General features: G+C 67.8%; 51 protein-coding genes and 1 tRNA gene (1 of these 52 only partly in view). 12 read left to right on the top strand and 40 right to left on the bottom strand.

The genetic code is table 11. The features are described from left to right. The 8 genes in view from GGQ80_RS09675 to GGQ80_RS09640 are tightly spaced (at most 40 nt apart) and all read right to left on the bottom strand, a layout consistent with a single transcriptional unit that may run on beyond the window. Positions 1–427 carry the 5' portion of a retropepsin-like aspartic protease family protein gene (locus GGQ80_RS09675; RefSeq protein ID WP_183984214.1) on the bottom strand. The gene continues 191 nt to the left of window position 1, outside the view, so 427 of the gene's 618 nt are visible here — the first part of the coding sequence; it begins with the start codon at positions 425–427; the stop codon falls past the left edge of the window. Then, positions 424–1,188, bottom strand: coding sequence for an MBL fold metallo-hydrolase (locus tag GGQ80_RS09670; protein ID WP_343050992.1), 765 nt, complete (start codon positions 1,186–1,188; stop codon positions 424–426). The genes GGQ80_RS09675 and GGQ80_RS09670 overlap by 4 nt, the downstream gene beginning before the upstream one ends. Then, the gene (locus GGQ80_RS09665) at positions 1,185–1,961 is read right to left on the bottom strand and encodes a TatD family hydrolase (protein WP_183984210.1); all 777 of its coding nucleotides are present in this window, start codon (positions 1,959–1,961) and stop codon (positions 1,185–1,187) included. Before GGQ80_RS09665 ends, GGQ80_RS09670 begins: the two co-directional genes overlap by 4 nt. Further along, complete coding sequence (metG, locus tag GGQ80_RS09660; protein WP_183984208.1) at positions 1,961–3,511, bottom strand: methionine--tRNA ligase; 1,551 nt, start codon at positions 3,509–3,511, stop codon at positions 1,961–1,963. The genes GGQ80_RS09665 and metG overlap by 1 nt, the downstream gene beginning before the upstream one ends. 40 nt (positions 3,512–3,551) lie before the next feature. Then, positions 3,552–4,484 carry an AAA family ATPase gene (locus GGQ80_RS09655; protein ID WP_183984206.1) on the bottom strand — a complete coding sequence of 311 codons (933 nt, stop codon included), beginning with the start codon at positions 4,482–4,484 and terminating at the stop codon, positions 3,552–3,554. A 4-nt stretch (positions 4,485–4,488) separates the two neighbouring features. Further along, positions 4,489–5,652, bottom strand: a complete 1,164-nt coding sequence (locus tag GGQ80_RS09650; protein WP_183984204.1) for a D-alanyl-D-alanine carboxypeptidase family protein — start codon at positions 5,650–5,652, stop codon at positions 4,489–4,491. Continuing rightward, on the bottom strand, positions 5,649–6,341 hold the full coding sequence (locus tag GGQ80_RS09645) for a septal ring lytic transglycosylase RlpA family protein (RefSeq protein ID WP_183984202.1): 693 nt from the start codon (positions 6,339–6,341) through the stop codon (positions 5,649–5,651). The genes GGQ80_RS09650 and GGQ80_RS09645 overlap by 4 nt, the downstream gene beginning before the upstream one ends. Continuing rightward, on the bottom strand, positions 6,325–7,326 hold the full coding sequence (locus tag GGQ80_RS09640) for a lytic murein transglycosylase (RefSeq protein WP_425506044.1): 1,002 nt from the start codon (positions 7,324–7,326) through the stop codon (positions 6,325–6,327). Before GGQ80_RS09640 ends, GGQ80_RS09645 begins: the two co-directional genes overlap by 17 nt. Before the next feature lie 130 nt (positions 7,327–7,456). Here GGQ80_RS09640 and GGQ80_RS09635 point away from each other — a divergent pair. Then, positions 7,457–7,546, top strand: a tRNA-Ser gene (locus tag GGQ80_RS09635). A 7-nt stretch (positions 7,547–7,553) separates the two neighbouring features. Here the strand turns inward: GGQ80_RS09635 and GGQ80_RS09630 are convergent. From GGQ80_RS09630 to rpsB, 13 genes are all read right to left on the bottom strand, one after another. Further along, positions 7,554–7,868, bottom strand: coding sequence for a PilZ domain-containing protein (locus tag GGQ80_RS09630; protein ID WP_183984670.1), 315 nt, complete (start codon positions 7,866–7,868; stop codon positions 7,554–7,556). 36 nt (positions 7,869–7,904) lie between these two features. Beyond that, positions 7,905–8,135 carry a 50S ribosomal protein L31 gene (gene rpmE / locus GGQ80_RS09625; RefSeq protein WP_183984198.1) on the bottom strand — a complete coding sequence of 77 codons (231 nt, stop codon included), beginning with the start codon at positions 8,133–8,135 and terminating at the stop codon, positions 7,905–7,907. A 108-nt stretch (positions 8,136–8,243) separates the two neighbouring features. Further along, complete coding sequence (gene fabZ, locus GGQ80_RS09620) at positions 8,244–8,723, bottom strand: 3-hydroxyacyl-ACP dehydratase FabZ (RefSeq protein ID WP_343050991.1); 480 nt, start codon at positions 8,721–8,723, stop codon at positions 8,244–8,246. After that, positions 8,720–9,328 (bottom strand): OmpH/Skp family outer membrane protein, encoded by a 609-nt coding sequence (locus tag GGQ80_RS09615; protein WP_183984196.1) that lies wholly within the window; start codon positions 9,326–9,328, stop codon positions 8,720–8,722. Before GGQ80_RS09615 ends, fabZ begins: the two co-directional genes overlap by 4 nt. Next, entirely contained in the window at positions 9,328–12,054 is a 2,727-nt protein-coding gene (bamA, locus tag GGQ80_RS09610) for an outer membrane protein assembly factor BamA (RefSeq protein WP_183984666.1), read from the bottom strand. Before bamA ends, GGQ80_RS09615 begins: the two co-directional genes overlap by 1 nt. Before the next feature lie 85 nt (positions 12,055–12,139). After that, positions 12,140–13,273, bottom strand: coding sequence for an RIP metalloprotease RseP (gene rseP / locus GGQ80_RS09605; RefSeq protein WP_183984194.1), 1,134 nt, complete (start codon positions 13,271–13,273; stop codon positions 12,140–12,142). Next, positions 13,270–14,424 carry a 1-deoxy-D-xylulose-5-phosphate reductoisomerase gene (locus GGQ80_RS09600; protein WP_183984192.1) on the bottom strand — a complete coding sequence of 385 codons (1,155 nt, stop codon included), beginning with the start codon at positions 14,422–14,424 and terminating at the stop codon, positions 13,270–13,272. The genes rseP and GGQ80_RS09600 overlap by 4 nt, the downstream gene beginning before the upstream one ends. Then, a complete protein-coding gene (locus tag GGQ80_RS09595) occupies positions 14,421–15,257 on the bottom strand; it encodes a phosphatidate cytidylyltransferase (protein WP_425506038.1) in 837 nt (278 codons plus the stop codon). The genes GGQ80_RS09600 and GGQ80_RS09595 overlap by 4 nt, the downstream gene beginning before the upstream one ends. 7 nt (positions 15,258–15,264) lie before the next feature. Beyond that, on the bottom strand, positions 15,265–16,002 hold the full coding sequence (locus tag GGQ80_RS09590) for an isoprenyl transferase (protein ID WP_183984188.1): 738 nt from the start codon (positions 16,000–16,002) through the stop codon (positions 15,265–15,267). Between the two features lie 49 nt (positions 16,003–16,051). Further along, complete coding sequence (gene frr / locus GGQ80_RS09585; RefSeq protein WP_183984186.1) at positions 16,052–16,609, bottom strand: ribosome recycling factor; 558 nt, start codon at positions 16,607–16,609, stop codon at positions 16,052–16,054. Next, on the bottom strand, positions 16,609–17,343 hold the full coding sequence (gene pyrH / locus GGQ80_RS09580; RefSeq protein WP_183984184.1) for a UMP kinase: 735 nt from the start codon (positions 17,341–17,343) through the stop codon (positions 16,609–16,611). Before pyrH ends, frr begins: the two co-directional genes overlap by 1 nt. Positions 17,344–17,534: 191 nt before the next feature. Continuing rightward, positions 17,535–18,470, bottom strand: coding sequence for a translation elongation factor Ts (gene tsf, locus GGQ80_RS09575; RefSeq protein ID WP_183984182.1), 936 nt, complete (start codon positions 18,468–18,470; stop codon positions 17,535–17,537). Between the two features lie 92 nt (positions 18,471–18,562). Beyond that, on the bottom strand, positions 18,563–19,387 hold the full coding sequence (gene rpsB / locus GGQ80_RS09570) for a 30S ribosomal protein S2 (protein WP_183984180.1): 825 nt from the start codon (positions 19,385–19,387) through the stop codon (positions 18,563–18,565). Between the two features lie 301 nt (positions 19,388–19,688). Between rpsB and GGQ80_RS09565 the strand changes: the two genes are divergently transcribed. Next, positions 19,689–19,928 (top strand): hypothetical protein, encoded by a 240-nt coding sequence (locus tag GGQ80_RS09565; protein ID WP_183984178.1) that lies wholly within the window; start codon positions 19,689–19,691, stop codon positions 19,926–19,928. On the opposite strand, the gene GGQ80_RS09560 is transcribed toward GGQ80_RS09565, so the two are convergent. Together GGQ80_RS09560 and GGQ80_RS09555 are read right to left on the bottom strand one after the other, a co-directional pair. Beyond that, on the bottom strand, positions 19,864–20,661 hold the full coding sequence (locus tag GGQ80_RS09560; RefSeq protein ID WP_183984664.1) for a CDP-alcohol phosphatidyltransferase family protein: 798 nt from the start codon (positions 20,659–20,661) through the stop codon (positions 19,864–19,866). The genes GGQ80_RS09565 and GGQ80_RS09560 overlap by 65 nt on opposite strands. Before the next feature lie 41 nt (positions 20,662–20,702). Then, positions 20,703–21,434, bottom strand: coding sequence for a phosphatidylserine decarboxylase (locus GGQ80_RS09555; RefSeq protein ID WP_183984176.1), 732 nt, complete (start codon positions 21,432–21,434; stop codon positions 20,703–20,705). A 155-nt stretch (positions 21,435–21,589) separates the two neighbouring features. Here GGQ80_RS09555 and GGQ80_RS09550 point away from each other — a divergent pair, with 155 nt between their 5' ends. Continuing rightward, positions 21,590–22,810 (top strand): NADP-dependent isocitrate dehydrogenase, encoded by a 1,221-nt coding sequence (locus tag GGQ80_RS09550; protein ID WP_183984174.1) that lies wholly within the window; start codon positions 21,590–21,592, stop codon positions 22,808–22,810. Positions 22,811–22,820: 10 nt separating this feature from the next. Here the strand turns inward: GGQ80_RS09550 and GGQ80_RS09545 are convergent, their stop codons facing one another. Continuing rightward, complete coding sequence (locus tag GGQ80_RS09545) at positions 22,821–23,354, bottom strand: hypothetical protein (protein WP_183984172.1); 534 nt, start codon at positions 23,352–23,354, stop codon at positions 22,821–22,823. A gap of 67 nt (positions 23,355–23,421) precedes the next feature. On the opposite strand from GGQ80_RS09545, the gene GGQ80_RS09540 reads away from it, so the two are divergent. From GGQ80_RS09540 to GGQ80_RS09530, 3 genes are all read left to right on the top strand, one after another. Next, a complete protein-coding gene (locus tag GGQ80_RS09540) occupies positions 23,422–24,186 on the top strand; it encodes a hypothetical protein (protein WP_183984170.1) in 765 nt (254 codons plus the stop codon). Positions 24,187–24,237: 51 nt separating this feature from the next. After that, a complete protein-coding gene (locus tag GGQ80_RS09535; RefSeq protein WP_183984168.1) occupies positions 24,238–26,013 on the top strand; it encodes a cation:proton antiporter domain-containing protein in 1,776 nt (591 codons plus the stop codon). A gap of 177 nt (positions 26,014–26,190) precedes the next feature. Next, on the top strand, positions 26,191–26,862 hold the full coding sequence (locus GGQ80_RS09530; RefSeq protein WP_183984166.1) for a hypothetical protein: 672 nt from the start codon (positions 26,191–26,193) through the stop codon (positions 26,860–26,862). 65 nt (positions 26,863–26,927) lie between these two features. On the opposite strand, the gene GGQ80_RS18740 is transcribed toward GGQ80_RS09530, so the two are convergent. Genes GGQ80_RS18740 through GGQ80_RS09505 form a run of 5 tightly spaced genes read right to left on the bottom strand, consistent with a single transcriptional unit; the run spans position 26,928 to position 32,719 of the window. Beyond that, entirely contained in the window at positions 26,928–27,641 is a 714-nt protein-coding gene (locus GGQ80_RS18740; RefSeq protein ID WP_183984164.1) for an HTTM domain-containing protein, read from the bottom strand. Continuing rightward, positions 27,638–28,078, bottom strand: a complete 441-nt coding sequence (locus tag GGQ80_RS09520) for a hypothetical protein (protein ID WP_221364313.1) — start codon at positions 28,076–28,078, stop codon at positions 27,638–27,640. Before GGQ80_RS09520 ends, GGQ80_RS18740 begins: the two co-directional genes overlap by 4 nt. Positions 28,079–28,113: 35 nt before the next feature. Next, the gene (alaS, locus tag GGQ80_RS09515) at positions 28,114–30,759 is read right to left on the bottom strand and encodes an alanine--tRNA ligase (protein ID WP_183984160.1); all 2,646 of its coding nucleotides are present in this window, start codon (positions 30,757–30,759) and stop codon (positions 28,114–28,116) included. 32 nt (positions 30,760–30,791) lie between these two features. Next, complete coding sequence (locus tag GGQ80_RS09510; protein ID WP_183984158.1) at positions 30,792–31,466, bottom strand: phytanoyl-CoA dioxygenase family protein; 675 nt, start codon at positions 31,464–31,466, stop codon at positions 30,792–30,794. Next, complete coding sequence (locus GGQ80_RS09505) at positions 31,463–32,719, bottom strand: M24 family metallopeptidase (RefSeq protein ID WP_183984156.1); 1,257 nt, start codon at positions 32,717–32,719, stop codon at positions 31,463–31,465. The genes GGQ80_RS09510 and GGQ80_RS09505 overlap by 4 nt, the downstream gene beginning before the upstream one ends. 74 nt (positions 32,720–32,793) lie before the next feature. Between GGQ80_RS09505 and GGQ80_RS09500 the strand changes: the two genes are divergently transcribed. Next, positions 32,794–34,131: a cation:dicarboxylate symporter family transporter gene (locus GGQ80_RS09500; RefSeq protein ID WP_183984154.1), complete on the top strand. Its 1,338-nt coding sequence runs from the start codon at positions 32,794–32,796 to the stop codon at positions 34,129–34,131. On the opposite strand, the gene GGQ80_RS09495 is transcribed toward GGQ80_RS09500, so the two are convergent. From GGQ80_RS09495 to GGQ80_RS09475, 5 genes are all read right to left on the bottom strand, one after another. Further along, positions 34,122–34,754, bottom strand: a complete 633-nt coding sequence (locus GGQ80_RS09495) for a glutathione S-transferase family protein (RefSeq protein ID WP_183984152.1) — start codon at positions 34,752–34,754, stop codon at positions 34,122–34,124. The two genes, GGQ80_RS09500 and GGQ80_RS09495, sit on opposite strands and share 10 nt — an antisense overlap. 15 nt (positions 34,755–34,769) lie before the next feature. Next, positions 34,770–35,591 (bottom strand): class I SAM-dependent methyltransferase, encoded by an 822-nt coding sequence (locus GGQ80_RS09490; protein WP_183984150.1) that lies wholly within the window; start codon positions 35,589–35,591, stop codon positions 34,770–34,772. Positions 35,592–35,874: 283 nt separating this feature from the next. After that, positions 35,875–36,948: a recombinase RecA gene (recA, locus tag GGQ80_RS09485; RefSeq protein ID WP_183984148.1), complete on the bottom strand. Its 1,074-nt coding sequence runs from the start codon at positions 36,946–36,948 to the stop codon at positions 35,875–35,877. Positions 36,949–37,070: 122 nt separating this feature from the next. Beyond that, on the bottom strand, positions 37,071–38,345 hold the full coding sequence (locus tag GGQ80_RS09480; RefSeq protein WP_183984146.1) for a metal-dependent hydrolase family protein: 1,275 nt from the start codon (positions 38,343–38,345) through the stop codon (positions 37,071–37,073). Beyond that, a complete protein-coding gene (locus GGQ80_RS09475; RefSeq protein WP_183984662.1) occupies positions 38,342–38,626 on the bottom strand; it encodes a hypothetical protein in 285 nt (94 codons plus the stop codon). Before GGQ80_RS09475 ends, GGQ80_RS09480 begins: the two co-directional genes overlap by 4 nt. Positions 38,627–38,755: 129 nt before the next feature. On the opposite strand from GGQ80_RS09475, the gene GGQ80_RS09470 reads away from it, so the two are divergent. The 3 genes from GGQ80_RS09470 (at position 38,756) to GGQ80_RS09460 (ending at position 45,153) form a co-directional block, all read left to right on the top strand. Further along, entirely contained in the window at positions 38,756–40,861 is a 2,106-nt protein-coding gene (locus tag GGQ80_RS09470; RefSeq protein ID WP_183984144.1) for a S9 family peptidase, read from the top strand. Positions 40,862–40,884: 23 nt separating this feature from the next. Continuing rightward, positions 40,885–42,939 (top strand): alpha/beta hydrolase family protein, encoded by a 2,055-nt coding sequence (locus GGQ80_RS09465; RefSeq protein ID WP_183984142.1) that lies wholly within the window; start codon positions 40,885–40,887, stop codon positions 42,937–42,939. A gap of 129 nt (positions 42,940–43,068) precedes the next feature. Then, entirely contained in the window at positions 43,069–45,153 is a 2,085-nt protein-coding gene (locus tag GGQ80_RS09460; RefSeq protein WP_183984140.1) for an amidohydrolase family protein, read from the top strand. Here the strand turns inward: GGQ80_RS09460 and GGQ80_RS09455 are convergent. From GGQ80_RS09455 to GGQ80_RS09435, 5 genes are all read right to left on the bottom strand, one after another. After that, positions 45,134–45,718, bottom strand: coding sequence for a fasciclin domain-containing protein (locus GGQ80_RS09455; RefSeq protein ID WP_183984138.1), 585 nt, complete (start codon positions 45,716–45,718; stop codon positions 45,134–45,136). The genes GGQ80_RS09460 and GGQ80_RS09455 overlap by 20 nt on opposite strands. Beyond that, positions 45,715–46,947 carry a hypothetical protein gene (locus tag GGQ80_RS09450; RefSeq protein WP_183984136.1) on the bottom strand — a complete coding sequence of 411 codons (1,233 nt, stop codon included), beginning with the start codon at positions 46,945–46,947 and terminating at the stop codon, positions 45,715–45,717. The genes GGQ80_RS09455 and GGQ80_RS09450 overlap by 4 nt, the downstream gene beginning before the upstream one ends. Before the next feature lie 63 nt (positions 46,948–47,010). Then, positions 47,011–47,748 carry a 3-keto-disaccharide hydrolase gene (locus GGQ80_RS09445; protein WP_183984134.1) on the bottom strand — a complete coding sequence of 246 codons (738 nt, stop codon included), beginning with the start codon at positions 47,746–47,748 and terminating at the stop codon, positions 47,011–47,013. Then, the gene (locus GGQ80_RS09440; RefSeq protein WP_183984132.1) at positions 47,745–48,980 is read right to left on the bottom strand and encodes an NAD(P)/FAD-dependent oxidoreductase; all 1,236 of its coding nucleotides are present in this window, start codon (positions 48,978–48,980) and stop codon (positions 47,745–47,747) included. The genes GGQ80_RS09445 and GGQ80_RS09440 overlap by 4 nt, the downstream gene beginning before the upstream one ends. Beyond that, positions 48,980–49,813: an HpcH/HpaI aldolase/citrate lyase family protein gene (locus GGQ80_RS09435; protein WP_183984130.1), complete on the bottom strand. Its 834-nt coding sequence runs from the start codon at positions 49,811–49,813 to the stop codon at positions 48,980–48,982. The genes GGQ80_RS09440 and GGQ80_RS09435 overlap by 1 nt, the downstream gene beginning before the upstream one ends. 871 nt (positions 49,814–50,684) lie before the next feature. Here GGQ80_RS09435 and GGQ80_RS09430 point away from each other — a divergent pair. After that, the gene (locus tag GGQ80_RS09430; RefSeq protein ID WP_183984128.1) at positions 50,685–52,982 is read left to right on the top strand and encodes a putative bifunctional diguanylate cyclase/phosphodiesterase; all 2,298 of its coding nucleotides are present in this window, start codon (positions 50,685–50,687) and stop codon (positions 52,980–52,982) included. A gap of 18 nt (positions 52,983–53,000) precedes the next feature. Here the strand turns inward: GGQ80_RS09430 and GGQ80_RS09425 are convergent, their stop codons facing one another. Further along, positions 53,001–54,668, bottom strand: coding sequence for a ShlB/FhaC/HecB family hemolysin secretion/activation protein (locus tag GGQ80_RS09425; protein WP_246346987.1), 1,668 nt, complete (start codon positions 54,666–54,668; stop codon positions 53,001–53,003). A 169-nt stretch (positions 54,669–54,837) separates the two neighbouring features. Here GGQ80_RS09425 and GGQ80_RS09420 point away from each other — a divergent pair, with 169 nt between their 5' ends. Then, positions 54,838–56,511 carry a FecR domain-containing protein gene (locus GGQ80_RS09420; RefSeq protein WP_183984126.1) on the top strand — a complete coding sequence of 558 codons (1,674 nt, stop codon included), beginning with the start codon at positions 54,838–54,840 and terminating at the stop codon, positions 56,509–56,511. The last annotated feature ends 174 nt before the right edge of the window (positions 56,512–56,685 follow it).

Here is a 56,685-nt window from a genome sequence, read left to right as displayed (position 1 = left end):
TGATCGTTCCGTTCGCGGTATTGAGGATCACCGGAAACGGACTTTTCTTGACGTCGAGCCCCGCCGCCGCCGCGGTGCGGACTGACAGCGCCGTCGTCGTGGCGCCACTGTCGACCAGCAGTCGCCGTGGAACGCCGTCGATCGTCACGCGCGCCCAGAAATGGCCGTCGGGCGCCATCGCGATCCGGGTCTCCTGGCCGACGACCTTCTGCTCGCCGATATTGAGCATCGCCGCCACGCGCTGGAGATACGGATCGAACTGTTCGCGTTGCGCGACCACGACATAAAGGATGCCGAACAGGACACCCCAGGTCGCCAGCTGCAGCAGGACGCGAAGAACCGGGACGCGCCGCGCGATCAGTGCCGACACCGGCAGGATGAGCAGCACCAGATAAAAGAACAGATTGCCCCCGATGTCGGGCGTCATAGCGCGAATTCCATCCCGTCGTAGCCGGGCTCTACCCCCGGCGGCAACGCCGCGACCAGCGTCGCATAATCCATGGACTGATCCATATGTACCAAGGCTGTCCGGATGGGGCGCAGGTCATCGACCCATTGCAGGACGGTCGGGACATCGGGGTGGGTGGGATGCGGGGCATAGCGCAACGCGTCGACGATCCACAGGTCGAGGTCGGTGTAGAGCGAACGCATGTCCGACGTCAGCTCATGAAAGTCAGTGGCATAGCCGACACTGTGGCCGTTGGCCGTGAAGCGGAGACCGGCCGATTGGATCGACCCATGAGGCTGGTCGACCACCTCGATCTCGATCCCGCCGATGCGCAGCCGATCCGGTAACGGCTGTGCCTCCACCGTCGACGGATAGCCTGCGCGCCCCCTGAACACGTAGGCGAAGCGATCGCTCAGGACGTCGAGCGTCGCGGCGCGGGCAAAGCCGACGACCGGCCTTCCGAGCGCATGGAATATCTGGCGGACGTCGTCGATGCCGTGGCAGTGATCGGCATGGTCGTGCGTCCAGATGATCGCGTCGACGCGGTCGATGTCCGCCGCCAGCAGCTGCTCGCGCAGGTCCGGGCTGGTGTCGAGGAGGATGCGTGTGCCCTCATGCTCGACGAGCAGCGACGAACGCAGGCGTCGGTTGCGCGGCTCCATGGGGTCGCACGCGCCCCAGTCGTTCCCGATCCGCGGTACGCCAGACGACGTCCCCGAACCGAGGATCCGCACCCTCACCCGCGGGCTTTCGCGAACAGCGTGAAGAAGTTGTCCGCCGTCCTCCGCGCCAGCTCGTCGACCGGCTCGCCGCGCAGGTTCGCCAGGAAGCGGGCAGTATCGGCGACGAACGCCGGCTCGCCGGTCTTCCCGCGGTGCGGTACGGGGGCGAGGAACGGCGCGTCGGTTTCGATCAGCAGCCGATCGAGCGGCAGCCGCGCCGCCGTTTCCTGCAGGTCCTTGGCGTTCTTGAACGTCACGATACCGGATATCGAGATATACAGGCCCAGCGCCATCGCCTTGTCGGCGAAGTCGCCACTGGCCGTGAAACAGTGAATGACGCCGGAAAAGGCCCCCTTCCCCATCTCGTCGGCCAGGATGTCGATCGTGTCGGCTTCGGCATCGCGGGTGTGGACGATGATCGGCAACCCGCTCTCGCGTGCCGCAGCGATATGGGCCCGGAAACTGGCTTGCTGCCGATCCCGATCGGAATGGTCGTAGAAATAGTCGAGGCCGCTCTCGCCGATCCCGATCACGCGGGGATGGCTGGCGCGCTCGACGAGGCGGGTGGTGTCGATATGCGCGTGCTGGTCGGCCTCGTGCGGATGGATGCCGACCGAGGCCCAGACGTCCTCCTCGCGCTCGGCGGTCGCCAGCACCGCATCCCACTCGCTCTCGCGCGTCGCGATGTTGAGCATCACGCCGACGCCGGCCGCCCTCGCGCGCGCCAGCACCGCGGCCTGCTCCTCGGCCAATCCCTTGTAGTTCAGGTGGCAGTGGCTGTCGGCGAACATCAGGCTTCCGCCTCGGCCGCGGGCATTTCCAGGCGTGGGAAGGCCGCCGTCGGCGTTGCGAAGCGGAAGCCAGTCGCCACCTGGCGATCGTACCAGCCGTCGTCATCGATCGCCGCATGATCGCGCGCCTCGGCGCCGAGCAGGTCGAGCAGCTTGCCCGCTGCCGTCGGCACCACCGGCAGGATGGCGATCGCCAGCATGCGGATCGCGCGGACGAGCGTGCGCAGCACCGCCTCCATCCGCTCGGGATCGGTCTTGCGGAGCGCCCAGGGCGCCTGGACATCGATATATTGGTTGCAGGCAAACACGCCGCGCATCCACGCCTCCAGCCCCTGGCTTAGCGCCAAGTCAGCGAACGCCGACGTCAAGCCGGCGCAGGCGACGACGACTTCCTCGATCAGCATCGCGTCGGCCGGGTCCGCCCTGCCCGCGCCCGGCATCGCGCCGTCGAGGTTCTTGGCGATGAACGACAGCGTCCGCTGCGCGAGATTGCCGAAGCTGTTCGACAGGTCGGCGTTGGCGCGCGCCACGATCGCCTCGGCCGAAAAGCTGCCGTCCTGGCCGAAGCTGACGTCGCGCATCAGGAAATAGCGAACCGGATCGATGCCATAGAGGTCGACCAGCGCCATCGGATCGACGACGTTGCCGACCGACTTCGACATCTTGCTGCCGTCGCGTGCCAGCACATGGCCATGGCCAAACACCGACTTGGGCAGCGGCACGCCCGCCGACATCAGGAAGGCTGGCCAATAGACCGCGTGAAAGCGGACGATGTCCTTGCCGATCAGGTGAAGGTCGGCCGGCCAGTGACGCATGTCGCCGTCCGGATAGCCGGCGCCGGTCAGATAGTTGGTCAGCGCATCGACCCACACGTACATGACATGGCCGTCGCTGCCCGGCACCGGCACGCCCCAATCGAAACTGGTCCGCGACACCGACAGGTCGGACAGCCCGCCCTCGACGAAGCGCATCACCTCGTTGCGGCGGCTTTCGGGGCGGATGAAGTCGGGATTCGCGGCATAAAGGTCGAGCAACGGCTGCTGATATTTCGACAGGCGGAAGAACCACGTCTCCTCCGCGGTCCATTCCACCGGCGTGCCCTGCGGCGAGAGTCGCTCGTCGCCTTCCCCCGTCAGTTCCTTCTCGTCGTAGAACGCCTCGTCGCGGACCGAATACCAGCCCTCGTAGCGGCTGAGATACAGGTCCCCAGCTTCCGCCATCGCCTGCCAGATCGCCTGGCTGGCGCGGTAATGATCGGGATCGACGGTACGGATGAACCGATCGTACGAGATATCAAGGCGATCGGCCATTTCCTTGAAATGGGACGACATTTCATCCGCGAAGGCACGCGTTTCGATGCCCCGCGCGCGCGCCGCCTGCGCCATCTTCAGTCCGTGTTCGTCGGTCCCCGTCTGGAACAGGACGTCACGCCCCGCCTGGCGCTGGAAGCGGGCGATGACGTCGGCGGCGACCATCTCATAGGCGTGGCCGATGTGCGGGCGGCCGTTCGGGTAATGGATCGCGGTCGTGATGTAATAAGGCTCGGCCATGGCCCGCGCTCTAGGCGATGCCGCGCGAGAGGTGAAGCACCTAGCGCAGCGTCGCGGCGATCCCGGCCATCTCGATCGCGGTCGATTGCGGATCGAGCGATAAACCGAGCGCCGCACCGGATAGCTCGCGCGCCGCCGCATGGGCATCGAGCGCCGCCTTAAGCGCCGGTCCGCTCCGCCCCCGTGCCGCGCGCGCGATGATTGCGGGCGCCCGCTCCAGAAACGCCTCATAGCGCTGCGACGCCGCCTTGCCGGCGAGCGATCGTCCAAGCGCCAGCCGCCGGACATTGTCACGATCCCCCTCGGCAATGATCGCCTCTATCGCGGCATCGAGCTTGGCAACGTCGAGCCCGGCGTAGCGCAGCGCCCGGCCGGGCGAACCATCCGCGATCGCGACCAACGGCTCCAGATCGTCTTCGTTGGGCAGCTGCTCGCGCAACACCGCCCTCACCTCGCCATCCGCCAGCGCCGCGAAACGGAGCAGCCGGCACCGCGATCGGATCGTCGGCAGCAACCGCGCGGGCGCATGGCTGACGAGGAGGAACATCGTGCCGCTCGGCGGCTCCTCCAGGCTCTTGAGCAGCGCATTGGCCCCGCCCCGCTCCAGGTCGTCGGCGGCATCGATGACGACGATGCGCCGCGATCCCATCGAGGGCGCGGTCGCGAACATCGGCTGGAGCCCGCGGACCTGCGCGATGGTAATGCTGCGCGCAAGGTCCTGGTCGGGCTTCTCGGCATCCTTGGGCAGCCGCGCCAGGCGGCGATAGTCCGGGTGGGATCCCGCCTCGATCAACGAGGCCGTGCGCGCCGGGTCGGCGCCCGCGGCCAGCAGCTCGATCGCCACCGCACGCGCGAACGTCGCCTTACCGACGCCCTGTGGCCCGACCAGCAGCCAGGCGTGATGGAGCGCGCCCGAACGTATCGCGCTCGCAAACGCCTCGCGCGCGGCGGCATGACCGATCACCGCCGCCATGACGTCAGCCGAAGAACGAGGTCAGCCCGGCCCAGGCGCGTCCGAAGAAGCCGGCCTCGCTCACGTTATCGGCGGCGACGAGCGGCAGGCGCTGCTCGGGCAGGTCGGGCGACGTGATGACCAGATCGGCGATATGCTGGCCCTTGGCGATCGGCGCCTTGATCGGCCCGTCATAGACCACCTTGGCGCTCATCGCCGGTACGGCACCCGCGGGCACCGTCACCGTCAACTGGCGCGGCGCGACCAGGCCGACCTTCGATGCCGAACCCATCTGGACGTTGGCTGTCTCGACCTGCTTGCCCGCCGCGACGACCGGCTTGGCCTGCCATGCGCGAAAGCCCCAATCCATGAAGCGAACCGATTCTTCGATGCGCTGGTTGAAGCTCGACAGCCCGGCCATCACCATCACCAGCCGCCGGCCGTTCTGTTCGGCCGAACCGGTGAAGCCATAGCCCGCTTCCTCGGTATGGCCGGTCTTCAGGCCATCGGCACCGGCGACGCGCCCCAGCAGCGGATCGCGGTTCGCCTGAGTGATCTCGTTGCCACCCATGGTCTTGCCCCAGGTAAAATCCCGGCGCGAATAGAACTGCTTATACAATTGCGGAAAGTTGGTGATCGTCTTGTCGGCCAGATGCGCCAGGTCACGCGCGGTGACGTAGGTGACGCCGTTGTCGGGCCAGCCGTTCGAGGTGCCGAAATGGCTGTTCGACAGGCCGATCTCCTGCGCCTTGCGGTTCATGCGCTCGACGAACGCCTGCTCCGAGCCGGAAATGCCCTCGGCCAGCACGACGCACGCGTCGTTGCCCGACAGCGTCACGATCCCGTAGAGCAGATTGGCGACGCTGACCTGCTCGTTGGCCGACAGGAACATCGTCGATCCCGCCGCGGGGCCATGCCACTTCTGCCACGTCTCGGGGCGGACCGTCATCATCTGGTCGAGCTTCAGCTCGCCGCGCTTGACCATGTCGAACGCGACATAAACCGTCATCATCTTCGCCATCGACGCTGGCGGCATGCGTCGGTCGGCGTCGCGGCTGAACAGCACCGCACCCGACGACAGATCCTCCAGATAGGCGATCGGCGCCGTCGTCTGGAACTGCGGCGCTGCCGCGATCGAGGGGCAGGCGAGCGCGAGGGCAAGGATGGGGGCAGCGATCAGCTTGTTCATCGGTCTTCCGTCATGGCCACAGCGGGCAGGATGCGGGCATCGCCATAGCCCCGCTCGGCGACCGCGTCACGCGCCCGCTGCACCTCGCCGGCCTTCATCGGGCCGATTTGCACGCGCCACAGCCCATGCGACGCCATGGCCGCACCATCGACCGCCCGCGCCAGCGCCTGCGCGCGGGTTGCGCTCGAAAAGGTTGCGACCTGAAGCAGATAGCGGCGGCGAGGATCCAGCGCCGGGGTAGCCGGACGAACCATTGCGCGATTGTCGCTGGCGACGAGCGCCACGGTCGGGGTCGACGACCGGCGGACGGCGTCGAGGTCGCCGCGCTCGACGGCGCGCAGGCGCACCCGGGTGAACGAGCGCCCGTTCATTCCCAGCGCTTTCGCCGCGCCGTGCGACAGATCAATCAGGCGATCACGCCGATGCGGCCCGCGATCGTTGACGAGCACGAGGACCGATCGACCGCTGTCGAGCGCTGTCACCTCGACGAACGATCCAAGCGGCAGCGAGCGGTGCGCCGCGCTCAACCCCGCCGGATCGAAACGGGCGCCCGATGCGGTACGCGCCCCGGCGAGTTCGGCACCGTACCAGCTGGCAAGGCCGGTTTGCTGATACCGCTCCGCCGCGCCGGCACCGCTCGCGAACGCCAGCAGCGCGCTGGCGGCGACCGCCTTAGCGCTCGACCGCATCGGCCAGCAGCCCCACCGACAGGGCGTAGAAGTTGGAGCAGTTGTAATCGAGGATGACGCGGTAGTTGCCGGTGAGCAGGTAGGCGGTCTGGCCCTGCCCGTCCGGCTCGAACAGAGTGGCAAGCACATCGTCGCCCGGCCACGGACGGTCGATCGGCGCGATCCCGAGCGCCCTCCATTCCGCCATCGTCTTCCAGCCGCTATGCCGCTGGAACACGCGGGGGCAGCGCGGCGCAACCAGCTTGTTCGTCATCAGGCCGCGATCGAAAGTCGGCGGCACCGACACCGCCAGCCCCCAGGGTTGGCCAGGTCGCCAGCCGGCATCGGCGAAGTAATTGCCGATCGATGCCAGCGTGTCCGCGGCATTCGTCCAGATATCGGCACGCCCGTCGCCATCGCCATCGCGCGCGACGCGCAAATACACCGACGGCAGGAACTGCGGATTGCCCGTCGCGCCCGCCCAGCTGCCCTTCAATTGCTCGCGCGGTACGCCGCGGTCGATCATCTTCAGCGCAGCGACGAACTCGCCAGCGAACAGCGATCGCCGCCGCCCCTCATAGGCAAGGCTGGCGAGGCTGCGCAGCAGGTCGAAGTTGCCGGTATAGGCGCCGTAGTTGGTCTCGTGGCCCCAGATCGCGACCATGATCGACTCGGGCACGCCGGTCGACCGTTCTACACTGGAGAGCTGCGCCCGCTGCGCGCGATAGGTCACCTGCCCGCGACCGATCCGCGCGGCATCGACGTGCGACGCCTTGTAGGGCGCGAACGGCGGTGATGCCGTCTGCGGGCCGGCCGCGCCGGGCTGCGCGCGATCGAGCTCGATCGTCCGGTCGCTCAGCGTCAGCGTCGGGAACACCGCATCCGCGGTCGCCGGCGTCACCCCGTCCGCGATCGCCTGCGCCCGCAGCGTCGGCAGATAGGCCTGGAACCCCGCCTCGTCCTGCGCCGCAGCCGGCGTCGCGCCAGCCAGCAGCGCTGACACCATGATGGCGACGATGCGCCGAACTTCCCCCGTCATGCCTGTAATCCTCGCATGCCGGCCGACAGTGTGAAAGCTCGCGCCATCGCGAGGCTTGCACGAATGGCCGCGATACCCGTATCGGCACTGATAGCGCGGAGAGGTGGCCGAGTGGTTTAAGGCAGCGGTCTTGAAAACCGCCGTGGGTTCACGCTCACCGTGGGTTCGAATCCCACCCTCTCCGCCAGCACCGCTCAGACTTCGGTCTGCGCGAGCAGTGCGGCATAGGCCCTGGGGCCAAGCGGCTTGCGGAATTCGCAACCGGCCAGGAAGTCGTTGGCCCAGACGACCTCGGCCGCCACGCGGCCTGCGCCCGGCAATTTCAGGAAGATCAGGCTGCCACGCTGGAGCAGCGAATAGGTCTGGATCTTGGCGCCGCTGACCGAGATGTCGACGACCTTGCACAGCGCCCGACCGCCGATGCCAAGCTGCGCATCGAGCGCGACCGGCGCAACCCGTGGGCTACGCCGGCCATCGCCTGATGCTGATTCGAACTCGGCCGCGAACATCCCCAAGAATGTAGGGCCAAGATGGTTTATACGGCGTTACTTGCGCAGCGTCAGACCGCCGCCGAAGCGCTTGTTGAAGCGCGCAACCTGACCGCCCTGATCGAGCAGCTGGCCGCGACCTCCGGTCCACGCCGGGTGCGCCAAGGGATCGATTTCGAGCGTCATCGTGTCGCCTTCCTTGCCCCAGGTGGAGCGAGTTTCGTACACGGTGCCGTCGGTCATCTGCACCTTGATCATGTGGTAGTCGGGATGGATATCTTTCTTCACGTCTCGGCTCCTGGAAATGGCTGGTTTCCGACCAGCCCGAAGGAAGGCGCGCGCATAGGCGAGCGGCGCCGCTAAGTCAAAGGTGGCGGGGCTACGCCCGGTGGACCGTTACGCCTTCGGCGGGTCCGCGATCATCGCCGTGAAGCTCGCCTGAGCGACGACCTGGCCGTCGATCCGGGCGACACCTGCAAATTTGCAGACCGTCGCACGCTTCTGGACGAATTCGACCTCGAGCCGCAGCAGCACGCCGGGCTCGACCGGCTTGCGGAACTTGGCCTCGTCGATCGCCATGAAATAGACCAGCTTGCCCGTGCCCGCCAGGCCGAGGCTTTCGACCGCGAGCACGCCCGCCGCTTGCGCCAGCGCCTCGACGATCAGCACGCCCGGCATGATCGGGCGCCCGGGGAAATGCCCCTGGAAGAAGCCCTCGTTGATCGTCACCGCCTTGATCGCCGCGATCGACCGGTCGGGAACAAGTTCCTCGACACGGTCGACCAGCAGCATCGGGTAGCGATGCGGCAGCGCCGCCATGACCCGCCCGATATCCAGCTGGGTCAGTGTCTCGCGCTGCGGAGCGTCGTCGCTCACCGGCCCGAGGGACGGCCGGCGGCCGGCGTCGTCGCCGCGGGGGTCGCCGGGGCGGTCTGTGCCGGCGCGGTCGTGCTGACGCTCGGCAGCTGGCTGTTGAGCTGGGTCAGCACCGCATCGGTGATGTCGGTGGCGGGCGCCGCGAACAGCGTGCTGCCCTTGTCCAGCGCGATCGTCGCGCCGCGCTGCTGCGCGACGGTCTGGATGATCGGACCGGCCTTCTGGCCGATCTGCTGGCGTACCCAGGCGACGTTGCGCTCGAGCGTCGCGCGCTGGCCCTGGAGCTGCTGGTTAACCTGCTGCTCCTTGGTCTGGTACGCACGGATGCGCGCCTGCAGCGCGGCATCGGGCGTGCCCTTGGCGGCGTTGACGGCGGTCTGGAGTGCCTGACCCTCGGTCTGGAGCGGCGCGGCAAGCTGCTGCGCCTGGGTCTGGAACTGCGTACCCTGCGCCTGCAGCTGCGTGTTCGCCGCCTTGCAAGCGGTGCATTCGCTGAGCAGACGCTCGCTGTCGACGACGGCGATCTTGGCGTCGGGCACCTGCTGCGCGAGCGCCGGGGTGGCAATGGCGATGGCGGCGACGGCCGCCGAGAGGATGATCTTCATCAGAACTGAGTCCCTACGTTGAATGTAACAAGCTTGGGGTCGTCGCCCGGCTGCGTCAGCAGCGCCTTGGCGAGATCGATGCGCAGCGGGCCGAACGGCGAATTCCAGTTGACGCCGATACCCACGGACAGACGCGGTTTCGCCGAATTGCCGAGGAAGCTTTCCTTGAACGGCGCGCTCTCGTCGCTGAACGCGATCGCGTTGGTCTCCGAACCCGAACAGGCCCCACCCAGCGTCGCCGAATAACCAATCGCGCAGGTGGTCGTCTGCTGCGTGGCTGCCGTCGCGCCGGCCAACGTCGACGTGTTGATGTACAGCTGACGCCCCGCCGAGTCGACGAGCGCCGATCGCGTCGGCAGCACCGTAACGTTGCCGTTCGCGTCTGTAATCGTCGGGAAGGCCGCGGTGGGCAGCGGCCGCGTGATCCCAAACAAGCTTCCGGCCTGTACGTAAATCGAGGGTCGAAGTCCAAGCTCGCGTGCGCCTGCACCAAGCGGGATCTCTAGCTCCGCACGAGCCAGATAATATGCCCGGCCGCCAAGCGCATCGTCGGTGATCTGATCGCGGTTGGTGATCAGTATCTGTTTACCGGTCGTGCTGTCGGTGGTGTAGCCTTGACGAAGAACGCGCGGGCCGACGCCGCGGATGTCGAACCCGCGGAACTGCGGCTCGCCGAGATAAAAACGATCGGTGATGCGCACCGGATCGATACCGGGACCACGGCTCTTTTCAAAGCTGTGTATGTAGCCCCCTTCGGCGAGGAACGAGCCGATGAAGCCGCCGCCGACGTTCCAGAACTTCGAACCCTCTGCGCGGGTGCGCAGGTAGCGCACGTCGCCGCCGAGACCAGCGAAGTCCTGGCTGATCGCGAGGCGCTGACCGGCGGTTGGCCGCAGGCGGCTGTTGAGGCTGTCATAGATCAACGAGTAGCCGATCGATGAAGTCCATCGATTGCCGATCGCCTCGCAGAGATAGCGCCCCGCTCGCACAGGGTCGCAGACGCCATTGGTAAAGAACGTCGCCTGGTCGAGGCCGACTTCGTCATACGAGAGGCCATAGCGACCGGCCAGCGACCAATATTCGGTCAACGGCACACCCGCACGAATCTGGAAGCCGGTCGACACCTGCGAATAGGTCGTCTGGCGAGTGTTGTTGTTGAAGTTGAACGAGTTGAAGTCGCGGCGGAACAGATCCACGCCGACTGCTACGTTCTTGTCGAACAGATACGGCTCGGTGAACCCAGCCTCGATCGACTTCGAATAGGCCGAATAGTTCACGCCCAGGCGAAGCGTCTGCCCCTTGCCGCGGAAGTTGTTCTGCGTGATCTCGGCCTGGATGATGAACCGCTCGAGGCTCGAATAGCCCGCCGACAACTGCAGCTGGCCGGTCGCGCGCTCTTCCAGGTTGGTCTCGAGCACCACGCGGTCGGGCGACGAGCCCTGGACCGGCTTGATCTCCATCTTGTCCTGGAAGAATCCCAGGCTGTTGATGCGATCCTGCGAGCGTTTCATCTGGAAGCTGTTGAACGCATCGCCCTCGGCCAAGCGCATCTCGCGGCGTACCACCTTGTCCTGAGTGTTGGTGTTGCCGGTGATGTTGATCTTCTCGACGTAGCTGCGCTGCTGCTGCGCGATGTGGAAGTTCATCCCCATCGTCAGCGTCTCGGTATCCTTCTGGAATTCCGGGGACACGTCGGTGAAGGCATAGCCGAACAGGCCCGCCGATTCGCTCAGCTGGTCGACCGAGTCCTCGACGAGCTTGGCGTTGTACCAGTCGCCCTTCTTGATCGGCAGCGATGCGGCGAGCCGCTTGTTGTCGAAGTCGCGGATCTCGCTATCGACCGAGACGTCACCGAACTTATAGCGCGGGCCTTCCTCGACGACATAGGTGATGATGAAATCGCGCTTGTCAGGGGTCAGCTCGGCGACCGCGCTGGTGACGCGGAAGTCGGCATAGCCCTCGGTCAGATAGAACTGACGCAGCTTCTGCTGGTCGTAGTTCAGGCGATCCTGGTCGTACGACGTGTTCGACGACAGCAAGCGAAACCAGCGCGACTGCTTGGTGACCATCTCGCCACGCAGCTTGTCGTCATCGAACACCTCGTTACCGATGATGTTGATCTGGCGGACCTTCGACTTCGGCCCCTCGTTGACCTCGAACACCACGTCGACGCGGTTCTGGTCCAGGTTGACCATCTTGGGCTCGACCGACGCGGCGAAGCGCCCCTGGCGGCGATACAGCTCGATGATCCGCGCCACGTCCTGGCGAACGGCGGTGCGCGTGAAGATCTGCCGCGGCGCGAGCTTGATCTCCTTCTTGATCTTGTCTTCCTTGAGGCGCTTGTTGCCCTCCAGGATCACCCGGTTGATGATCGGGTTCTCGCGCACGCGCAGGACGATGTTGCCGTCCTCGACGCCCGAGATCTGATAATCGACGAACAGCTCGGACGCCTGAAGATCCTTCAGCGCCTGGTCGAGCGTTTCCGCCGTATACGGCGCGCCGACGCGCAGCTTGGTGTAGCTGAGCACCGTTTCGGGCTCGATACGCTGCGATCCCTCGACCCGGAGCGACTTGATCGTCCCTGCCTGCGCCGGCGCGGCGGCGGCGGCAGGTGCCGGCGGCGTCTGGGCGCCTGTGGCGGCTGGCGGCGCGGCTGGTACCGTCTGGGCCATGGCGGGCACGCCCGACAGCACGGTGCCGCACAACAGCACGGCGCCGACGCGCATGAAATTGGTCGTATTGATGGCCGTCACTCAACCCACCCCAAAACTTAAGGCCCAAACCCGGCTGGCGCGCCCTGCCCGAACGGCGTCAGCCGATCAAGCCGGCCAATCGCTGCCACACACCGACCGCGCCAAGGTCGTTGAACGTCACCACCAGCATCAGCAGCAGCACAGCTGCCAATCCGCCGCGAAAAGCCCACTCCTGCGCCTGCGGCTCCAGCGGGCGGCGGCGCACCGCCTCTACCGCATAGAACAACAGATGTCCGCCATCGAGCAGCGGCACTGGCAGCAGGTTGATGAACCCCAGATTGATCGACAATAGCGCCAGCAGCCACACGAACGCCGGCCAGCCGAGCGACATCTGCTCGCCCGACACCTTGGCGATGCGGATCGGGCCGCCGAGCTCGTCGATCGAGCGCCGCCCCGAAATAATCTGGCCCAGCGTCTCGACGGTGCCCGATACGATCTCGGCCGTCGCCCGGACGCCAGCGAGAGGCGCCTCGATCAACGACACCGGCGCATAGACTGGCTTGCCGCCGGCAATGCCCAGGCGACCGATGCGATACTCGTTGCCGAACCGGTCGCGCTGTCGGACGGTGCCGATCGTCAGCGGCATCGCCTGCCGCCGGTCGTCGCGCTGCACCGTCACCGCCACGGCCTGGCCCGGCCGGATCAGCGCGAACTTGGCAAGGTCCGAGAAGGTGGCCATCGCGACCCCGTCGATCGCGACGATGCGGTCGCCCGGCGCCAGCCCTGCGGCGGCGGCAGGCGTGCCGGCCGCAACCTGGTCGATCACCGGCGGCGTCCGGTCGACGCCATAGGCATAGGCGAAGCCGGCGAGGATCAGTACCGCCAGCGCCAGGTTGACGAACGGGCCGGCCGCGACGACGATCGCACGCTGCCACAGCGGTTTGGCCTGAAAGGTCCGCTCGCGTTCGGCCGCCGGCAGCGCCAGCCACGCCGCGTCGGGGACACCCGCGGGGTTCATGTCGCCGGCGAACTTGACGTAGCCGCCCAGCGGCAGCCAGCCGATCTTCCACCGCGTACCCAGCCGGTCGGTCCAGCCCGCGATCTCGCGCCCGAACCCGATCGAGAAGGCGTCGGCCTTGATCCCGAAGAAGCGACCTGCGGTGTAATGACCCATCTCGTGAATGAACACGAGCGGCCCGATGGCGCAGAGGAACGCCAGGACCGAGAACAGGATGCCGGGATTTTCGATCAAACGACGCCATCCTCTACGCGCTCGCCCGCGAGCCTGCGCGCTTCCGCATCGACGGCAAGGACGTCGTCGAGGCTAGCGGGCGCCGCCGGGGCGTAGCGCAGCAGCGTATCCTCGACGATTGCGGCAATTTCGAGGAAGCCGATCCGCCCGGCCAGAAAGGCGGCCACCGCTACCTCATTGGCGGCATTGAGAATCGCCGGCCGCGCACCGCCTGCCTCCAGCGCCGCGCGCGCCAGGCGCAGCGCCGGGAAGCGCACCGGATCACACGCCTCGAAATCGAGCCGACCGACCGCGACGAGATCGAGCGGTGCCATCGGCGTCGCCATCCGTTCCGGATATGCCAGCGTGTGCGCGATCGGTACGCGCATGTCGCTCGGCCCCAGCTGCGCCAGCATCGACCCGTCGATATAATCGACCATCGAATGGATCACCGACTGGCGGTGGAGCACCACCTCGATCCGGTCGGCGGGCACCGGGAACAGCCGCGCCGCCTCGATCAGTTCAAGGCCCTTGTTCATCATCGTCGCCGAATCGACCGAGATCTTGGCGCCCATCGACCAGTTGGGGTGCGCGACCGCCTGCGCCGGCGTGACCAGCCGCATATCCTCGGTCGACCAGTCGCGGAACGGCCCGCCGCTCGCGGTCAGGATGATCCGGCGAACGCTGTCGAGCCGCGCGGCGTCGAGGCACTGGAAGATCGCGTTATGCTCGCTGTCCGCCGGCAGCAGCGTCGCGCCGCTTGCCGATGCCGCCGCGAGGATGATCTCGCCAGCCGACACCAGCGGCTCCTTGTTCGCGAGCACGACGGTGGCGCCATGCTCGATCGCCGCCATGGTCGGTTTCAGCCCCGCACAGCCGACGATCGCGCCCATCACCCAGTCGGCGCCGCGTGCCGCATCGCATACCGCATCCGCACCGCCGGCCACGCGCGTCGTCGTCCCCGCCAGCGCATCGGCTAGCGCCGGCAGGCAGCGGGCGTCGGCCACCACCGCCAGTTCGGCCTCAGTGCGGATCGCCGCCGCCGCCAGACGATCGACATCGCAATTGGCGGTCAGCGCGACGACACGAAAGCGATCGGGCTCGCGCTCGACGAGATCGAGCGTCGATGTGCCGACCGAGCCGGTCGCGCCGAGAATGGTGACGGTCTTCATGATGACAGCAACGGCAACAGCACCAGCAGCGCCGCCAGCGGCGCGGTCGGCACGACGCCATCGAGCCGATCGAGCACGCCGCCGTGGCCGGGCAGGATCGACCCAGAGTCCTTCACCCCAGAGCGGCGCTTCAGCCAGCTTTCGTAGAGGTCGCCGATTTGCGCCAGCACCGCGAGCATGGGGGTCGCCAGTGCCAACCGCGCCGGCAGCCCCGTCTCGGCATACAGTACCCCCGCCAGCGCGCTCGCCAGCAGGATGCCCCCGATCAATCCCGCCCAGGTCTTCGCCGGGCTGATCGCGGGCGCCAGCTTGGGTCCGCCGATCGTGCGTCCGGCGGCATAGGCGCCGATGTCGGTCGCCCACACCAGCGCGAGCGCCCAGAAGGCATAGACCAGCCCGGCGTCCTGCCGGCGCATCACCACCAGCGCGAGAACGGGCAGCCCGCAATACAGCGTCCCGAACGCCAGCTGGCGCTTGCCGGTCACGATCGCGACGAAGAAGAACGCCCCCGCCAACAGGCCGAGTGTGAAGAAGTCGTGGATGACGAGGATCACCGACGCCGGCGCCATCAGCGCGAGCGGCACCGACAGCGCGAATTGCGCGATGCGCTTTTCGCGATGCGTGGCCCCGGCCAGATCGGCCCACTCCGCCAGCATCAGCAGGGCGACGACGACGGCCAGGATCCAGAACGGAATATCACCGAACCACAGGGCGAATGAAGCCACCGCGATCATGCCGATGCTGGCGATCACCCGCAGGCGCAGGTTCGACGGCGTGCGGTGATGCGCATCGCTCGCGCCATGAATCGCGGCCGGATCGACGGGTGAAACCACGTAGGGGTCAGAGCCCGCCGTAGCGGCGCTGGCGGCCGGCGAAGGCGCGCACCGCCTCGGCCAGCGCCTCGCCGTCGAAGTCGGGCCACAACGTGTCGACGAACAGCAGCTCGGCATAGGCCGCCTGCCACAACAGGAAATTCGACAGCCGCTGCTCGCCCGATGTGCGGATGACGAGGTCGAGCGGCGGCAGGTCGGCGGTATCCAGTTCGCGCTCGATCGCCGCGCTATCGATCGCGGCAGGATCGATCTCGCCCGCCTTCGCCCGCTCCGCGAGGCGACGGGCGGCGGCGACCAGTTCCGCCTGCGATCCATAATTGAGCGCGATCACGAGCACCGGGCCGGTGTTGCCCGCGGTTCGCGCCACCGCATCGTCGACCATGGCGACCAGATCGGGCGCGAAGCGACGATAGTCGCCGATGATCCGCAGCCGCACATTCTCGCGGACCATCTCGTCGAGGTCGGAGCGGATGAAGATGCGCAGCAACCCCATCAGGTCGCTGACTTCCTCTTCCGGCCGCCGCCAATTTTCGCTGGAGAAGGCGTAGAGCGTCAGCGCCTCGATCCCCAACGCCCGCGCCGCGCGCGTGACGCGGCGCACCGCATCGACACCCGCCTTGTGCCCGGCGAACCGCGGCAACAGCCGACGCTTCGCCCAGCGGCCGTTGCCGTCCATGATGATCGCGACATGCCGCGGCACGCCGCCACCGGGCGGCACGGCGGAAAGGATCGGGGCGGTGCTCATCGCTGACCCATTCGCCCAGAACGAGCGGGAAGCAAGACCGGCGCGCCGCTCACTTGCCCAGAATTTCCTTTTCCTTCGCACTGGCCGCCGCGTCGATGTCGGCGATCGTCTTGTCGGTCAGCTTCTGGATTTCGGTTTCGAGGCGCTTGCGATCGTCCTCGCCGAACACGCCCTTCTTCTCGTCGATCTTCAGGCTGTCGTTGCCGTCGCGGCGGACATTGCGCACCGCGATGCGCGCCTTCTCCGCATATTGGCCGGCAAGCTTGGCCAGTTCCTTGCGGCGCTCTTCGGTGAGGTCGGGGATCGGCAGGCGCAGCGTATTGCCGTCGTTGATTGGGTTGAGGCCGAGCCCGGCGGACCGGATCGCCTTCTCGACCGGACCGACGTTCGTCTTGTCCCACACCTGGACCGACAGCATCCGCGGCTCGGGCACCGACACCGTCGCCACCTGGTTGAGCGGCATGTGCGAGCCATAGACCTCGACCGTCACCGGATCGAGCAGCGCGGTGGAGGCGCGGCCGGTGCGCAGACCGGCGAGATCGTGCTTCAGCGCTTCGGTCGCGCCGTTCATGCGACGCTCGAGATCGGCCTTGTCATAGGCGGGCATCAATGAGTCTCCTTGGCATCGGTCACGATCGTCGCCGTCCCCTCACCCCCGAGCACATGGGCGAAGTTGCCATGCTCGCGGATGTTGAAGACGACGATCGGAATATGGTTGTCACGGCACAGCGCCACCGCGCTCGCATCCATGACCTTCAGATTGGCCGACAGCACCGTATCGTAGCTGACGGTGTCGTAGCGCTTGGCATCGGGCACCTTCTTGGGATCGGCATCATAGACGCCGTCGACGCTGGTGCCCTTGAACAGCGCGTCGCACTTCATCTCGGCGGCACGCAGGGCAGCGCCGCTGTCGGTGGTGAAGAACGGACTGCCGACCCCGGCGGCGAAGATCACGACGCGGCCCTTTTCCAGGTGACGCTCGGCGCGGCGGCGGATGAAGGGCTCGCACACCGCGGCCATCGGGATCGCCGACTGGACGCGCGTCTCGACGCCGATCTGCTCGAGTGCGTTCTGCACGGCGAGGGCGTTCATCACCGTCGCCAACATGCCCATATAGTCCGCGGTCGCGCGCTCTATCCCCTTGGCAGCAGCGGACAACCCCCGGAAGATATTGCCGCCACCGACGACGACGCAAAGCTCGTAACCCTCGCCGCGGACGCCGGCGATTTCCTCGGCGACGCGCGCGGTGATGGTGGGATCGATCGCAAGGCCACCTTCACCCATCAGCACTTCGCCGGACAATTTCAACAAGATGCGTTTGAAGCGCGGCGCGGGGCTCATGAGGTCCTGTTCGTCTATCGGGGAGGCGGCGCGGACCTTAGGCGCACCGGCGCCGCGGGGCAACCTCGCCGACGCGTCGAATCCATGTCGTTTCAATGCAGATCGCTTGCGCCGGACATGAAGAAGGGCGCCGCTCACATCGAGCGACGCCCTTCCATCGCGAGCCAGAAAGCCCGCATAACGCGTTGAAGTCAGGCCTTCTGCGGCACGCCCGAGGCGGCGGCGACTTCGGCGGCGAAGTCCGACGTCTCCTTCTCGATGCCCTCGCCCAGCTGGAAGCGGACATAGTCCTTCAGGACGATCGAGCCACCGGCGTCCTTGGCGGCCTTTGCCACCACGTCGCTGATCTTGGTCTTCCCGTCCATCACGAACAGCTGGCTGACCAGCGCGTGCTCCTTGCGGAACTTCGCGATCGATCCTTCGACCATCTTGGCGACGATGTCGGCCGGCTTGCCGCTCTCGCCCGCCTTCTCGGCAGCGATCGCGCGCTCGCGCTCGATCTCGGCCTCGTCCAGGTCTTCCTCGTTCAGCGCCTTCGGGAAAGCGGCGGCGACGTGCATCGCCAGGTCCTTGCCCAGCTTCTGCAGCACCTCGTCGGAGGCATCGCCCTCGAGCGCGACGAGCACGCCGATCTTGCCAAGGCCATCGGCCTGCTTGTTGTGGATGTAGCCGACGACGGCGCCCTTCGACACCTCGAGGCGCTTGGCGCGGCGCAGCGACTGGTTCTCGCCGATCGTCGCAATGTTCTTGGTCAGCGCCTCCTCGACCGTGACGCCGGCGGCGGTCTTCACGGCCTTCAGCGCCTCGACGTCGGCGCCCGTCGCCAGCTCGATCTTCGTGACCTCGGTCACGAACGCCTGGAACTGGTCGTTCTTGGCGACGAAGTCGGTCTCGGAATTGACCTCGACCACCGCACCCGTGGTGCCGCTGGTGGCGATCCCGACCAGGCCCTCGGCCGCGGTACGGCTCGACTTCTTCTGCGCGGCCGCCAGGCCCTTGGTGCGCAGCCAGTCCATCGCCGCATCCATGTCGCCGCCGGCCTCGCTCAGCGCCTTCTTGCAATCCATCATGCCCGCGCCGCTCTTCTCGCGCAGGTCCTTGACCATCGCTGCCGTGATATCGGCCATCGTTTCGATCCTCTTAGTCGCAAAATGTGTTTGCGGGCGGGGTAGAGCGCTTGTCGCCCTGCCCCGCCCGCATGAAAGCATCGTGACGGTGGTTACGCGTCGATCTGACGCTCGGCCTCCGCACCGGCGCCCTCGACCGTGCCGGCAGCCTGCTGCTCCGGCTCGACCGTCAGCGCTTCCTCGACCGGCGCGACGTCCTGCGCGCCCAGGTCGACGCCGCGGCGCGACTGTTGCTCCTGGTTGCCGCGGGTCGCGGCGATCGCCACCGCCTCGCAGTACAGGCGGATCGCGCGGCTGGCGTCGTCGTTCGCGGGAACCGGGAAGGCGATGCCGTCCGGCGACACGTTCGAATCGAGGATCGCGACGACCGGGATGCCCAGCGTGTTGGCTTCCTTGATCGCCAGCTCTTCCTTGTTGGCGTCGATCACGAACATCACGTCGGGAATGCCGCCCATGTCACGGATGCCGCCGAGCGACAGCTCGAGCTTGTCGCGCTCGCGCGTCAGCTGGAGGACTTCCTTCTTGGTCAGGCCGGCGGTGTTACCCGACAGCTGCTCCTCAAGCGCCTTCATGCGCTTGATCGAGTTCGAGATCGTCTTCCAGTTGGTGAGCATGCCGCCCAGCCAGCGGTGGTTGACGAAGTGCTGGCCCGAACGACGGGCGGCGTCGGCGATCGACTCCTGCGCCTGGCGCTTGGTGCCGACGAACAGCACCTTGCCGCCGGCGGCGACGGTCGAGCTGATGAACTCCAGCGCGCGCGCGAACAGCGGCACGGTCTGCGAGAGGTCGATGATGTGGACGCCGTTGCGGTCGCCGAACAGGTACGGCTTCATCTTCGGGTTCCAGCGGTGGGTCTGGTGGCCGAAGTGCGCGCCGGTCTCGACGAGCTGCTGCATGGAGACGACAGGTGCCGCCATAGGGATATATCCTTCCGGTTGAGCCTCTGGGAAGCGGATGACCGCGGCCATGATGGCCAGGGCACCGGGCTATGTTGCTTCCCATGCGGTGTTGAGGAGCGCGCCCTTAGCCGAAAGTTTTTTGTTCCGCAACGCTTGACGACTAGAACGATAGTGGAACATAACGGGCTCGAAGAAGGGCCACAGCGTAGAAAGCTCGCTGTAAAGCCTGAATGTCCGGTTTCGAACTGGAACTGGTCATGCATTCACGGGTTGGCGAGTTATCCACAGGGTAGTTCGCAGATTGTTCGGGAGGCGAACCATGGTCGCAGTCATCAGCACGTTGATTTTCGCCGGCGCGGCGGCGCTGGCACTCGGGGTCATCGCCCTGTCGGTCGGGCCGCAGTGGCGGCGGATCGTTCGCGTCGCGATGGGACAGGCCGAGGATCGCTTCACGCCGCTGAGCACGCTGGTGCAGGCGGAGCGTCGTATCGCCGTCAGGCGCTGGTCGGCGTCGGCACCGGTTCCCGTTGAGATCCGCCGGATGCGCGCAGCCGCTTGACGCGCGCATAGCTGGCGATGCTGAACGGCAGCATCGCGAGATAGCCGATGCCAATGACGCTGAGCGTCTGCCAGGGAGCGGTGACCAGCGCAGCACCGAGCAGCACGATCATCGCGAGGGCCTCGAAACGAACCGATCGCCGCAGCCGCATCGACGTCCATGAGAAGGTCGCGAGGCTGGACACCATCAGCACGGCAATGAAGGCGGTCCACGGCGCCACGAGCCAAGGCGACGCGAAAATCGGTTCTTCGGTCGAAAACCAAAGGAACATCGGCAGCAGGGCCAGGCCTGCTCCAGCCGGGGCCGGGACACCAGTCATGAAGCCGGCGGACTTATGCGGCTGGTCGGTGATGTCGATCCGCGCGTTGAACCGCGCCAGGCGAAGCGCGCAGAAGACGGCAAGCAAGAGCGCACACATCCAGCCAACCCGCGGCAGCGCGGCCAGCGACCAGAGATACAGGATCAACGCCGGGGCGACACCGAACGATATGGCGTCGGACAAGGAGTCGAGTTCGGCGCCGAACCGGCTCTCGCCGCGAAGCAGTCTCGCGATCCGGCCGTCGATTCCGTCGAGAACGCCAGCGACCATGATCATCGCCACCGCCCGCTCCCATTCGCCACCAATCGCGAACCGGACGCCACTCAGGCCGGAGCAAAGGGCGAGCGCGGTTACCGCATTCGGCGCGATCGCGCGGAGCGGCAACCCGCCCGCCGGCCTCGCCAAGCGCGGCATGCCGCGGCGATGGGGCTTCGGATCGGGGCGTCCGCCGTCGGTCATTGGCTGATCCCGCTCACCGGTCGGCCACCGATGCGACCGATCACGGTCTCGCCCGCGACGCTGCGCTGACCGAGCGTTACCTGCGGCGCGCAATCCTCGGGAAGGTACACGTCGACGCGGCTACCGAAGCGGATCAGGCCGACCCGCTGCCCAGTCGCGACCATGTCCCCGGGCTTGACGAACGGTACGATCCGCCGCGCGACCAGGCCGGCGATCTGGGTGAAGCCGATCCGCCGGCCATCGCGTCCTTCGACGACGATGTGCTGGCGCTCGTTCTCGTCCGATGCCTTGTCGAGATCCGCGTTGAGGAACTTGCCCGAGATGTAGACGACCTGGCGAATCGTCCCGGCAATCGGCGTGCGATTGATGTGGACGTCGAACACGCTCATGAAGATCGACACGCGCACCAGCGGCGCATCGCCCAGGTCGACCGCCAGCTCGCGCGGGATCGGCACGCGCTGGATCATCGTCACCAAGCCGTCGGCCGGCGCGACGATCACGTCGTCGCCCACCGGCGTGGTGCGTACGGGATCGCGGAAGAAGATCGCCACCCACGCGGTGACGGCCAGGAACGGCCAGAAGAAGACGTGGCTGAGAATCGTGGCGAGAAGCGTGATGCCGAAGGCGATGCCGACGTACTTATAGCCTTCGGGATGGACGGCGGGGAAACGCCACTTGACCGTAGTCGTGGGCAGCGGCGCCTCGTCGCGCGGGGAAATTGAGTTCATGTCGACAGGGTCTAACCGTGGCAGAGCCGCGACACAACGTTGCAGCGCCGTGATCGTTGCCGCCCGGGCGGACACGCCACCCGCGGTGTGCGGTTGATCCCCCGCCGCCTTCCCCGTATCGACCGCGCCATATCCCCCTCGTGCAAGGACAGAGCATGGCCAAGATCAAGGTGAAGACGCCCGTCGTGGAGATCGACGGCGACGAGATGACGCGGATCATCTGGGAATGGATCCGCGAGCGCCTGATCAAGCCGTATCTCGACATCGAGCTCGATTACTACGACCTCGGCATCGAGCATCGCGACGCGACCGACGACCAGGTGACGATCGACAGCGCCAAGGCAACGCAGAAGTACGGCGTCGCGGTGAAGTGCGCGACGATCACCCCGGACGAGGCGCGCGTCGAGGAATTCGGCCTGAAGAAGATGTGGAAGTCGCCCAACGGCACGATCCGCAACATCCTGGGCGGCACCATCTTCCGCGAGCCGATCGTCATCAAGAACGTTCCCCGCCTGATCCCCGGCTGGACCCACCCGATCGTGGTCGGCCGTCACGCGTTCGGCGACCAGTATCGCGCGACCGACTATCTGGTCCCGGGGCCGGGCAAGCTGCGCCTGGTGTTCGAGGGCGACGACGGCGAAACGATCGACCGCGAGGTATTCCGCTTCGAGGGGCCGGGCGTGGCGCTTGCCATGTACAACCTCGACGAATCGATCCGCGACTTCGCCCGCGCCTCGATGCACTACGGCCTCAACCTCAAGTGGCCGGTGTATCTGTCGACCAAGAACACCATCCTCAAGGCGTACGACGGCCGCTTCAAGGACCTGTTCGCCGAGGTGTTCGACGCCGAGTTCAAGGACAAGTTCAAGGAAGCCGGCATCGTCTACGAGCATCGCCTGATCGACGACATGGTCGCATCGGCGCTAAAGTGGCACGGCGAGTTCGTCTGGGCCTGCAAGAACTATGACGGCGACGTCCAGTCCGACCAGGTCGCCCAGGGTTTCGGCAGCCTCGGCCTGATGACGTCGGTCCTGCTGACGCCGGACGGCAAGACCGTCGAGGCAGAGGCCGCGCACGGCACCGTCACCCGCCACTACCGCCAGCATCAGCAGGGCAAGGCGACATCGACCAACCCGATCGCGTCGATCTTCGCTTGGACCGGCGGCCTGAAGTATCGCGGCAAGTTCGACGGCACCCCCGATGTCACCCGCTTCGCCGAGACGCTGGAGCGCGTCTGCGTGAAGACGGTCGAGGACGGTCACATGACCAAGGATCTCGCGATCCTGATCGGCCCGGACCAGCCGTGGATGACGACCGAGCAATTCTTCGAGCAGGTTCGCGTCAACCTCGAGACGGAAATGGCGAACTGGGCGTAACCTCGTCCCGTCAGCGGCGGCGGAGCTCGACCACGAGCCCGCCGTCGCCGGTGAGCCGCGCCGGTCCGGTCGACAGATCGACCGACTGGCGCAGCTCGACCGTCCGCGTTGCGCCGCATCCGCCCCTTGCTTCGGCGGGACACACCCAACGGACACTTACCTGCACCGATGCGCCGGGATCTGCGGCGCCGTTTCGCTGGCGGATCAGCTGGATGCTCGCCTCCCTCTGCACCGTTCCCTCGCCATAGGGCGTCGTGCAGCCGCCCGCTTCCGACACGCTCTCCCGCCAGCTTGCGCCGCCTTGACCGAGCGCCAACTGTCCCTGCCACAGCGTTGCGCCGGGTCCGCGCAGCGTCACGTCGACACGCATCGGTTCCGGCCTGACTTCGGCGCCGGCCGACGGCCGCATCGGGCCCGTGGTCACATAGAGCGGCGGCGGCACCCGCTGAAAAGCAAGGGCAAGGGCTGCAATCATCGAACAATCTCCCATGTGGCGGCGCGTCGATACGACGTAGAGCGTCCAGCGTTGATGAAGCGGAAACATGAATTCCGATCGCTTCCGGCGCAGGGCCATTGCAGCCCAGGGGGCAAGGGCCTAGGCGCCCGGGCACATGGTGGCGTCGGGGTATCGCGGATCGGAAAGGCGGCGGCCGCTCGCGTTGCTGCTGGCGCTTGCCGCGCACGTCCTCCTCTTCCTGATCCTCATCGGCCTCGCCCCTAAGACGCAGGCGCCGCCGCCGAGCGACAGCCGCCCCGTCACCTTCTCGATGTACCCCGCCGATCGGGACGTCGAAAAACCGAGCGAGCGCAAGTCGGTCAGCGCGCAGAAGAAGCCGCAGCAAACCGCCGCTGCCGCCGCCCGTCCCGCCACGCCGACCCCCGAACCGCCGCCCGTTCCGCCGCCGCCGACACCGCCGGCGCCGAGCCTGTTCGGCGACAAGTCGCTGTTCGCCGCGGGCGACATCAGCAACATGGGCCATGCCGACCAGGGCGAAGGCGATAGCGAAGGCGATGCCAAGGTCGCCTCGACCTACGGCCCCGGCGAGGGCCCTGGCGGCGCCAAGCTGTTCAACGCCGAATGGTACACCGATCCGCCGCGCGGCGTGCTGACCGCCTATATGCCAGCGTCGAGCGCGCCGGCAGGTTCGTGGGCGATGGTCGCGTGCCGGACGATCCCCGACTTTCGGGTCGACAATTGCCGCTCGCTCGGCGAATCGCCGATGGGGTCGGGGCTCGCGCGGGCGCTGCGGGAGGCCGCCTGGCAGTTCCGGGTCCGCCCCCCGCGCGTCGGCGGCAAGATGCTCGTCGGCGCCTGGGTGCGGATCCGCTTCGATTTTACCGCGGGCGGCGAGGCGGTTGCGAGGCGTCGCGGCTGATCGCGTCCACCGTTGCTGACAATTTCGGTCGCGGCGCTACAGAGTCCTGCGATGGCACTCAGGCTCGACAACGAAGGATTCTCCGACGCGCTGGTGATATTGGGAGCGGCCGGGCTGGTGATTCCTGCCTTCGCCCGCTTTCGCGTCACGCCGGTGATCGGTTTCATTCTGGTCGGCATGCTCGTCGGCCCGGCGGGGCTCGGCACGCTCGTCGATCGCTTTCCGTGGCTCTACTACGTCACCATCACCAAGCCTGAATCGATCGAGCCGTTCGCCGAATTCGGCATCATCCTGCTCCTGTTCTCGATCGGCCTCGAGCTGTCGTTCCGACGATTATGGTCGATGCGCCGGCTGGTCTTCGGCACGGGCGCGGCCGAGCTGTTCGGCGCTGCCGCGTTGATCGGCGTCACGCTGCATTTCCTCGGCCAGTCCTGGGCCGGGTCGGCCGGGCTCGGGCTGGCGCTCGCGCTTTCCTCGACCGCGCTGGTGCTGCCGCTCGTCGGCACGACCAGTCCCGTCGGCCGCGGTGCCTTTGCCATGCTGCTGTTCGAGGATCTGGCGCTCGTCCCCATCATCTTCGCGCTCGGCGCCATGGCCCCCACCGCCAACGACGGCTGGAGCGGGATCGCCGGGGTCGCACTGCGTGGCGGCGTGACGGTGGTCGCGATGTACCTCGGCGGCCGGATCGTCCTGCCCCGCCTCTTCGCGCAGGCGGCACGAACCAAGAGCCCCGAGCTGTTCCTGTCCGCTTCGTTGCTGGTGGTGATCGTCGCCAGCGTCGCCACCACCGCGGCGGGCCTGTCGCCGATCGTCGGGGCGCTGCTTGCCGGCCTGCTGATCGCCGAGACGGAGTATCACAGCGAGGTCGAGGTGATGACCGCGCCGTTCAAGGGGCTGGCGCTCGGTGTGTTCCTCATCACCGTGGGGATGCAGCTCGACCTGCGGCTGATCGGCGCCAACTGGCCGTCGCTGCTGATGGCTGTGGTGGGCGTGATCGCCGCGAAGGCAGTCGTCACCTATCTGCTGCTCCGGGTCGCCAACGCTAGGCGCGGTGTCGCGGCGGAGACCGGATTGCTGATGGGCAGCCCGTCGGAAACCACGCTGATCGTGCTCGGCACCGCGGCGCAGGCCCAGCTCATCCTGCCCTCGACCGCCGCGTTCTGGCAGACCGTGACAGCGATCGGCCTCACCATCACGCCGCTGCTGGCCAAGGCCGGGCGGCTCGTCTCGCGCCGGATCGAAGCGCGCAGCACGACCGAGGAACCGCCGGCGATCGAAGAGGGCGCCGCGCGAACCGTGCTGATCGGATTCGGCCGGGTGGGCCAGACCGTCGCCGACATGCTCGCGGTCCACAATCTGCCCTTCATCGCGGTCGAGGCCGATATCGACACGGTGGCCGAGGGCCGCGCCGCCGGCTATCCCGTGCTCTTCGGCGACATCGCTCGCGCCGAGCTCGTCGATCGATTGCAGTTGACCGACGCCAAGGCGCTGATCCTGACGATGGACGATCCCGTCCTGACGGTGCGCCTTGCCCGGCGGATGCGCACGCTCGCCCCCAAGCTGCCGATCATCGCCCGCGCTCGTGACGCGGGCCACGCCGCCGAGCTGTATCGCGCCGGTGTCACCGACGCGGTGCCAGAGACGCTCGAAAGCTCGCTGCAGCTGTCCGAGGCAGTGTTGGTCGACCTCGGCGTCGCGATGGGCCCGGTCATCGCCTCGATCCATGAAAAGCGCGACCAGATGCGCCAGAAGATCCGGCGCGAGGCGGAGTTGACGCGCGAACCGCGTATCCGGCGAATACGGCGCCTGCACGAACGTACGCGTTGAGAATTTACGCGTGGAACAGCTCCTAAAGTGCCTTATTGGCTGAACATTCATTCAGCTTCACCGATATCTTAACGCTTTACCCCGTGCTCGCGCCGCTTCGCCGCATGGAGGGGGGTTGGGAACCGCTCGCGACCCTATCTCGTTTCCAGACCGAACCAATCACGGGAGATTGACGTCATGAAGTATATGGCTGTGCTCGCGCTTGGCGCGATGACTGCGGTGCCGGCGATGGCGCAAACCGCGCCCGCGCAGACCGCTCCGGCGACGACCGCCTCGGCAGCGCCGACGGTCGGCGCCACCATCTATGACTCGGCCGGTGTCGCGATCGGCCAGGTGACGAGCGTCACCGCCGACGCCGCGGTGGTCAATACCGGCACCGCGCAGGTCGCGCTGCCACTCACCTCGATCGGCAAGGGGCCGAGCGGTCCCAGCATTGCGATGACCAAGGCCGCGCTCGACGCCGCGGCGGCGGCGCAGCAGCAGCAGGCCAAGGGTGCGCTCCAGAGCCGTCTCGTCGCCGGCACGCAGGTGAAGGGGCGCAACGCCCAGAACGTCATCGGCACGATCAAGTCGGCGGACGCTGCCAATGTGATCGTCACCGCCAGCAACGGCCGTGACGTCCAGCTGCCCGTCTCGGGCTTCTCGGCAGCACCCGATGGCAGCATCATCATCGGCCTGACCGCCGAGCAGTTCAATGCCGCAGCCGGCACGGGCGCGACCGCTTCGACCGGCGCCACGGCACCGGGCGCGACCGCAGCGACCGACACGACGGCCGCCGCCGGTGCTGACACGGCCTCGACGACCACGACGACGAAGACCACGTCGACGACCAAGAAGAAGACCCGCTGATCCATCGGACGGCAGGGTGACGGAGGGGGCGGCGCCGCAGGGTGCCGCCCCTTCTTCATGGGCGGTCAGCCGAGCAGCCGATCCTGCAACCACAAGAGCGACGGATAGGCCGCGATCCAGATCCAGAAGAAGCGGTTGAGCCCGAACAGGCAGGCGTTGGCTAGGTGAAACGACGCCGCGATCGCCAGCGCCGCCAGCAGCGCCGGTCGCGATAGCATCGCCAGCGGAAAGGCCAGTTCGAACAGCATGACCGCCCATCCCGCCACCCACAGCAGGCGCGGGCGATCCGCCAACTGCCGGATGTTCTCGCCCGCCGGATAGGCGGAAAAACGAAACACATCGCGCAGCGCCTCTCCGCGTCGCCAGGCCGGATTGGCGATCTTCACCCACCCCGCCATCGCGTAGCTCAGCAGCAGCTGCATCCCGAGATAGCCGAACGCCAGCTCGCGCCACCGCACGTCGGGCAGCGTAAAGGCGCCCGCCAGGCAGACTAGCATCAGCAGGCCCATGCGGTCTGCACCGCCATTATAGGGCCCATTGAAAAAGGGCAGGATCAGCAGGTGGTTGGCCAACAGCGCCAGCGTGAGCACGCCAGCTGCGTTGGCAACCGGAAGCACGCCGATGCACGCAAGGAACAGCAGCACCGACAGCGCCAACCGCGGCGCGAACAGCCATCGCTCCTGCACGGCGGCCGCGCCGGCCAGATGCTCCACACTTTGCTGAGCGAACGCCAGCGCCAATGCCGCTGCGGTCAGATGGGTAGCCAGGTCGAACGTCACAGCAGCGTCGATAACCGATGGTGGTCTGAGACATAGACGACCTCGCCCAGCACCTCATCGGTCCCGGGCGGTCGATGCACGAACCGCAGCCGGATCCGCAGCCAATCGCCACCGCGATCGTAGCCTTTGCGGTGAAGCTGATGCGCCACCCGCCGTAGCATTTCGCGCTCGCTGTGCGCCAGCGTCGCCGGATCGGCATTGCTCATCAGCCGCTCAGCGAGGCTGACAAGGTAGAGTGCCTCGTTCCACGCCGGATTCCAGACCAGCCGGCGGAGCATCATCCGCGCGGACAGGACGGGTACGCGTGGATCGAATTCGTGCCAGTCGCCCGAAGCACCTCCGGGACTCGCCGCCAGTACATAGTCGATGCGCGGGCTCGCCGTCACCGCATCGAAGAAGCGCCACGACGGCACAACCGCCGGCAGCAGCAGCCTCAAGCCGGTGAAAGGAAACAACGGCGTCGCCGCGGCGATTAGCCGGCCATCGCCGCCTTGATCGCCGCCACTGCGTCGGCGGCCTTGTCGCCGTCGGGGCCGCCGCCCTGCGCCATATCGGGCCGGCCGCCGCCGCCCTGCCCACCCAGCGCCGCCACCGCGACCTTGGTCAGCGCCACCGCGTCAAACCGTCCGACGAGATCGGGCGTCACCCCGACCGCGACCGAGGCGCGACCGTCGTTGACTGCGACGATCGCCGCCACGCCCGATTCAATCCGTTGCTTGGCCTCATCGACCGCGCCGCGTAGCCCCTTCGCCTCGAAGCCCTCGAAGACCTGGCCGACGAACGCGACGCCACCGACGTCTTCCGGCCCGGCGGGCGCACCACCGCCGCCACCGCCCATCGCCAGCGCCTTCCTGGCCTCGGCCAGCTCACGCTCCAGCCGCTTGCGCTCGTCGATCAGCGCGGCGACCCGGCCCGGCACCTCGTCGGGTGTCGAGCGCAGCGCCGCCGCAGCCTCGCGCAGCACCTCGTCGCGATGTTGCAGATAGCTGCGCGCGGCTTCGCCGGTCAGTGCCTCGACGCGGCGGACGCCCGACGACACCGCGCCCTCGCTGACGACCTTGAACAGCCCGATCTCGCCGAGCGCGCCGACATGCGTGCCGCCACACAGTTCCAGGCTGTAGGTGCCGTCGGCATCCTCGCCCATCGACACGACGCGCACCTCGTCGCCATATTTCTCGCCGAACAGCGCCATCGCGCCTTCGGCGATTGCCTCGTCGGGAGTCATCAATCGCGTCGTAACCACGCCATTGCCGCGGATCTGCTCGTTGACGCGGGCTTCCACCTCGGCGACGTCGGCCGGTGCCAGCGCCATTGGCTGCGAGAAGTCGAAGCGCAGGCGATCGGGCGCGACCAGCGAGCCCTTCTGCGCGACATGCGTGCCCAGCCGCTGGCGAAGCGCCTCGTGCAGCAAGTGGGTCGCCGAGTGATTGGCGCGGATCTGTCCGCGGCGGTCGAGGTCGATCGCCAGCTTCACCGCATCGCCCACCGCGATCTCGCCCGCGGTCACCTCGCCGTGATGCACCCACAGCCGGCCGAGCTGCTTCGACGTGTCGGAGACGGTGATCGCCAGCCCCTGATCGGTCGTGATCGTCCCCGCGTCGCCGACCTGTCCGCCGCTCTCGGCATAGAAGGGCGTCTGGTTGACGACGATGCCGACGTGATCGCCGACGCTCGCCCGCTCGACGCGCACGCCGTCCTTGACCAGCGCCAGCACCTCGCCCTCGCCGACGTCATTGGCGTAGCCGGTGAACTCGGTCGATCCCGTTTCCTCGGCGATGTCGAACCAGATCTCTTCCGATCCCTTCGCGCCCGATCCCTTCCACGCCGCCCGCGCCGCGCGCTTCTGCTCGGCCATCGCCGCGTCGAAGCCAGCACGATCGACCTGATATCCCTGCGCCCGGAGCGCATCCTCGGTCAGGTCATAGGGAAAACCATAGGTGTCATAGAGCTTGAACGCCGTCTCACCCGCCAACGTCCCACCGTCGTCGAGGCCCGCCGTCGCCTCGTCGAGCAGCTTCAACCCCCGATCGAGCGTCTTGCGGAACTGGCCTTCCTCCTGGCGCAGCGTCGCCTCGATCAGCGGTTGCGCACGGACCAGCTCGGGGAAGGCCGCGCCCATCTCGGCGACCAGCGCCGGCACCAGCCGGTGCATCAGCGGATCCTTGGCGCCCAACAGATGCGCATGCCGCATCGCGCGCCGCATGATCCGACGCAGCACATAGCCGCGCCCTTCGTTCGCCGGCAGCACGCCGTCGGCGACCAGGAAGCCGGCCGAGCGCAGATGGTCTGCGATAACGCGGTGCGACGCCTGCTGCTCGCCCTCCGCCTTGGTATGCGTCAGCGCCTCCGACGCGTGGATCAGCGCCTTGAACGTGTCCGTGTCATAATTATCATGGACGCCTTGCATCACCGCCGCGACGCGCTCCAGCCCCATGCCGGTGTCGATCGACTTCTTGGGCAGCTCGGCGACGATCTCGTTCGCCGCCTGCTCATATTGCATGAAGACGAGGTTCCAGATCTCAACGAAGCGATCGCCATCCTCGTCGGGGCTGCCCGGCGGGCCGCCGAAGATATGATCGCCATGGTCGTAGAAGATTTCGGAGCACGGACCGCACGGCCCGTTCTCGCCCATCGCCCAGAAATTATCCTTGGTCGGGATGCGGATGATCCGCTCTTCGGGAAGACCGGCGATCTTCTTCCACAGGTCGAACGCCTCGTCGTCGGTGTGATACACCGTCGCCGTCAGCCTCTCCACCGGCAGCCCCCACTCGCGCGTCAGCAACGTCCAGGCGTTGTGGATCGCCTGCTCCTTGAAATAATCGCCGAACGAGAAATTGCCGAGCATCTCGAAGAAGGTATGATGCCGCGCCGTGTAGCCGACATTGTCGAGATCGTTGTGCTTGCCGCCTGCCCGCACGCACTTCTGCGACGAGGTCGCACGCGAATAGGGGCGGCTTTCCAGCCCGGTGAACACGTTCTTGAACGGCACCATGCCGGCGTTGACGAACATCAGCGTCGGGTCGTTCTGCGGCACCAGCGGCGCCGAGGGCACGATCTGGTGCCCCTGCGACGCGAAGAAGTCCAGGAAGCCGCGGCGAAGGTCGTTGGTCGATATCATGGCGCCCCGCTTAGTAGAGCAGGCCCCGCCCCTCAAGCGGTCGTGACGTCCAGCGCCCAGACGAGACCGCCCGGCAGGTCGCCCACGGCGAAATCGAGCTGCAGCACCCGGCGGTGTCGGTCGCCGGTCGACCGCGCCGAGCAATGGAGAATTGGCGTGGCGTAGAACCACATCGTGCCCGCATCCGCCAGGCAGATCGCCTCGCCACAACGCGTGACGACGGCATCGATCTCGCGCTCGGCTACGAAACCAAGTCGGTGGGATCCGGGCGCGACGACGAGCGGACCATTGTCGGAATCGACCGGGTCGAGATGAATGCGAACGGTGAGCAAGCGCTCGACCCACTCGATCGGCGGCGCAACGTGAAGACGCCCCTGCTTGACTGTGTACGGACCGAAGCCCGGCACGTCGACCTTGGCTGCCACTTCGATCACGCGGTCCTGATGCCAGCCTAGTGACCAGTTGGCGCCGACGCTCTTGTCTAACAGCAGCGCACGAACCGGTCTTGCGCCATCTCCCAACAGCGCGCTCGCATATCGCGTCGCCATCGCGATGGCTTGGGTCCGCTCTTCCATGACCGGGTCGATCCGCGACCCGGGTCGGTCGGCGCGCAAGTCGCCGAACAGCGCGGCCAGCTCAGCCAATGCCGGCCGTCCCAGCGTTTCCGGGCAGCGCGCGAAGCCGGCGCGCGCAATCTCGGCTTTCATCCCAGCGGCGCGTCGATCGACGTGGGGGGCTGGCTGAACCAGCGCGGGCCGGCGGCGGTGACGTGGAAGCAATCCTCCAGCCGCACGCCGAACTTGCCCGGCAGATACAGCCCCGGCTCGTCCGAGAAGCACATGCCGGGTGCGAGCCGCGTCGTCTCGCCGCGGACGAGGTTGACCGGCTCGTGCCCGTCCATGCCGATGCCGTGCCCGGTGCGATGCGACAGCCCCGGCAGCCTGTAATCGCGCCCATAGCCAAGCGTCGCGTAATAGCGCCTCACCGCATCGTCGACCGCGCCCGCCGGCGTGCCGGGCTGGGCGGCGGCGAAGGCGATCTGCTGACCCTTCGCCACCTGGTCCCACACGCGGCGCTGCTCGATCGATGCGGTGCCCTTCACGAAGGTGCGGCTGACGTCGGACTGATAGCCCTGGACGGTACAGCCGCAGTCCATCAGCAGGATCTGGCCGTCGGCGATGCGATGCACCTCGCGGCTGCCATGCGGTAGCGCGGCGGCGGGGCCGATCAGGGCCAGCGCGAATTCGGGACTGCCGCCCAGCTTGCGAGTCGCCGCCGTCATCAGCGCGCCGATCTCCGGCCCGGTCATGCCGATCTCCACCCGCGGCCATGTCCACCGATAGGCGGCGATGGTCACGTCCGTCGCCAGCTGCATCAGCGCGATCTCGGCCGGCGTCTTGATCATCCGGCAGCCGCGCACGACCGGATCGGCCGACACCAGCCGGGCGCGGGGCATGGCGGTCATCAGCGCCTCGACCGCGAAATAGCGTACCGTCTCCTCGACGCCGACCGGCTTGCCCGCCAGTCCGCGGTCCTTGAGGAAGCCCGCCACGACCCTGAGCGGATCCTGATCCTCCTGCCACACCCGCACCTCGGCCGGCACCGCCAGCGATTCGCGGACCGACGGTTCCTCGAAGAACGGCGTGACGATGCACGGTTCGCCCTCGACCGGGATGATCGCGGCGGTCAGCCGCTCGCTGCGGCCCCAGCGCACGCCGGTGAAGTAGATCAGCGACGATCCCGGCTCGATCAGGATCGCACCGATGCCGTTGGCGCGCATCAGCGCCTGGGCACGCGCCAGCCGACCGGCGCGCTCGGTGCGATCGATCGGCTTGGCGCCGGCGGTCATGTCGGACAGGGCCGCAAGGTCGGGCTCGACCGCACGCAGCACCGCGCTGGCGGACAGGAACGGCACCGCGGCGGCGGCGGCGAGGATCGAGCGGCGGGTGGTCGTCAGCATGCGGCTAGCGATACGGCGCTTGACCGCGGCCTCGCAATCCCGTTCGGTCGCCACCGAGATTGAGGGAGCATCGAGTGGCCAAGCGCCTAACCTATTGGATCATGGCCGCGCTGGTTGCGGGACTCGTCGTCGGCTGGGTCGTCAACGGCGCGATCGACGACGGCACGCCGGCCGCGACCGCGAAGCTTCAGGCGATCGCCGGCTATCTGTCGATCGTCACGACGCTGTTCCTTCGCCTCATCAAGATGATCATCGCGCCGCTCGTCTTTTCGACGCTGGTCGTCGGCATCGCGCACATGGGAGACACCGCCGCACTGGGCCGCGTCGGGCTGAAGAGCCTCGGCTGGTTCATCTGCGCGAGCCTGTTGTCGCTGACGCTGGGCCTGGTGCTGGTCAACCTGCTCCAACCGGGGGTAGGCCTCGCCCTCCCCGTCCCGCCCGCCAGCGCGGGTAGCGGCGTCGAGCGGGCGGCGTTCAACCTGAAGGACTTCGTCAGCCACATCGTCCCCGCCTCGATGGTCGAGGCGATGGCGGACAACGAGATCCTCCAGATCGTCGTGTTCTCGATCTTCGTCGGCGTCGCGATCACCGCCGTCGGCGAGAAGGCGCAGCCGCTGGTGCGCGCGGTCGAGGCGCTGGTCGCGGTGATGCTTCAGATCACCAACTACGTGATGCGCTTCGCCCCCTTCGCGGTGTTCGCCGCGGTCGCCTCGACGCTGGCGGAGCGGGGGCCGAGCGTGCTTGGCGACCTCGCCTATTTCATGGGCTCCTTCTACCTCGGGCTTGTCCTGTTGTGGCTGATCCTGATCGGCATCGCCTTCGCGCTGCTCGGCAGGCGGACGCGATACCTGGTCCGATATATCCGCGATCCGCTGATCCTTGCCTTCTCGACCGCCTCGTCGGAGGCCGCCTATCCGCGCACGCTGGAGGCGCTCGACCGGTTCGGCGTGCCGCCGCGCATCGCCAGCTTCGTGCTGCCGCTGGGCTATTCGTTCAACCTCGACGGATCGATGATGTACATGACGTTCGCGTCGCTGTTCATCGCCCAGGCCTATGGCATCCACCTGTCGCTCGGCGAGCAGATCACGATGCTGCTGGTGCTGATGGTGACGTCGAAGGGTATCGCCGGGGTGCCGCGCGCCAGCCTGGTGGTCATCGCGGCGACGCTGTCGCTGTTCAAGATTCCCGAGGCGGGGCTGCTGCTGATCCTGGCGGTCGACCACTTCCTCGACATGGGCCGCTCCGCGACCAACGTCATCGGCAACGCGGTCGCGGCATCGGTGGTCGCGAAGTGGGAGGGCGGGCTCGACATCCGCGAGCCTGCCGATCGCGACCCGCCGCCGGCGCCGAGCGGCCATGGCCCGGCGGTGGCGGTCGACAGTTTCCGCGACGTCGGCCCCAGTCAGGCGTAGGCGTAGGGGCCGCCCTTCGCCAGCGCGGCCTGATAGGCCGGCCGGGCATGGACCTTGTCGAGCCACGCGATCGTCGCCGGTCGTGACGTATCGAGCCCCGCGCGGCTGCGCGCCGCCTCGAGCGGAAAGCTCATCATGATGTCGGCGGCGGTCATCGCATCGCCGGCGAACCACGGCCGCTGCGACAGCTCGCGCTCGACATAGCCGAGATGGACGTCGATCATCGGCTGGATCTTCGCCTGCGCCCGCTTGCCGAGGAGCGGGATGCGGCCGAGCACCAGCTTCAGCAACAGCGGCGGCATCATCGAGCCTTCGGCATAATGCAGCCAGAAGCGATAGCGCAGCGCATCGTCGCGCGTCGCCGGCGCACCCAGCCGGCCGTCGGCCTTGTCGACCAGATATTCGACGATCGCGCCGGTTTCGGCGACGACGCGATGATCGTCGTCGGTGTCGACGATCACCGGCGACTTGCCGAGCGGATGGACGCGGCGCAGTTCGGGCGGCGCGAGCATCGTCTTCCGGTCGCGCTCGTAGCGCTTGATTTCATACGGTAGCCCCAACTCCTCCAGCATCCAGAGCACGCGCTGCGAGCGGCTGTTTTCGAGATGATGGACGATGATCATGACTAATCCCCCTTGTCAGGCGCGGGCGCGCCAGATCCATGCCAACGCGGGAAGTACGACGCGGTTGCCGCTGACGTGGTCGCCGAGCACCGCCGTCAGCCGCTCGCGCGCCGCGCCATGGTCGGGCAGGTCGCGCAGCGCGCGTGCGATCGGGCCGATGCGGGTGAAGAACGCCGCCGCGTCGGCGACCGCGTCGTCGCCCTCGCCCGCCACATAGCCAAAGGCGACCTGCTCCGCCCCGGCATCGCGCCAGCCCGCGGCGGCGAGCATGGCCGCGGTCGCGTCGCGATCGGCGAAGCCGAAGGGACCAGGCTGATAGCCGGGCGGCCGCGCCGGTGTCGGGGTGCCGATCACGGCCTCGACCAGCGGATCGGCGAAGCCATTGGCGGCGGGATCGGCAAAGCAGCTGAAGACCAGCGGCGCCCCCGGCGTCATGACGTCGCGCAGCCGGGCGAGGGCGGCGACCGGGTCGGCGAAGAACATCACGCCATGGCGCGATACGGCAAGGTTCATTGGCCGCGGCAGGGGATCGACCGCGATATCCCCGACGCGCCAGTCGACCTGCGGATGGTCGATCGATCGCGACCGCGCGACCGCGATCAGTGCCGGGGAAACATCGACCCCGGTGATCGCCAGCAAGGGATGCGCCCGGGCGAGCGACAGGCTGGTCGAACCGGCGCCGCAGCCGATATCGAGTGCCCGCCCCTCCTCCGGCGCGACGTCGGCGATCGCGGCGTCGAGCCGCTGCGCGAGGTCGGCGAAGCAACGGTCGGTACGGCGCCATTCCTTCGCCCAGACATCGCCGACGATGCCGGTCCATTCGTCGGTGACGGTCATGATGCGACATCGGGGCGGAGCTGGATCATGCGCCTTCGCTACCTCGCCACCGACACCACGGGAAGGCGCCACCGTGCCCGACCGCACCGACATCGATCAAACGCCCGCACGGATCGCTGAAAGCTCAGCGAATGTTGAGACTCTTCACACTCGACAGCGTCGCGAGGGCGCGAACGTTGAGACTCTTCACACTCAACAGCGTCGCGTGGGCGCGAACGTTGAGACTCTTCACACATCGGACACCGAACGGGCGGAGGGATCGCTCCCCCCGCCCGCTGCGGTATCAGATGTCGTCGTCCGCCTCGGGACCGGTCATCATCTCTTCGGCGACCTTTTCGGTCCGCTGGCGGATCGCCTTTTCCAGGCGGTCGGCCATCTCGGGATTTTCGCGAAGATAGTTCTTCGCATTCTCGCGTCCCTGACCGATCCGAACCGAATCATAGCTGAACCAGGCGCCCGATTTCTCGACGAGCCCGGCCTTGACGCCGAGGTCGAGGATCTCGCCGATCTTCGAGATGCCCTCGCCGTACATGATGTCGAACTCGACCTGCTTGAACGGCGGCGCGACCTTGTTCTTCACCACCTTCACGCGAGTCGCGTTGCCGGTCACTTCCTCGCGGTCCTTGATCGCGCCGGTGCGACGGATGTCGAGGCGGACCGAGGCGTAGAACTTCAGGGCGTTGCCGCCCGTCGTCGTCTCCGGGTTGCCGTACATCACGCCGATCTTCATGCGCAGCTGGTTGATGAAGATCACCATGCAGCGCGATCGGCTGATCGACCCGGTCAGCTTGCGCAGCGACTGCGACATGAGGCGCGCCTGAAGGCCGACGTGGCTGTCGCCCATCTCGCCCTCGATCTCGGCCCGCGGCACCAGCGCCGCGACCGAATCGACGACCAGCACGTCGATCGCGTTCGAACGGACCAGCGTATCGACGATTTCCAGCGCCTGCTCGCCGGTATCGGGCTGCGACACGATCAGTTCGTCGATGTTGACGCCCAGCTTCTTGGCATAGACCGGGTCGAGCGCATGCTCCGCGTCGACGAAGGCCGCGGTGCCGCCGTTCTTCTGCGCCTCGGCGATCACATGCAGCGCCAGCGTCGTCTTGCCCGACGATTCAGGGCCATAGACCTCGATCACACGGCCGCGCGGCAAGCCGCCGACGCCCAGCGCGATGTCGAGCCCGAGCGAGCCCGTCGAGATCGCCTCGACCTGCATCGCCTCTTTCTGGCCAAGCTTCATCGCCGAGCCCTTGCCGAACGCGCGGTCGATCTGCGCGAGGGCGGCGTCGAGCGCCTTTTGACGGTCTGCGTTCGCGGTAGCCATGCCGTTGTCGATCACTTTCAGATTGGCGGCCAAAGGAGCCTCCCTCGCTAGAGCAGGCGCGCCTCGGGGGCAACGCTCCCAAGCGTCGTATCGTATTTGTTCACGGAGAACAAGAAGGGAACTAGACGATCTTTCTCGCCAACGAGGGACAGGACTCAGGACGAGATGATCCTGCCACCCTTCATCACCAACTTCACGTCGCGGACGGCGTCGATCCGTCGCGTCGGATCGCCCGCGACCGCGACCAGATCGGCAAGCATGCCCGCCTTCACCGCGCCGAGCCGCTGCCCCTGCCCCATCCACCGGGCATTGCCCGAGGTCGAGGCGGCCAGCACCGCGGCCGGGGTCATCCCCGCCTGGACCATCAACACCATCTCGCGCGCATTGTCGCCGTGGCGATACACGCCGACGTCGCCGCCCATGCACATCGGCACGCCTGCCTTCAGCGCGATGCGGAAAGCGTCGCGGCTGACCGTCACCGCAGCCGGCGCAGGCTCCTGGCCGGACCAGCCGCGATAGCGCGCGCTCGCATCGGCGGCGGCGAGCGTCGGGCATAGCGCGATGCGTTTGGCCGCCATGGCGGCGGCGATGGCGGGCGTGATGCCATAGCCATGCTCGATCGTGTCGACGCCGGCCTCGATCGCGCGACGCATCCCCTCGGCGGTCGAGGCATGGACCGCCACCGGCCGCCCGGCGTCGTGCGCCGCCATGACGGCCGCCTTCATCTCGTCGAGGCTTAGCGTCGCGCGGCTCTCCTCGCCCGATCGCCAGCGATAATCGGCGTAGAGCTTGATCCAGTCCGCGCCGGCCGCGATCTGGCGGCGCACCGCGGCGACCATGGCGTCGGGACCCGACACTTCCTCGGCACCCTGCGGGATGGCGACCCCCGGTTCGAAACCCTTGGGGCCATAGGCGCCGAGCGCCACGATCGCCCGCGTCGCGACCGACAGGCGCGGTCCATCGACGATGCCCTGGTCGATCGCCTCGCGCAGCCCGACGTCGGCATAGCCGGCCCCCTCGGTGCCGAGGTCGCGCTCGCTGGTGAAGCCGGCGAGGAGCGTCGCCTTCGCCTGCGCCACCGCCCGCGCGGTGCGCAGCGCCAGCGGCTCGTGCAGCACCTGATCGTCCCAGCTCGCCTCGTCATAGGGGTGGAGAAACAGGTGGCCATGGCCCTCGATCATGCCGGGCATCAGCGTGTCGCCCGCCAGCTCGATCATCCGCGTCCCCGCAGGCGCACTCAGCGCCGGGCCGACCGCGGCAATCCGATCGCCTTCGACCAGCACCTGCCAGCCGCGATGCGGCGTCGGATCGATGCCGTCGAACACCGCGTCCGGCCGCAGCAGGATCGCGCCCGCTGTCGGTGCCTGCTGCGCGCCCGCCGATCCGCCAAGCAGCAGCGCCAGCGCCGCAGCCCATATCCTTGCCGTCATGATGCCCCTTCTCCTTCCTGCGAAGGCTGCTGCACTCGATCGCTCAAGTCCATGAAATTGCGCGCCGCTTCTCGATCGGCCGGATCGGGAAAGACCCGCTCCAGATCGGGCGCGCGGCCCAGCATGTACATCAGCGTCCACAGCGCGAACCGGCGGCTGCGATCCTTCTCGAGCCCGAGATCGACCTGCATCCGCTCGATCCCCGCCGTCATGGCGCCGGGCGTGATCGCGCCCGGATCGTCGGTGGCGAAATAGCGGCGGAGCAGGTCGTCGAATTGCATCGTCGATGGGTAGGCCGATCGTCCGCCCGGTTGAAGCGCGTAATCGTGCTTCGTGTGACGCACCGCCAACCCCTTGCGCCAAAGGCGGCACCCGGCCACGCTATCGCAAGCGACAGATGGGGGACGACGATGCGGTGGTGGATGTTGGCCGGTACGGCGCTGCTGGCAAGCCAGGTGGCAGCGCAAGAGGCGGCCCCGCCGCGGGCCGCCAAGAAGCCTTTCCAGGTGACTTCTCCCAACGGCGCGCGCGCGGACGATTATTACTGGCTGCGAGATGACACCCGCAAGAACCCGGAAATCCTGGCTTATTTGAAGGCCGAAAACGCTTATGCCGACGCGCGCCTCGCTGCGCTGAAGCCGTTGGAGGCAAAGCTCTATGCGGAAGCGGTCGGCCATATCAAACAGGACGACAGCAGCGTTCCCTATCCGAAGAAAGGCTGGTGGTATGGCCAGCGGTTCGCGACCGGCGCCGACTATCCGCTGATCGAGCGGCGTCGGGGCAGCGCCGATGCGCCCGCCGTCATCATGTTCGATCAGCCCGCGATGGCGAAGGGCAAGAGCTTCTTCGCGCTGTCCGACTGGTCGGTCAGCCCCGACAACAGGCTGGTCGCCTGGGCCGAGGACACGGTCGGACGGCGGCAATATGTGCTGCGCGCCAAGGACCTGGCCACCGGCCGCGTGTTCGACGACGTAGTCTCCAATGTCGAGCCCAATGTCGTGTGGGCGGACGACAACCGGACGCTGTTCTACGTCGCCAAGGACCCGGTGACGCTGCGCGGCTATCGCGTCATGGCGCACAGCCTCGGCACCCCCGTGAGTGCCGACCGGCTGGTCTATGAGGAGAAGGACGACACCTTCTCGATGAGCGTCGGACGGACGACCGACGATCGCTACGTCTGCATCACCGTATCGAGCACGGTCAGCGACGAACAGCGCTGCGCGCCGGCCGCCGCGCCGACGAGCTTCGCCGTGATCGCACCGCGGGCGCGCGAGTTTCGCTACGGCGCCGATCACCAGGGTGGCCGCTGGATCATCCGCACCAATCGTGGCGCCAGGAACTACAAGCTCGTCACGCTCGCCGATGCCGACGCGGCCAAGGGCGTCGCCGGATGGCGCGACCTGACACCGGCGAGCGAGACGGTGTTCATCGAGGGATTCAAGCCCTTCGCCGGCTTCGTCGCGATCGATCAGCGCGAAGGCGGCAATCGCATGATCCGCCTGCTGACCGGCGCCGGCCGCTCGATCCCGGTGAAGGCGGACGAACCCGCCTATCGCATGGCGCTGTCGGTCAACGAGGAGCCCGGGACGCCCTGGGTCCGCTACACCTATGGCTCGCTGGTCACACCTACGACGACGTATGAAGTCAATGCGACAACCGGCGAGCGGCGCACGCTGAAGGTGACGCCGGTGCCGGGCTATGACCCCGCCAGTTACGTGACCGAGCGCGTCTGGGCGACGGCGCGTGACGGGACGCGAGTGCCGGTCTCGCTGGTCTATCGCAAGGGCGTGGCGCGCGACGGCACCGCGCCGCTGTTCCAATATGCCTATGGCAGCTACGGCATCTCGTCCGATCCCAGCGTCGATCCCGGGCGGATCCCGATGCTCGACCGCGGCGTCGTCTATGCGATCGCGCACATCCGCGGTGGGCAGGAGATGGGCCGCGGCTGGTATGACGACGGGCATCTGCTCAACAAGAAGAACAGCTTCACCGACTTCATCGACGTCACCCGCTATCTCGTCGCACGGAAATATGCGGCAAAGGGCCGGGTCGCGGCGATGGGCGGCAGCGCCGGCGGGCTGCTGATGGGCGGCGTCGCGAACATGGCGCCGCAGGATTACAAGGTGATCGTCGCGCAGGTGCCGTTCGTCGACGTGGTCACGACGATGCTCGACGCGTCGATCCCGCTGACGACGTTCGAATATGACGAATGGGGCAATCCGGCTCAGAAACCCTATTACGACTACATGCTAAGCTATTCGCCTTACGACAATGTTTCAGCGAAGACCTATCCGGCGCTCTATGTCGGCACGGGCCTGTGGGACAGCCAGGTGCAATATTACGAGCCCGCCAAATGGGTCGCCAAGCTGCGCGAGCTGAAGACCGACACCAACCCCCTGCTGTTCCGCGTCAATATGGAGGCGGGGCATGGCGGCAAGTCGGGCCGGTTCGAGCGGATGAAGCAGAATGCCGAATGGCAGGCTTTCGTCCTGTCGCAGCTCGGCGTCGCCAACTGATCCGCTCTACCGAAAGACATCCCATGCGCCTCACCATCGCCCTTGCCCTGCTCGCCGCTGTTGCCCCGCTGGCGGCGCAGCAGACCCAGCCCAATGCCGCCCCCAGCGACGTGCCGACGCGAAGCTTCACCGGCGCCGACCTGTTCGGCCTGTCGATCGCCGCCGATCCGCAGATCAGCCCCGACGGCAAGACGATCGTCTACGTCCGCCGTAGCGGCGACGTGATGACCGACCGGATGCAATCGTCGCTGTGGCTGATCGATGTCGCCAGTGGCCGGCAAACCCCTTTCGCCGCGCAAGGGTCGAGCCCGCGCTGGTCGCCCGACGGCTCCCGCATCGCCTATGCCGCGCCCGATGGCGACGGCAGCCAGCTGTTCGTCCGCACCCCCGGCAGCGGCACCGCGGCACGGGTGACGAGCTTCCCCGGCGATCCGCAGGCGCTGGCCTGGTCGCCCGACGGCACCCGCCTGGCCTATATCGCGCGCGTCGCTGGCGAGCCAGCCAAGCTGGGCAAGGCACCCGCCAAGCCGGAAGGCGCGAAATGGGCCGAGCCGCTCCAGGTGATCGACCGCATCACCTATCGCGCCGATGGCCCCGGCTACATCAAGCCGGGCCGCGACCATCTGTTCGTCGTCGCGGCCGATGGCGGCGCCTCGCGCCAGCTGACCTATGGCGCGTTCGACGACGACGGCCCGCTGTCGTGGACTCCCGACAGCCGCCAGATCGTGTTCGCCGCGATCCGCGGGCCCGAGGCCGATCGCCAGGTGATGAACTCCGACGTCATCGCGGTCGACGTCGCCAGCGGCGCGCTGCGCCAGCTGACGACGCGCGACGGCCCCGACGGACGCCCGCAGGTGTCGCCCGACGGCAGCCGGATCGCCTGGCTCGGCTTCGACGACAAGCGTCGCAGCTATGAGAATACCCAGCTCAGCGTCGGCGACCGCGATGCCGCCAACCCGCGCTCGCTGACCGCCTCGCTCGATCGCGGGATCGAGGATGCGCGCTGGGCCGCGGACGGCCGCAGCCTCTACGCCAGCTACGACGACCACGCCGTCCGCCGCATCGCGCGGATCGGCCTCGACGGTCGGGTCACGCCGCTGGTCGACAACGTCCAGGGCGGCGGGATCGACCGGCCCTATACCGGCGGCGACTTCTCGGTCTCGCGTACCGGCACCATCGCCTATACCGGCGGCGACGCGAGCGCGCCCGCCGACGTGTGGGTGTGGAGCGGCGGCAAGGCGCGGCGGCTGACCCAGCTCAACGCCGTCAACCTGGGGGCGAAGGCGCTGGCGCCGGTGCGCAGGATCGCGGTGACGGCGCCCGACGGCCGGCCGATCGACGCCTGGCTCGCGACGCCGGCGGGGCGCCAGCCCGGCCAGCGCGTGCCGCTGATCCTGGAGATCCACGGCGGCCCCAACACCGCCTATGGCCCGAGCTTCGCGAGCGACGCCCAGCTCTACGCCGCCGCCGGCTATGCGGTGCTGTGGACCAACCCGCGCGGCTCGACCTCCTATGGCGCCGAGTTCGCCAACCTGATCGACAAGAACTACCCTTCCGCCGATTACGACGACCTGATCGCGGCGGTCGATGCCGCGATCGCCGACGGGACGGCGGATCCGAACAACCTGTTCGTCACCGGCGGCTCGGGCGGCGGGGTCCTGACCGCCTGGATCGTCGGCAAGACCGACCGATTCAAGGCGGCGGCGACGCAGAAGCCGGTCATCAACTGGGTCAGCGAGGCGCTGACGATGGACAACACCCTGTTCACCTCGCGCTACTGGTTCACCAAGCTGCCGTGGGAAGACCCCATGAGCTATTGGAACCGGTCGCCGCTCAGCCTGGTAGGCAACGTTAAGACGCCGACGCTCGTCGTGGTCGGCGCCGACGATTACCGCACGCCGGTGTCGGAATCGGAGCAATATTACGCTGCGCTCCAGATCCGCGGCGTGCCGACCGCGCTGGTCAAGGTGCCGGGCGCGAGCCACGGCGGCTTTACCGCCCGCCCCTCGCAGTCCGCCGCCAAGGCGTCGGCGATCACGGCGTGGTTCGATCGCTATCGCGTACCGGCGGGGCAATAGTCACTGGTGTAGCCCGGCGGCCAGTTGCCTCGACTTTGGAAACAGAGCGGTGCGCGCCGCCACGATCGTCTCGCAACTGGGCCCCGTCCTTCGCCGGGGTGGGTAATGTCGGAAAATTAGGGGGATAAGATGAAGCATCGCCGGATCACCGCAGCCCTGCTTGCCGCAGCCGCGCTCACCCTGCCCGCGCTCGCCGGCGCGCATGACGAGGGCCCCCGGCCTGCCCCTGGCCCCGCCACCAAGGAGCAGCTGATGGTGCCGCCCGTCGGCGCGCGCCATTACACCATTACGTCGGCGGCGGGAAAACATGGCGACGTCTGGTCGTGGCAGCGCCCCGACGGCAGCACCGCCTATCGCATGTCGATGTCGCTGCGCGGCTGGGTGACCGAAACCGACGAGGTCATGACGCTGGGTCGCGACAAGCGCCCGACGACGATCGCGATCCGCGGCTTCACCGATTCCGGCGATGCGACCGAAGACTTCACCGTCGGCGGCGATGGCACCGCCCGGTGGAAGACCGCGGTCGATGCGGGCAGCGCGCCGTTCGCGGGCAAGCGCTACTGGACCTATGGTGGCCCGTGGCTGGCGGGGGAGAACGACATCGATGCGCTCGTCGCCGCCGGGCCCAAGGGTATCGACCTGCTGCCAAGCGGGCATGCCACGCTGACGATCGGCCAGCCGACCACGATCGAGGGGCCGAAGGGGCCGACGACGGTCAAGCTCGCCTTCATTCAGGGAACCGGCTTCTCGCCGTCGCCGGTATGGCTCGATGCGCAGAACCGCTATTTCGGCAATGCCGGCACGCTGGCGCTGCTGCCCGAAGGCTATGAAAAGAACGGCGCCAGGCTGAAGCAGATCCAGGAAGACGCGACCGCGCAGATGGTGCGCGACGCCGCCAAGCACTTCCTTCAGCCCGCCAACCGCACGCCCACGCTGGTCGATCACGTCCTGATGTTTGATTCGGTCGCGGGCCGGTACGTGCCCGATCGCGCAGTGCTGATCGCCGACGGCAAGGTCGCAGGTGTCGGCGCCGGCGGCTCGATCAAGGCGCCGGCAGGCGCGGTCGTGCTCGACGGGCGCGGCAAGACGCTGACGCCCGGGCTGTGGGACGCGCACCGCCACGTCGGCGGCGACGACTGGAACCTGCTCCAGAATGTCGCGACCGGCATCACCAACTATCGCAGCCCCGGCTCGATGATCGACGAGGCCGAGAGCATCACCCGCCGCCGCGCAGCCGGCGAGCTGCTGGCGCCTGACGGCAAGGTGTCGGTGATCATCGATCGCAAGGATCCGCTCGCGGCGCAGGGCGCGCTCACCGTCTCGTCGGCGGACGAGGCGATCGCGGCGGTGCGCAAGATCAAGGCCGCCGGGCTGTGGGGCGTCAAATTCTACACCTCGATGAACCCGGCGTGGATCGCGCCGGCGGCGGCGGAGGCGCATCGGCTCGGCCTCCACGTCCACGGCCATGTCCCCGCCGGCATGCGGCCGCTGGACGCGGTGCGGGCGGGTTATGACGAGGTCACGCACATCAACTTCATCATGATGCAAGCGATGCCGCAGGAAGTCGTCGACAAGGCGAACACCGCGGCGCGGCTGGAAGGGCCGGCGAAGTACGGCAAGGACGTCGATCTCGACGCGCCCGCGATGAAGGCCTTCTATGCCGAACTGGCCAAGCGCAAGACGATCATCGATCCGACACTGACGGTGTGGGAGCCGCTCATGACGTCGGACGGCAGCGCGGTATCGCCCGAATATGCGCCCTTCATGGACATCGCGCCGCCGTCGGTCGCGCGGGGGTGGAAGATCGCCGGCTATCCGCTGTTCGGCGGGCTGACCCGCGCCGACTTCCGCAAGAGCTTCGACAAGATGGTCGGCGTCGTCGGCCGGCTGCACCAAGCGGGCGTGCCGATCGTCGCCGGGACCGACGGCTATGGCCTGGAACTCGTCCGCGAGCTGGAACTGTATCAGGACGCGGGGCTGAGCAATGCCGAGGCGCTGCAGACGGCGACGATCGTGCCCGCGCGGATGGTCGGCATGGCCGATCGCACCGGCTCGATCGCACCCGGCAAGACTGCCGACCTGATCCTGGTCGACGGCGACGTCTCGGCGACGCTCGGCGCGCTTCGCCACGTCTATACGGTGTTCCTCGACGGATACCGGCTCGACGGCGCCGCCTTGCGCGCGGCGAGTGGGCTCAGCGGGATGCCGAAGTAACGCGCGGCGGAGGCAGGACGCCGTCGATCGCGTAGACGACGCCGTTGCGCGCCGCCACCGGCCGCCCGATCAGCCGCGGGCCGCTGGTGGCGTCGCCCAGCCGCACGACGTCGCCGGTGCGGTGCAGCGTGATTGGCGCCGCGCCAACCGTCGCCAGCGTGACCGTGCCGTCCGCGGCCTTGATCCCGCCGGCGATGTCGCCGACCTCGATATAGCCGGGCACGACATGCTGGCGGATGAGCGCTACGAGCTGGGGCCGTCCCGCCTTGCTCTCGAGCTGGCGGCGCTGATCCTCGGGCAGCGCCGCGATCGCGGCGTCGGTGGGCGCGAAGATCGTGTAGACGCCCTTGCCCTCGAACGTGCGGTCGAGCCCCGCGGCGGTCACCAGCTTCGCGGTTGCGCGGAAGCGACTGTCCTCGCCCAGCGCGCGCGTCAGGCTCTCGCCCGAGGAGGCCATGTCCGCGGCGGTGTTGCCGGGCGCGGGCTCCTGCCGATTGCAGCCGGCCAGTGCCAGCGCGGCGCCCGCGACGATCAGCCAGCGCTGGCGCATAGGCCGCGCGCTCAACCCAGCAACTCCGACACGCTGCGCACGATCCGCGTTCGCGGGTCCATACGATAGACGTAGCCGTCGCTGTACCGGTACATCGCCTCGCTGCTGTCGGCGTAGCGCGACCGATATTGCGGCGGGATGTTGTAGAGGTCGTAGCCGGCCGGCATGCGCTGGCCGATCGACCAGTCGTCGCCGGTCAGCAGCCCGGCGATCGAATCGATCCGCTGCGATTGTGGATCGACCGCGAAGACGGCGTCGTCGGCATAGCGATAATCGTAGCGGGTGCCGCCGCCGTTATCGCCGTAGAAGCGATCGTAATAGTCGGGCACCTGATGGTCGGTCGCCTGCTGCGGCCAAAGATTGCCGCCCGCCAGCGCACCGCCGAGGAGCGGGATGATCGCGGCAAGCAGCCCGCCGCCACCGCCACCGAACAGCCCGTCCCCGCCGCGATCGACGCCGTAGAGATAGCCGTCGTCGTATCGCCAGTCGTAGCGATCGTCCTGATAGCGCGCGGGATACCAGTCCGCCCAGCCGCGTGCGGGGTCGAGGCGTCGTGCCTGGCCCGGCGGCAGGCACCCGTTGCCGCGGCGGGCGAGCCCCGGCGGACAGGCATCGGCGGCGATGAAGCCATAGCTGCGATCGGCCCAGCGATAGCCGTCACCATCCCAGCGGCGCGACGCGAAACGGCTGGCGGGAACGCGCTCGTCATAGCCGCGCCAACCGAGATCGCGGCCACCGCGCGGCCCCCTCCCGCGATCGTCGCGTGCGCGATCGGGGCCATCGGGACCACGCACCTCGCGCCACTCGCGCTGGCGATCGCCGCGCGGGCCGGGGCCTGGCTGCGCACGCGCCACCTCCCAGTCGCGCGGACGGTCGCCGCGCGGGCCGGGGCCTTGCCGATCGGCACGATCGGGGCCGCGATCCCCCTTGGGTCCACGCCCCTTGCCACGGCCGGGTCCCTCGTCGCGAGGGCCGCGATCCGGGCCACCGGCGAAGCGTTCCCCGGGTCCGCGATCGGGTCCGCGTTCCGCGCCGGGTCCGCCACGGTCACCGGGGCCGCGGTCGCGCTGGCCGGGCGGGCCACCGGGGCCGGGACCACGATCGCCGCCCTTGCCAGGACCACCGCCGCCGCGCCCGTGACCACCGCCACCGCCCGGGCCATCACCCTTGCCCTTGCCCTGCGACAGGGCTGGACCGGTCAATGCCAGTGCGGCCACGCCCGCGAGCATCAACAGTCGGCGCATGAAGGCTCTCCCGGAAGTCTTTGTCCCAGAACGCCCTTCGTTACGCTGCTGTTCCCACTTCGATCAGTCGGGGATCGCGCGCACCCAGATGTTGCGGAAGCTGACCGGCGCGCCGTGCGCCTGCAGCTTGATCGGCGACGGGCCGTGCGGGCGATAGCCGGGCGTGCCGACATAGAGCGTCGGCCCCTTCAGCACCGCGCGATCCTGCACCAGCACGCCGTTCATCAGCGCAGTGACGAAGGCCGGGCGGATCACCGTGCCGCCAGGCGCGAAGACCGGAGGATGCCAGACGACATCAAGGCTTTGCCAGGCACCCGGCGGCCGTGCCGGATTCGCGAGCGGCGCATGTTGTTTGTAGAGCGCCCCGGCCTGGCCGTTGACGTAGGTGTCGTTGCGATAGCTGTCGAGGATCTGCAGCTCGTAGCCCTCGTCGCCCGGCCCGGTCGACGCCAGGAACAGGCCGCTGTTCCCCCTCCCCTGCCCTTCGCCAGTGACGTCGGCGGGAATGCGGAATTCGAGGTGGAGTTGATAGCTGCCGAACCGGCGACGCGTCTCGATATTCCCGGCGCCCTGAGCCACCGTCATCGCGCCGCCCGCCACGGTCCAGCCGGCGGGCTTGCCATCGGCGACCGAGACCCATTGCGACAGGTCGCGGCCGTCGAACAGGCGGATGGCGTCGGACGGAGGCATCGCGTCGACGCCGGCGCCGGGGGTTACGACGGGGGGCTTGGGCTGCCACTGCTCGGTGGCTTGCGGCGTCGCCGTCGCCTGCACCGCAGCGAGCATGAGGGCGAGCGTCATGCCGCCACCGCCAGTTCCTTGAGCGGCACCGCCGGATCGGCGAGCCGCGCCGGATCGATCGCGGCGCGCGCCACCACCAGCGCGCGACCCTGGACATAGTCCTTGACCGCATTGACGCAGTCGAGCGCGACGACCCGCCCGGCGCGCAGATACACCAGCGAAAAACTGCGATCGGCAGGATCGCCGCGGACCACGATTCGGTCATGTCCCATCGACAGTCCGACGGTCTGCAGCTTCAGGTCGTACTGGTTCGACCAGAACCAGGGTACGGCGGCATAATCCTCCGCGAGCCCCGTCAGCGCCTTGGCGACGACCATCGCCTGGTCGTTGGCGTTCTGCACCGATTCCAGGCGAATGACCACATCGTCGGCAAAGGCGTTGGCATGGGCCGCGCAGTCGCCGATCGCGAAGGTATCGGGCAGCGTCGTGCGACATTGCGCATCGACGAGCACGCCGTTTCCACCCGCCGCGCCCGCCTGGAGCAACGGCTCGACCGCGGGGACGATGCCGATGCCAACGATCACCATCTCGCACGCCAGCGTCTCGCCATCGCCCAGGCGGACCCCGGCCACGGCACTGTTGCTCGCCTCAATCCGGTCGACGGCGACGCCAAGCCGGACGGTGACGCCATGACGTCGGTGCTCGTCCTCGAAGAAGCGCGACAGCGGCTCGCCGGCGACGCGGGACAGGACCCGGTCCTGTGCCTCGAGCACCGTCACCCGCTTGCCGAGCTTGGTCAGGACCGCGGCAGCCTCCAGCCCGATATAGCCGCCGCCGATCACCACGACGGAGGCGACGCCGTCCAGCTCCGCGATCATCCGATCGACATCGTCGCGATGGCGAACGCTATGGACACCGCGAACATCGTGCCCATCGCACGCCAGCCGCCGTGGGCTGCCCCCCGTCGCCCAGATCAGCGTCCCATAGCTGATCACCTCTCCATCACCGGCCATCACGCGATGCGCGATGGGGTCGACCGAGACGATGTGGCGCCCGGGCAGCAGCGCGATGTCACGCTCCGCCCAGAAGGCCTCAGGGCGGATCAGGATCCGCTCGAATTTCTTGTCGCGCGCAAGATAGTCCTTGCTGAGCGGCGGGCGTTCATAGGGGGGATAGGGTTCGTCGCCGAGCAGCGCGATGCTGCCGTCGAACATGCGCTGGCGCAGCGCGATCGCCGCCTGCGCGCCGGCGTGGCCCGCGCCCACGATCAGCACGTCGTATCGATCCGTCATCAGCCGGCGTCACCGGCTCGCGCGAGCAGGCGCTGCGCTTGCTTCAGGTGGGGCGCATCGATCATCGCGCCGTCGAGCTGAATTGCGCCGGCGTCGGGCTGCGCCGCAAAGGCATCGACGATTCGCTGCGCCTTTCCGATCGCCGCGGCGCTCGGCGTGAAGGCGTCGTTGATCGGCGCGACCTGGGTCGGATGGATCGCCATCATTCCGGTGAAGCCGTCGCGCGCGCCACGCTCGGCATAGCGCGCCAGCCCGTCGAGATCGGTGATCGCCGGATAGACCGTCTCGATCGCCGCGACGCCAGCGGCATGGGCGGCGAAGAGGGTGAGCGAGCGGGTCAGCCGATAGGGATCGGTGTAGCGCCCGTCCGGCTCGCGCGCCGTCTCCGCGCCGATCGCCGCCGGCAGATCCTCCGCGCCCCAGGTCAGCCCCAACAGGCCCGGCGCATCGGCGTAGCTGCCGAACGCGAAGACCCCGCGCGGCGTCTCCGCGGCGATCGGCAGGATCGGCGGACAATCCGGCCCCCATGCCGCGCGCAACGCCGCGACGCTCGCTGCGCCCTCGGCCTTGGGCAGCATCAGGGCATCAGCGCCCCGCGCCGCCGCCAGGTCGTCGTTGAGCATGCCAGTCGTCAATGGATTGATCCGCACCAGCCGCATGACGTCCGCCGTGCCCGTCAGATGATCGGCCACCGCCTCGCGCCCACGCGCCTTGTTGGCCAGCGCCACCGAATCCTCGAGGTCGAGGATCACCGCATCGGCGCCACTCGCCGCGGCCTTGGCAAAGCGTTCGGGCCGATCGGCGGGAACGAACAGCAACGACCTCAACCGCATCCGCCTCTCCTATGGCTTAGACGAGACGGCTCTGACCCGCCGCGGCCCGGCGATCAAGCGTGATGCTGCGGGAGCGGGTGTGCCCGACCGCGTCGAGCGCGATGCCGTCCGCCGGGCCGCTCGCGACACGCGGGCGTGCCGAAAGGCGTCGCCTGTCGGCGCTGTCCGAACCGCATAACATGTACGATTTTCGACGCGCTGCAGGGGTCCATTTTTTCAGGCCCAACGACGTCTATCGGCGACGATTGCGCGCCGTCATGATCAAGACGAACCCGGTTAAGATTGCGTCGTCGAAGGGCTGTGTCTGATCACAGTAGGTACTGCGCTGCTGCAGGCTTAATTCACCTTTCGAGCTACTTCTAGTGCGCGGCGGCGACATCGTGGATGGCAACATCGGACAATCGGTCATGGGATCAGGCAGTATCAAACTTGCTCGCGGTCAGGCACCGAATGCGATCAGATTTTGAGCGGATGACGCAGGCTGATTCGACCGATAAGCGGTCATCCTGGGTCCTCCGCCCGCCTCCGACATCAGACCGTCGGTAATGTTCGAGGCAGCCACCGCAGCCGTTAATACCTCTCTCATTCCAATAGCCAAAGGTCTGTTGCGATAAGGACGATGCTTTCGGACGACCGTAAAATCGGACAACCCCGCCCTGAAACGGTGAATCGAACGTAAGCCCGATGCGCGCCAACCTGCCGGCGCCGTAGGCGAGCGTGGCATTGTGCGTGAATGTTGCCGCGTCACTTCGCGCTCGCAGCGGCATCTCGCCCCATCGCTGGCGTCCTATCCGCAACGGACGTGACTCTAGCACATCATTACCTGGCGTTAGGACCGACGGACGTAAGGCTGGATCAGCTAGGAGCCTGAATGTCCTCTCTTTCTGCCGCGATCGCTCGTTTCCCTCGGTCGGTAGTCCTGCTCGCCGGGCTGGCGGTCGGTTTGCTGATGGTCGTCGGCGGGCTGGACGTTCGGGTAGACCGGTTGTTCGACCCCCTGCGCGCCGTCTTGGCCGGTCGCGTGCCGAGTGGGCGGGTCGTCGTCGTCGAGATGGATGCCGCCAGTGTCGGCGCGATCCGGCGCTGGCCGTGGCCTCGGGAGCATTACGCTGCGGTGGTAGATCGTCTCCGTGCGGCAGGTGCGGGGTCGATCACCTTCGACGTCGATCTTTCCTCGGCCAACACGCCGGCAGGCGACCGACGCCTGGCAGCGGCGCTGGCGCGCGCGGATGGGTTGATTGCGCTGCCGACCTTCGCGCAGCAGGCCCGGTCGGGCGACACCCGCTCTATCGACTCGCTTCCCTTGCCGATGTTTCGGCCGCATGTCGCCCTGGCCTCGGTGAGCATGCAGCCCGACCCGGATGGTGTCGTTCGTCGAGCACCCTTCGCCACGATCACCGCCGGCGTGCCTCGTCCATCGCTGTCGGCCTATATCGCTCGGCGATCGGGCACGGCGGACACCTTCTTCCCCATCGATTTCGGCATCGACCCGGCGGCGCTGCCGCGCATCAGCTTCATCGATGTTCGCGACGGCCGCTTTCCACCTGCGCTGGTGCGTGGCCGCGACGTGCTGATCGGCGCGACGGCGATCGAAATGGGCGATCGATACGCGACGCCGCACTGGGGCGTCATCCCGGGCGTGATCGTCCAGGCGCTGGCTGCCGAGACACTGATCCACGGGGTTCCGACCGCCGGCAGCACGGCCACGATGATGCTGGCCGCGCTGATCCTGGCCATGGCCATTCTCATTCCCCGATCATCGCGCTGGGCTTACGCCGGCGGCGTCCTGGCGATGGCCGCGGTCATCGCTGGCGTGATCGCGGCGCAGGCGGTCTTCAACATCATCTATCCGCTTGCGACGCCGCTCGCGATGCTAGGTGCGATCGGCATCGGACGTCTTCTGATCGACATCGGTCACCGGCTGGAGATCGAGCGGTGCGTCGATCAGCCGACGGGCCTCGGCAATCGATCTGCGATGGTGCGCGATGTTGCGGCGGAGTCCGGCGGGCTGACGGTCGTCGTCACGATCGGCAATTTTGACGCGGTCGCCACGCTGTTGGGCGAACAGGCGGGGCATGACCTGATCCTGCGGCTTGCCGATCGCATCACGATCGCCTCCGACGCACCCGTTTATCGCATCGGCGACCGACTGCTCGCCGTCAAACCAGGCGTATCGGCCGACGACCTGGCGGATTACTTCGACGCACTTCGCGCGTTGTTGATCCAACCCGTCGAGATCGCCGGACGTCGGATCGATGCCGCCGTCCACCTCGGCACAGCGGATGGCGGTGCGTCGCTTCAGGATCGGCTCCTGAATGCGACACGTGCCGCCGCCGAAGCTGCAGCGACCAGCGTCTTCCGCCGCGACAGTGCGATCGACGTCGACGCAATGGAACGTCGGATCGTGCTGATGGGCGAATTGGACCAGGCGATCGAGTGCGGTCAGATCGAGGTTCACTACCAGCCCAAGCTGTCGATCGCCGAGGATCGCATCTCCAGCGTCGAGGCGCTCGTGCGGTGGCGGCATCCCACGCGCGGGATGATCCGGCCGGATATCTTCATCCCCCTCGCTGAACAGGCCGACCGGATCAGCGCCCTTACCTGCTTCGTGATCGACCGGACGATGCGAGACCTTGCGCGCTGGCAGCTGGAAGGATTCGATTTGACCGCCGCGATCAATATTTCGGCAACGCTGGTTGCCGAGCCGTCCTTCGTCGAAGCGGTCGATGCCCTGCTCGGCCGACAGCTGGTGCCGCCCGAAAGTCTGACATTCGAGGTGACCGAGTCGGCCACGCTGGCCGAGCCCGAGCGCGCAGCGACCATCCTGCGCGGTTATCGCGATCGCGGTATCGGCGTGTCGATGGACGATTACGGCACCGGCCAGTCATCACTGAGCTATCTGCGCCAATTGCCGCTGACCGAGCTCAAGATCGATCGCAGCTTCGTCCAGCACGCCCATCTCAATCGGCCTGACGAACTGATGGTGCAATCGACGATTGCGCTGGCGCATGACCTGGGCCTCAAGGTCGTGGCCGAGGGGGTCGAGGACGAGGGCTGCCTTGCGTTCCTGCGATCTGCGGGCTGCGACATGGCGCAGGGCTATCTGGTCAGCCGCCCCGTCCCGGCCTTGGTCATCAGCGAGCTGCTCGGCCAGCGCGAGGTGGCCTGAGCTGCCCGGCGCCACCGACTAGAAGGCGCGCGACAAGCGGAACGAGATGCGCGGGCGCTTGTCGCGGGTGTCGAAGCGGTCGGCGTTGATCGGCAGCGCCGCTTCGACCATCGCATCGAGCCCGACCAACCCGAAGCGCACGCCGCCCCCACTCGAGAACAGCGAGCCGCCGCCGGTGCCGCCGCGCAGGTTGGTGACCATGCCGCCATCGACGAAGCCGTACAGCTGCACGCGCTCAATCAGATGGGGGATGAACGGGCCGAGATCGCCGCGCAATTCGACCGAGGCGAGGATGCCCTGGTCGCCGGTTCGTTCGGCATAGTCGTAGCCACGCCCGAAGACGGGACCGCCCAGGCCAAGCTCCGCAGTGGCGAGCAGCGGCCGCGACGCGAGCTGGCCGCTCGACGCCACCACGACGCTGACCGGCGGCGCGAGACGCCACGCCCAGTCGACGGTGTAGCCGGCGCTGACGAAGCGCGCGTCGCCATCGGGCCGCGAGGTGCGCAGGTCGCCCTGGTGCGTGACACCATCGAGCGGCAGGCCAGTGGTCACGCCGACCTCGCCCCGCATCACGCCGCCGGCAAGGCGGCTGACGCCGTTGACCGAGCCGGTGAGCGTCGCGAGCCGGTCATCGCGCAGCAACCGTCCGAGCAGCGTCTGGCGGATCGTTACCGCACGCAGCTCGACGCTGGTCCACAGGCTGCGATCGCGGCTGCGCAGCAGCGGCCGGGCATAGGTGACGCCGAGGTCGACGCTGCGGCCGATCACGTCGAGGGGACGAAGGAAGCCGCCCGGGTGCGAGCGTCCATAGGAGCCCGACACCGACAGGAGCGAGCCGTCGCGATCGACGGGAGCGGCATAGCGTGCCCGAACGAAAGCGAATTCGCTCGGCTCGGTCGGGGTCTGCGACGCCAGCAGTGCCAGCTCGTCGCCCGATGAGGCGACGCCGCGCAGGCTGCCCAGCAGCGTCGAGCGCAATGGCCCGACTTCCTGGCTGCCGCGATTGTCGACCTGCGCATAGGCGCTCGCGCGATCAAATTCGATCGTAACCAGCAGGATTCCAAAGCCGTCCTGTCGGACGAAGCGCGTCGAGGCGACGCGCACGCCGGGAATGTCGCCGACGAGCAGAAGGGCGCGCTCCAACTGGCGACGGCGGACGGCATGGCCGGTGGCCAGCGCCTTGCCAAGCAGTGCGTCGGCGGCAGTGCTGCGCGCACCGATCACGCGGACCGCATCGATCTTGCCCGGATCGACACGCACGCGCAGCACGCCGTCGCGCATCGTCTGGGCGTCGATCGCGGCACTGGCGAACGGATATCCCGCCTTGCGGGCGGCATCCGCGATCCGCTCGACCAACGCGGCCAGCGCCGCGCCGTCGAGGTCGCGACCGATCGCATCGGCATAGGCGGGCGCCAACACCGCGGGCGGTATCTCGCCGCCGCTGTCGACAATGACCGCTGCGATCGTCCCCGTGCGGATCGGCGTGACGGCGGGATTAATCGTGGGCGGCTGGATCAGCGGCGCTTGGGGATCGGCAGGCACCGCCGACGGCTTGGGCAGCGTCTGTTCGACGATGGTCGGATCGGCGCGATCCAGCCGCGTCTGCGCCGCTGCCGGCACGCACACCATCAGAGGCGACGCGGTCGCGAGAAGTGCGACGTGGAAAGGAAATTGGCGATCCGACATGCAAGCCCCTTAGTTGAGACCGGGAGCTAGCCGCGAAGGCGTTGTTAAAGCGTTATTCCTCGGGATGCCAAACGCGCTGTTTACCCTTCACCGATACTCGACCGAAATGGACCCGGCCCAAAAAAGCCTGGGAATTTCGGGCGTGGCCGCTCGATTCGGAGAGACGTGAATGCGCAAAACCCTGGCAGCTCTGCTCGCCGCATCCTGTTCGACGACGGCGGTGGCCGCGCCGGCGAGCTGGACGATCAGCGAGGCATCGGGGCAGGTGCAGGTGTCACGCGGCGGCATCGCCAAGGTGGCGACGCGCGGGCTGACCGTCGAGGCGGGCGACACGGTGACGACTGCGCGTGGCGCGCGGGCGGTGCTGGTTCGCGGATCGGAATTCATGATGATAGCGCCGGCATCGCAGCTGCGCCTGCCCGCCGCCGAGGAGCAGAGCAGCGGGATCACCCGGGTGTTCGAGGATTTCGGCAACATCGTCTTCATGATCAAGAAGAAGATGACGCCGCATTTCGAGGTGAAGACGCCGTACCTCGCCGCAGTGGTGAAGGGGACGACCTTCTCGGTCGGGGTGAGCGATCGCGGCACCTCGCTTCAAGTGCTCGAGGGCGCGGTCGACGTCGCGACGATCGACGGCGGCGCGCACGACCTGGTGCTGCCAGGTGCGGTGGCGCTGATTTCTGCGGACAATCGCTATCGCATGCAAATCGAAAGCGGCGGCACGACCAAGGTAATCGAATCGCCCGCCGCCGCGGCCGAACCCGCTCCGGCTCCCGTCGCGACGGCGGCATCGCCGGCGCCTGCTCCGGCACCTGTGACGGCAAGCGAGCCGGCAGTGGTGCAGGTGGCGAGCGAGCCGGTGGCGATCGCGGCGGTCTACGGCCGGCCGGTGTCGCTTGCCGACACGACCGGCGGCCTCGTCAGCGGCAGCGTCGGCGGCAGTGCGGACATCGCCGATGCCGCCGCGGCGACGCGGATCGCGACCGAGGCCTCGACGGCCGCGGTCAAGACCGTCGAGGTCGCGGTCGCGATCAACGCCGCGCGCGCCGACGAGGTCGCGGCCGCGTCGGCGGCGCAGAAGGTCGCGGCCGAGGCGGATGCCGCCGCCGCAGCCAAGGCGGAGACGGAGCGGGCGGCCGCTGCTGCCGCTGCCGCCGCCGAAAAGATCGCCGTCGAAGCTACCCAGGCGAAGGCCGAACAGGACCGCAGCGATGCGGCCAAGGCGGCGGCGATGCTGGCGGCGCAGCAGGCGGCGTCCTCGGCGCAGCAGGCAGCCGATCAGGCGGCGCGTGCCGAAGCCGATCGTGCGGCCAAGGAAGCGGCACAGATCAAGGCAGCGGCGGACTCCGCCGCTGCGATGCAAATGGCCGAGGCAGCGGCAAAGGCCGCCGCCGACAAGGCGGGCGACGACGCGGCCAAGTCGGCGGCGGATGCTGCCGCCAAGGTCGCCGACAAGGCTGCCAAGGACGCGGCGAAGGCCGCCGAGGATGCGGGCAAGGCGGCCGATGACAAGGCCGCTAAGGATGCGGCGAAGCTGGCGTCGGACCAGGCCGCCGACAAGGCGGCGCGCGACGCCGCGAAGGCGGCCGACGATGCCGCGAAGGCAGCCAATGACAAGGCCGCCAAGGAAGCCGAGAAGACGGCCAAGGATGCCGAGAAGGATGCCGCCAAGGTGGCCGCCGACGCGGCGAAGGCGGCGGACAAGGTCGCGAAGGACGCCCAGAAGGCGGCCGACGACGCGGCGCGTGCCGCTCAAAAGGCCGCTGAGGACGCCGCCAAGAACGCCGCGAAGCAGGCCGAGGATGCCGCGAAGGCGTTGCTGGGCGCGTTGAAGGGCAAGTGAGCGGGGAGGCTGCGAGGATATTTGGCGATGGCATCGGCCAACAGGGCGCCCCGACTCAAGACGTTTCAGCCCGGTCCGTTGACCTGCTCCCCGTTTTCAGGCCGCTGATAAGTTAGCTTCGGTGTCCTTATGCCCTTGTCGGGGGCGGTTGGTGAACTCGGCGGGCGCCATGCC

Source organism: Sphingomonas jinjuensis (assembly GCF_014197105.1).
Taxonomy (GTDB): Bacteria; Pseudomonadota; Alphaproteobacteria; order Sphingomonadales; family Sphingomonadaceae; genus Sphingomonas; species Sphingomonas jinjuensis.
The sequence above is the reverse complement of the archived record's forward strand: the minus strand, read 5'-3'. Positions and strand labels throughout refer to the sequence as shown.

Coding starts and splice junctions, on each gene's coding strand:
- GGQ80_RS09630 (WP_183984670.1), bottom strand. CDS start 7,868: ATGTTCGCGGCCGAGTTCGAATCAGCATCAGGCGATGGCCGGCGTAGC.
- GGQ80_RS09560 (WP_183984664.1), bottom strand. CDS start 20,661: ATGCCGCGCTTGGCGAGGCCGGCGGGCGGGTTGCCGCTCCGCGCGATC.
- GGQ80_RS09530 (WP_183984166.1), top strand. CDS start 26,191: ATGAAGTATATGGCTGTGCTCGCGCTTGGCGCGATGACTGCGGTGCCG.
- GGQ80_RS09555 (WP_183984176.1), bottom strand. CDS start 21,434: ATGAACTCAATTTCCCCGCGCGACGAGGCGCCGCTGCCCACGACTACG.
- GGQ80_RS09545 (WP_183984172.1), bottom strand. CDS start 23,354: ATGTTTCCGCTTCATCAACGCTGGACGCTCTACGTCGTATCGACGCGC.
- GGQ80_RS09430 (WP_183984128.1), top strand. CDS start 50,685: ATGTCCTCTCTTTCTGCCGCGATCGCTCGTTTCCCTCGGTCGGTAGTC.
- GGQ80_RS09495 (WP_183984152.1), bottom strand. CDS start 34,754: ATGATCATCGTCCATCATCTCGAAAACAGCCGCTCGCAGCGCGTGCTC.
- metG (WP_183984208.1), bottom strand. CDS start 3,511: ATGGCCGAGCCTTATTACATCACGACCGCGATCCATTACCCGAACGGC.
- GGQ80_RS09665 (WP_183984210.1), bottom strand. CDS start 1,961: ATGTTCGCCGACAGCCACTGCCACCTGAACTACAAGGGATTGGCCGAG.
- GGQ80_RS09435 (WP_183984130.1), bottom strand. CDS start 49,813: ATGCGGTTGAGGTCGTTGCTGTTCGTTCCCGCCGATCGGCCCGAACGC.
- rpsB (WP_183984180.1), bottom strand. CDS start 19,387: ATGGCGGCACCTGTCGTCTCCATGCAGCAGCTCGTCGAGACCGGCGCG.
- GGQ80_RS09535 (WP_183984168.1), top strand. CDS start 24,238: ATGGCACTCAGGCTCGACAACGAAGGATTCTCCGACGCGCTGGTGATA.
- GGQ80_RS09420 (WP_183984126.1), top strand. CDS start 54,838: ATGCGCAAAACCCTGGCAGCTCTGCTCGCCGCATCCTGTTCGACGACG.
- GGQ80_RS09450 (WP_183984136.1), bottom strand. CDS start 46,947: ATGCGCCGACTGTTGATGCTCGCGGGCGTGGCCGCACTGGCATTGACC.
- frr (WP_183984186.1), bottom strand. CDS start 16,609: ATGCCCGCCTATGACAAGGCCGATCTCGAGCGTCGCATGAACGGCGCG.
- GGQ80_RS09460 (WP_183984140.1), top strand. CDS start 43,069: ATGAAGCATCGCCGGATCACCGCAGCCCTGCTTGCCGCAGCCGCGCTC.
- GGQ80_RS09590 (WP_183984188.1), bottom strand. CDS start 16,002: ATGAGCACCGCCCCGATCCTTTCCGCCGTGCCGCCCGGTGGCGGCGTG.
- GGQ80_RS09475 (WP_183984662.1), bottom strand. CDS start 38,626: ATGCAATTCGACGACCTGCTCCGCCGCTATTTCGCCACCGACGATCCG.
- pyrH (WP_183984184.1), bottom strand. CDS start 17,343: ATGAGCCCCGCGCCGCGCTTCAAACGCATCTTGTTGAAATTGTCCGGC.
- GGQ80_RS09615 (WP_183984196.1), bottom strand. CDS start 9,328: ATGAAGATCATCCTCTCGGCGGCCGTCGCCGCCATCGCCATTGCCACC.
- bamA (WP_183984666.1), bottom strand. CDS start 12,054: ATGCGCGTCGGCGCCGTGCTGTTGTGCGGCACCGTGCTGTCGGGCGTG.
- GGQ80_RS09510 (WP_183984158.1), bottom strand. CDS start 31,466: ATGAAAGCCGAGATTGCGCGCGCCGGCTTCGCGCGCTGCCCGGAAACG.
- GGQ80_RS09600 (WP_183984192.1), bottom strand. CDS start 14,424: ATGAAGACCGTCACCATTCTCGGCGCGACCGGCTCGGTCGGCACATCG.
- GGQ80_RS09655 (WP_183984206.1), bottom strand. CDS start 4,484: ATGGCGGCGGTGATCGGTCATGCCGCCGCGCGCGAGGCGTTTGCGAGC.
- GGQ80_RS09550 (WP_183984174.1), top strand. CDS start 21,590: ATGGCCAAGATCAAGGTGAAGACGCCCGTCGTGGAGATCGACGGCGAC.
- GGQ80_RS09490 (WP_183984150.1), bottom strand. CDS start 35,591: ATGACCGTCACCGACGAATGGACCGGCATCGTCGGCGATGTCTGGGCG.
- GGQ80_RS09540 (WP_183984170.1), top strand. CDS start 23,422: ATGGTGGCGTCGGGGTATCGCGGATCGGAAAGGCGGCGGCCGCTCGCG.
- GGQ80_RS09440 (WP_183984132.1), bottom strand. CDS start 48,980: ATGACGGATCGATACGACGTGCTGATCGTGGGCGCGGGCCACGCCGGC.
- GGQ80_RS09565 (WP_183984178.1), top strand. CDS start 19,689: ATGGTCGCAGTCATCAGCACGTTGATTTTCGCCGGCGCGGCGGCGCTG.
- GGQ80_RS09650 (WP_183984204.1), bottom strand. CDS start 5,652: ATGAACAAGCTGATCGCTGCCCCCATCCTTGCCCTCGCGCTCGCCTGC.
- GGQ80_RS09470 (WP_183984144.1), top strand. CDS start 38,756: ATGCGGTGGTGGATGTTGGCCGGTACGGCGCTGCTGGCAAGCCAGGTG.
- GGQ80_RS09445 (WP_183984134.1), bottom strand. CDS start 47,748: ATGACGCTCGCCCTCATGCTCGCTGCGGTGCAGGCGACGGCGACGCCG.
- GGQ80_RS09645 (WP_183984202.1), bottom strand. CDS start 6,341: ATGCGGTCGAGCGCTAAGGCGGTCGCCGCCAGCGCGCTGCTGGCGTTC.
- tsf (WP_183984182.1), bottom strand. CDS start 18,470: ATGGCCGATATCACGGCAGCGATGGTCAAGGACCTGCGCGAGAAGAGC.
- GGQ80_RS09465 (WP_183984142.1), top strand. CDS start 40,885: ATGCGCCTCACCATCGCCCTTGCCCTGCTCGCCGCTGTTGCCCCGCTG.
- GGQ80_RS09480 (WP_183984146.1), bottom strand. CDS start 38,345: ATGACGGCAAGGATATGGGCTGCGGCGCTGGCGCTGCTGCTTGGCGGA.
- GGQ80_RS09505 (WP_183984156.1), bottom strand. CDS start 32,719: ATGCTGACGACCACCCGCCGCTCGATCCTCGCCGCCGCCGCCGCGGTG.
- GGQ80_RS09425 (WP_246346987.1), bottom strand. CDS start 54,668: ATGTCGGATCGCCAATTTCCTTTCCACGTCGCACTTCTCGCGACCGCG.
- GGQ80_RS09640 (WP_425506044.1), bottom strand. CDS start 7,326: ATGGTGTCAGCGCTGCTGGCTGGCGCGACGCCGGCTGCGGCGCAGGAC.
- alaS (WP_183984160.1), bottom strand. CDS start 30,759: ATGATATCGACCAACGACCTTCGCCGCGGCTTCCTGGACTTCTTCGCG.